The sequence below is a fragment of the Amycolatopsis sp. NPDC051061 genome, from assembly GCF_040682935.1.
Classification (GTDB): Bacteria; Actinomycetota; Actinomycetes; order Mycobacteriales; family Pseudonocardiaceae; genus Amycolatopsis.
Genome location: NZ_JBFBBZ010000024.1, coordinates 1 through 57,671, shown reverse-complemented (window position 1 = coordinate 57,671; position 57,671 = coordinate 1). Strand labels below are relative to the sequence as shown.

Below are 57,671 nucleotides of genomic sequence, written 5' to 3'. Positions count from 1 at the left end.
CATGACACTGCGCGATCGCACGGGCTACATCGTCACCCCCACCGCGCTGGACGTGGTGGATGTGCTGACCGGACAACAGAAGTGGACCGTTCCGTTCGATCGCCAACCCGGTGATCCGGACAACCAGAGCGGGCCGTTCGTCAACACCACCGGACCGCGCCCGCCGGCGGTCGGCGACAAGCTGGCCATCGCCGCCGTCCCGGTCCTCATCCCGGAGAAGGGCACCACACCCGCCTACATCGCACTGTCGGTGGTCGCGGCGGACCTCGCCAAGGGCACCAAGGCCTGGCAGTCCGAGACCAAGGTCTCCGAGGATCAGTACGCCGATGCCGGCAACGCCGTCACCCAGGTCGTCGCCATCACGGACCAGGCCGTCATCGCCGATTACGGCCGCTCGGACGAGGAGCACGTCACGGTCGCGCTCGACCCCGCCAGCGGCAAAACCCTGTGGGAGCGCAAGGACTACGACGCCGGCAGCGTGTACGGTGACGTCGTCGTCGGCGCCGACTACAACGTCGCCGAGAACTCCTCGATGGTCCAGGCGACCGCGCTCGACCTGGCCACCGGCCGGCAGAAGTGGGTCGGCGCCCAGCAGTCGTCCGCGGTCGTCGTGACCCCCGGCGACCCGGCGCTGGTCGTGCTCACCCGGACCGACTACGGCGACGGCCATTCGTTCCTGCTGTTCCTCGACTCCGCCACCGGTGCGGTGAAGGCCGAAGCCGAGGGGGAGAAGGACTTCGGCTCCTCCTCGTACGGAACCTGCTACTACGACGAGCAGTCCGTGCTCGTCTGCGATGCGCGCGGCGTCCTCACCGCCTACGACGCCAAGACCGCCGCGAAACTCTGGACTCTGCCCGACCAGGCCGCCAACCGGGTGGCTCCCACTATCACCACCGCGTGGCACGGCGCCCTCTACGGCAAGACCGACGGCGGCCGGCCGATCGTGCTGGATGCCAAGTCGGGCCAGGACCTGGCCACCGACGACGTCGGCGTCGTCCCGGCCTTGGTCAGCAAGTACGCCGGCATCGGCGCCGGTGACAGCGGCGCACCCGTGGCATACCCAGTCAAGAAATAAGCTCCTCGGCCTCGGGCGGAGAACGACGCCGGCCGCGATGGATGCGGCCGCCGCTGCGGCGCGGGGACGTCACCCCGCGCCGCAGCGTGGGTCTACGACGAGAACGACCAGAGCTGGCACGTGTTGTTGAGCCACATCCACATCTGCGTCTTCGTGCCGTTGGCGGTGCCGCAGTTCTGGTCGTCGAGGACCATTCCGCTGTTCTCCACCACCAGCTCGTAGCGGCCGTTGCCGGCCGGGATCACCGCCCACTGCTGGCACGTGTTGCCCAGTGACTGCCACAGGTCCGTGGCGGTGCCGAGCGCCAAGCCGCAGTTGACCGCGTCGAGCACCGTGCCCGAGTTGACGTTGGTGATCGTCCACTTGTTGGCGCCGACGCTGGTGAAGCGCCACTGCTGACAAGAATTGTTCAGGTTCGCCCACAGCTGGACCGCGGTGCCGTTGGCGGTGCCGCAGTTGGCCGCGTCGAGCACCTTGCCGGCGGTCAGGTTCGTCAGGCGGTAGCTCGCGCCGCTAACCGGGAACGTGACGCTCTTGCCGTAGCCCACCGAGACGATGTTCGCCTGCACCGAGTTCTCCGTGGCGTCGGACGGATAGCCCGAGGTCATCACGCCCTCGAAGAACGAGCCGACCGAACCGTTGCTGTTGTCGCCGCCGATGCCGAGGATGATCGCGCCCTGCTTGGTCATCGGCCGGTAGCCGCCCTGCGTCGGCAGGGATCCGTTCCACCGGGTCGCGAGGCCGCCGGACTGGGCGTTGCCGTCCTTGATCGCGTACGTCGAGGTGCCGTTGTTCTTGGTCACCGCGGTGACGAACGCGCTCGAACGGCCGGTGTTCGTGGTGTTCGAGCCGTTCCCTCCGGCGAACAGGCCGTTTTCCAGGTCGGCCATGACCTTCGGGGCGGAGCCGCTGCACGGCGAGAACCAGCACAGGGTGCCGAAGTAGATGGCGTCCATGTCACCGTTGCCGGTGTCGTTGTTGCTGGTTTCGGCGTTGCCGTAGTCGAAGCAGCAGCGGTTGTTGACGTGCGTGCCCTCGGTGACCATGTACATGCCCTCGGGTGCGCTGCCGGTGGCGACGCCGTTGGTGCTGTTGTTGCGGTAGCCGTTGCCGGCCGAGATGTAGACGCCGTACACCTTGTGGCCGCCCGCCGTCACCGGCAGGGCCGCGGCGTTCGCGCCCTGGTCGGCGGTGGGGTTGGCGCCGCCGCCGGGGGCGATGGTCAGGTCGTTGTGGCGCGATGTCTGGTCGTAGATCCGCACGATCGTGCAGTACGTGCCCGAGCAGAACGAGTCCTGCGTCGCGGCGTTCGCGTAGCCGCCGGCGCCGAGCACGCCGATGTTGGCGGTGGCGCCGTCGGACCAGCGGCGCACCTGGTAGAGCGACCCGCCGTAGGAGCCGAACAGCGCGCGGGTGGTGCTGTGCGCGGCGACGCAGGGCGTACCGCCGGACGCGTAGATGTCGCACGGCCCGGTGCCGGCGGCCGTGGCCGTGCCCGTCGTGACAGTCAGCGCCGCGCCGGTGAGCAGGACGGCGGCTCCGACCGCGAGCACCTTTCGCCAGCGGTGACGGAGAACCCGAAAACCCATTGCTGTCTCCTTTCGTGTGCCTGCGAAACCCGAAAGCGTTGTGGTTCAGTACAAGTAGGGCCAGCCGGCCGAATCGCGAGCGAGCAGGTTGATGCCCAGCAACGACGTGCCGTTGTCCGCGTAGTAGTGGTAGGTCAGGACGTCGCCGTCGTTGTCCGCCAAGACGTCCTGGTGCCCGGGGCCGTGGACGCTGCCCTGGCCCGCGAGGATTTCGGTGCCACCGCCGGAGGTCATCGCGACGCCGTTGCGGTCGGCGTACGGGCCGGTGATGCTGCCGGAGCGGCCCACCATCACGCGGTAGGTGCTCGACGCGCCCCGGCAGCACAGGTCGAACGAGACGAACAGGTAGTAGTAGCTCCCGCGCTTGACGATGTTCGGCGCCTCGATCGCGCCGCCGCCCCGGCCGGCGATCGACCGCATCGTGCTGTCCGAGCGCAGACCGGTCGACGGGTTGAGCTCGACCAGCTTGACACCCGACCAGAACGAACCGAACGAAAGCCACCAGCGACCCTGGTCGTCCACCACCAAGTCGGGGTCGATGGCGTTGAAGTCGTCCGACGTGCGCGACTCGATCACCAGACCGCGATGGGTCCACGTTCCGGCGTTACCGCTGGTACTGGTGGCCAGGAAGATCGCCGACCGGTTCGACCCGAACGTCGAAGCCGCGTAGTACAGCCAGTACTGGCCGTTGCGGTAGGAGATGTCCGGCGCCCACAGGTTCCGGCTGCCACCGGTGTACGTGCTCGTCCACGAGGCACCGCCCGGAAACACCGAACCCGCAGTGCGGAACGCGGTCCGATCCGTCGACGTCTTCAGCGCGATGTCGTTCCCGGTGTGCGCCACCAGATAACTGCCGTCAGGCCGCTTGACCATGCTCGGGTCGTGCACGCCGATGTCACCGGTCACCCGGCCCGGCAACGGATAAGCAGCCGCCTCCGGCGCCACCACCACCGCGAGAGCCAGTGCCACCAGCAGTACCGAAAACCTCTTCATCGATGAGACCACGATGTCCTCGATTCCGAAGGAACGCGAGCAGAACTAGCACGATAACGCTCACCGGCAGCGTCGACAAGGCGTTTCTGTTATCGCTAACAGCGCATGTTCAAGCGATGATTCTTGAGATCGCCGTCCAACATCCTGTTGAACTGGGAACCTTCGAGACCGGCCCTGACCGGATTCGGTAGGCGGATCGCACAAACTGTTAGCGCTAACACGAAATCGGAACGCACTCGTACGACCGATCAGGCGAGTCGCACCGCGGTCCACGACACCGGGGCCAGGACGGTGCGCAGGGTGCCGCCGGTCAGCTCGGCGGGGTGGCGGCGGGGCACGACCCGGTCCGGGTGCGCCGCGGTGTTGGTCGCCGACGTGTCCGGGTCGTGCAGGGTCCAGGCCTCGGTCACCGACACCGCACCGGGCACGGCGACGGTCAGGTCCACCGGTTCGGTGCGGTGGCGGTTCACGGCGAACACCACCGTCTCCCCCGTCGCCGGGGCGTGGGTGGCGACCGCGTCGACGACCGGCACGTCGCCGTAGCGGGCCGTCCCGTACACCGGGGACGCGACCTCCGTGCGCAGCACCTGCCCGCGCGCGAGCCGGGCCGTCAGCGCGAACGGGTGGAACGTCGTCTGCCGCCACGCCGGGCCGCCGGGCTCCGTGCGGATGGGGGCGATCACGTTGACCAGCTGTGCCTGGCAGGCGGCCGCCACCCGGTCGCTGTGCCGCAGCAACGAGATCAGGAGGTTCCCGACGACGACGGCGTCGGCGACGTCATAGGTGTCCTCGATGAGGGGGGCCGCGGTACGCCACGCCGTGGGCGGGTCGGCCTGGAAACGCTGCTGGTACCAGACGTTCCACTCGTCGAAGGACACTCCGATGCGCTTGTCGCTCCTCAGCCGGGCGCCCACGGCGTCGGCCGTCGCGACGACGCTGTCGATGACGTGGTCCATGTCCACGGCCGAGGCGAGGAAGCTGTCGATGTCGCCGTCGAGCACCTCGTAGTAGACGTGGCACGAGATGTGGTCGACCTGGTCGTAGGCCAGCTCGAGCACGGTCGACTCCCACGCGCCGAACGTCGGCATGCCCGAGTTCGAGCTGCCGCACGCGATCAGTTCGAGCTCCGGCTCGGCCTGCCGCAACGCCCGGGCCGTCTCCGCCGCCAGCCGGCCGTACTCGTGCGCGGTCTTGTGGCCCGTCTGCCATGGACCGTCCAGCTCGTTGCCGAGGCACCACAGCCGTACGCCGTGCGGTTCCGGCGTGCCGTTCGCCCGCCGCAGGTCGGACAGGTGCGTGCCGCCCGGGTGGTTGAGGTACTCGTGCACGTCGAGGGCCTCCGCGACGCCGCGGGTGCCGAGGTTCACCGCGTACATGATCTCCGCGCCGGCCTTGCCCGCCCAGCGGGCGAACTCGTCGATGCCGACCTCGTTGGTCTCGATGCCGCGCCACGCGAGGTCGCGGCGCACCGGGCGGTCCGGGCCGACGCCGTCCTCCCACCGGTACCCGGACACGAAGTTCCCGCCCGGGTACCGGACGACCGTGACCCCCAGCTCCCGGGTCAGGGCGAGCACGTCGCCGCGGAACCCGTCCTCGTCGGCGGTCGGGTGCCCCGGCTCGTGGATCCCGGTGTGGACGCACCGCCCCAGGTGCTCGACGAACGAGCCGAACGTGCGGCGGCGCACCGGCGCGACGACGAAGTCGGGGCTGAGGGCGATGGCGGCACTGAGCACAGGTCTCCTATCGCAGTGCGCCGGCTCCGGCGCCGCTGCGCCAGAACCGTTGCAGGAAGACGAAAGCGATGACGAGCGGCACGATCGCCAGCAGCGAGCCGGTGACCACGAGGTTGAACAGCACGCGCGTGCCGGCCTCCTGCTGGGCGGTGTTGAACCAGGTGGTCAACCCGACCGTCAGCGGGAAGAGGTCGGCATCGCTCAGCATCACGAGCGGCAGGAAGTAGTTGTTCCAGGTGGACACGAGCGTGAACAGGAAGACCGTGACCAGGGCCGGCCGGATCATCGGCACCGCGACCTGCCAGAAGATCCGCCACTCGCTCGCCCGGTCGAGGCGCGCCGCGTCGAGCAGGTCCGCCGGCACGCTCTCGGCCACGTACACCCGCACCAGGTAGGTGCCGAACGGGCTGAGCAGCGACGGCAGGATCACCGCTCCCATCGTGTTGACGATGCCGAGATGGGACAGGATCAGGTAGGTCGGCAGCACCAGCGCCGTGGCGGGCACCATGATCATGCCGAGCAGCGCGGTTTCGAAGAACCGCTTGCCCCAAAAGGAAAAGCGGGCGAGGCCGTAGCCCGCCAACGCTGCGAGCAGCGTCGCGCCTGCCGCGCTCACACCCGAGTACACCGCGGTGTTGACGAGCCAGTGGCCGTAGACACCGTCGTCCTCGCGGAACAGTTGCGCGAGGTTGTCGAACAGGTTGAAGCCGTCGAACCACAGGGCCGGGCTGGACAGCAGGCCGGACTGGCTCTTGGTCGCGGCGATCGCGACCCACAGCAGCGGGACGAGGAAGTACAGCATGCCCGCCGCCATGAGCAGGTGCGGTACCCGCGTCTTCGGTGCCACGGGCGACCTCATGACCGCCTCCGCTTCCTCGTCAGCAGCACGAACGCGTACGCGGCGACGAACACGACGAAGCCGAGCGCGAAGGAGATCGCGGCCGAGTAGTGGAAGTCGGAGTAGGCGAACGCCTGGTTGTAGGCGTAAAGGTTCGGGGTGTAGCCGGCGGAGATCTGCGGTGCAAACCGGGACATCACGTAGGGTTCGACGAAGAACTGCATGGTGCCGATGACCGTGAAGATCGCGGCGAGCCCGATCGCCTGCCCGATCGCGGGCACCTTGATCCGCACCGCGATCTGCACCTGGGACGCGCCGTCGATCAGCGCCGCCTCGTACATCTCCCTCGGCACGCCCTGCAGCGCCGAGTACAGGACGATCATGTTGTAGCCGGTCCACGCCCACGTCACGATGTTGCCGAGCGACAGGAGCAGCAGGTCCGTCGAGAAGAAGTCGACCGGCTCGCCGCCCACCACCGCCGGCAGGCCGGCGAACGGGCCGAACGTCTTGCTGTAGAGGAACCCCCACATGAGCGCGCCGAGGACGGCGGGCACCGCGTAGGGCATGAACGCGATGAGCCGGAACGCGATCGCGAACCTCGTGGTGACCGCGTCGAGCGTGAGCGCCCCGGCGAGCGCGATCCCGAGCATGACCGGGATCTGCACCGCGCCGAACACGACCACGCGGCCGGCGCCGTCCAGCAGCACCGGGTCGGTGAAGGCCCGGGTGTAGTTGGCGAACCCGGTGAAGCGTTCGCCGAGCGCGAGGCTCTTGCTGGACAGGCTGAGCCAGAACGCGTATCCGAGCGGCACGACCAGGAACGCCACCACCACGAGGAAGAACGGGAGGACGAACAACGCTCCGGTGAGCGGACGGCTGGTCGTTCGGTTGCGCCGCACGGGGTCTCCTCGCCTACCGGCCGACCGTGAAGCCCTGTTTCCGCGCGTAGTCCACGACGTTGTTTTGGGTCGCGCTGAGCACCGTGTCCCACTTCCGTTTCCCCGAGACGGCTTCCGCGCACCGGTCGAGCAGGTCGCCGAACACGAAGTCCTGGAACGGGGTGTAATCGAAGTCGCCCAGCTTCTCCGACACCGGCACGAAGATCTCGTTCACCTTCTGGCCGCCGAAGAAGCCGTACGCCTTGCCGGTGAACGCCGGGTCGGCCGCGACGTCCTTGACCAGCGGGTAGAGGAACTCCTTGTTGAGGCCGATGTCCCAGGCCTGCTTCGACTTGCCGAACAGCTCGCGCGCCACCACGGTGGCCGCCTGGGGGTTCTTCGCTTGCTTGGTGACCGTGAACGTCGAGCCGCCCCAGTCGCCTTGGGCGTCCTCGCCCTTGGTCCACTGCGGCATCGGTGCGACCGCCCACTTGCCCGCGGTGTTCTTCAGCGAACCCGCGACGTAGCCGGGGGTCCACCCCGCGGCCGCCCACGTCCAGTACTTGCCGGAGTCGAGCGCCGCGGCGGCGTCGGCGGTGAAGAAGGGGTCGGTCGCCATGAGGCCCCGCTGGACGAGGTCGCCGTAGAACTCGACGACCTTCTCGCAGGCCGGGTTGGTCAGATCGATCTTCACCTGGTCCCGCGCTTTGGCCATCGAGTAGCCGTAGGGGCGGCACCCCGCTTGCCACATCAGGCCGTTGAGCCAGCCGCCGTCGCTGCCGAAGCTCGCGATGAACGCGGTGGGGTCGGCCGCCTTCATCTTCTCCGCGGCGGCCGCGTACTCGGCCCACGTGGTCGGCACCGGGATCGCGTACTTCTCGAAGAGGTCCTTGCGGTACATCAGCGCCATCGGCCCGCCGTCGACCGGGATGGCGTAGACCTTGTCGCCGTCGGTCGACTGCTGCCAGGCCCAGTCGGCGTACAAGCTCCTGTCCTCGCCGGCGCCGTACTGGGCCATGTCGACGAGCGCGTCGAGGATGAGGAACGTGGGGATCTGCTGGAACTCCACCATCGCGACGTCCGGAGCTCCGGTGCCGGCCGTGAAGGCCGTCTTCAGCTTGGCGTACTGGTCGGGACCGGTGCCGACGTTCGTCCAGTCGACCTGGATGTCCTTGTGGGTGGCGTTGAACGCCTCGACCACGCTCTTGAACTCCGGGTACCACGCCCACACCGACACGTGCACGGGCCGGCCGGTGCCACCGCCGGTGCTGTCGCCGGAACCACCGCTGCACGACGCGACCGCCAGCAGCCCGCCGACGGCGAGCACGGAGACGACCTTGCGCAACCCGTTGAAGCCGAGCATGTGACAGCGCCTTTCCGCGGGCTCACGGCGGCGGTCATCGTCACGGAACGCGAACGTCCGGGGGCACGCCGAGCCGGGAGCAAAGGGCAGGGACCGAACGGTGGTGCGCGCCTCGGCCGGACGGGACTGACCCTGGCTGCCGCCGTGGCACCGGATTTTGCTGCGCTGCAAAATAGTATGAACGTCGGTTTGCCGCGCTGCAAGCCCTCGTTTCGACGACCGGCTCGGGATGTCGAGTTGTCGCTGGCCGGGACGGCCGTGCACACTTTCTCCAGGAGCGGGATCGTCCACCGAAGGAGCACGCCATGCGCGATGCCACCCTGCGTGACGTCGCGCTGCTCGCGGGGGTGTCCGCCAGGACGGTGTCGAACGTCGTGAACGGCTATGCCCGCGTGACGGAGCGGACCCGCGCGAAGGTCGAGCGGGCGCTCCTCGAGCTGAACTACCGGCCGAACGTGCTGGCCCGCAACCTCGCGCGCGGCCGGTCCGGGCAGATCGCGGTCGTCGTGCCCTACCTCGACACGCCGTACTTCGCCGAGCTGCTGCAGGCGATCATCCCGAGGGCGCGCGAGCACGGGTACAACGTCCTCATCGACCAGACCGACGGCGATGCCGCGCACGAACGGGAGCTGATCGGCCGCGGCGCCCGCGCGTTCCTGTTCGACGGGATGATCTTCTCGCCCCTCGGGCTCGCCCAGGAGGACCTCGTCGAGATCGACCCGGACCTGCCGCTGGTCGTCCTCGGGGAACGGGTGTCCAACGGCGTCTTCGACCACGTCGGCATCGACGACGTCGAGGCGTCGCGGGCCGCCACCGCGCACCTGATCGGCCTCGGCCGCAGGCGCATCGCGGCGATCGGCGACCAGCCCTACCCCACGGGCGAGGCCGCGCAGCTGCGCACCCGCGGCTACCGCCGGGCGCACGCGGACGCCGGCCTGCCCGTCGACGAGTCGCTGATCATCCCGACCCCGCGGTTCAACCGCGCCGACGGCTCGGGCGCCATGCGCGCGCTCCTCGCCCGCGACGACCCGCCGGACGCCGTCTTCTGCTACAGCGACCTCGTCGCCTTGGGGGCGCTGCACACCGCGCTGGAGCTCGGCCGCCGCGTACCGGAGGACATCGCGCTGATCGGCTACGACGACATCGAGGAGGGCCGCTACTCGAACCCCACGATCAGCACGATCTCCCCGGACAAGGTCGCGATCGCGGCGACCGCCGTCGAGCGGTTGCTGAGGCGCATCGGTGGCGCCGAGCCAATGCCCGGCATCGAGGTGCGCGCCGAACACCGGCTCATCGCGAGGGAAAGCACGGTCGGGAAGTCCTAGTTCTCCCCCATCAACACCAGATCCGCATTCCCGAAGAAATCACGAGCCGGGCGGCCGCAGTGGTCGCGCACCGCCGCTGAGCCGACCGCACCCGACCGACGCACCGCACCTCACGTCGCCTCGATGTTTCGTCACCGAAGCTCGGCAATGATCAGCGGTAAGCCGCCGGGCACCGGGCCGCCTCGAAGCCCGGAAAGAGTGATGAGCCGGCTGAGGGGTTTACGGGAATCGGAACGGGATATCCACCCGGCGGAGATCCGGTCGCCGGCGATGTGTCACCGGCGGCCGGATCCGCCTGTCAGCCGGCCCCCGGCATGGGCGAGACCTGCAGCACGAACAACGTCGTCCCCGAGCACTTCCACTCGCCTTCTCGCCACCGCCCGAAAAACTCGCCGGTGAGGCCGGCGCTCTGGCAGAGGTAGCGGCTCTGGAAGTCGTGCGTCCTCACCCAGGTGCCCGGCGGTGACAGCTGCTCCGCGGAGGCAGGCGGCGCGAGCGTCAGCGTTGCGGCGACAGCGGCCAAGGCGAGCAGCGAACCCGTCGACGTCTTCTTTCCCACGACAATTCTCCTTCTCGTGCTGAATGGATTTTCTTCGAAGGCCGCGGACCGAGACGGCGGCACCGGAGTTCCGCATGACGATCTCCCGTGGCGATCCGAATATGCCGCACCGATCCCCGCGCATTCAAGGAAAACCGCGGGGTTCACGTGAACGAGTGCAGGCGCACCACGGCCGCGGCTGCGTCGCCGCCCGGAATGGGTGATGTGACCGCGGAACCCGTTGCCCCGCCCGCGATCGGAGCTACGGTGATCGAGAGCCGCGGCCCGGCAGACCGGGATTTCCGCCCGGCGGCAACGCATTCCGCGACGGATCTGGCCGTTCCGGCCGCCCCCCAGCGGACGATCGCCATCGACATCGAGGAGCCCCTTTGTCCCAGCGAGAAACCACCTTGACCGTCGTCGATCTCCACAAGTCGTACGGCCACCGCCAGGTGCTGCGCGGGGCGCGGTTCGAGCTGCGCGAAGGTGAGCTGCTCGGCATCATCGGCGAGAACGGCGCGGGGAAGAGCACGCTGCTCGGCCTGCTGGCCGGCGCGCTCAAGGCGGACCGCGGGAAGATCTCGCGGCGCGGCGATCTCGGCTACTGCCCGCAGCGCATCGTCGTCAACGACGACCTCACCGTCGAACAGCACCTGCGGTACTTCCAGTGCGCCTACCACCTGGAGAGCCTGGACCGCGCCACCGAGCTGGTGGAGCGGCTGGGGCTGTCCCAGTACGCGGACACGAAGGCCGGGACGCTCAGCGGCGGGACGAAGCAGAAGCTGAACCTCACGCTCGCCCTCATGCACGACCCGCGGGTGGTGCTGATGGACGAGCCGTACCAGGGGTTCGACTGGGACAACTACCTCAACTTCTGGGCCATCACCACGGAACTGCGCGACCGCGGGTGCTCGGTGCTGGTGATCTCGCACATCGCCCACGACACCGAGCGGTTCGACCGGCTCCTGCGCCTGGAGGCGGGCCTGGTGGTGCCCGCCGAGCCCGTCGGCGTCCCGGCCGGCCGGGCGAAGTACCGGCAGGTCGCTTCGTGAAGTCGTGGACGAACCTGGCCTCCGGCGTCCGGGCCTGGCTCGACGACCTGGCCGTCGCGACGACCTGGCAGGCCGCGCTGCTCAAGGCGATCGCCTTCGAGGTGGCCCAGCACGCGCGCAACCGGCTGGCGCTGCTCCTGGTCGTGTTCTTCATCCCGTGCTGGCTCATGGTGGTGCACGGGGTGCTGCCGGCCCGGACGCTGGACTTCCACTCGGCCGTCGTGGACGGGGCCGTGACCGTCGCCGCCGACCAGCTGGCGCTGATCTCCGCGGCCATCAACGCGGTGACGCTCATCGTCGGCTTCATGATGTTCACCGCGGTGCGCCGGTCGAACGACTTCGACCAGCGGCTCGTGCTGGCCGGCTACTCCCGGCCCTGCCTGCTGCTGGCCAAGCTGGCCGCCCTGTTCCTCCTCGCCGCGGGGGTGTCGGCGTACGCGACGCTCGCGATGACGTTCTTCTGCGATCCCCACAGCGTCCCGGCGCTGGGCTTGAGCCTGTTCTCCAGCGGCCTGACCTACGGCGGCCTGGGCATCGTGCTCGGGCTCGCCCTCTCCACCGAGCTGGCGGGCATGTTCGTCATCATCATGACCAGCCTGGTCGACGTCATGGTGCAGAACCCCGTCATCAACCCGGCGGACGGCACCGGCGTCCTGCGCTACCTGCCCACCTACGGCGCGATGCAGAGCGGCGTGGCGGCGACGTTCACCGACCGCGGCTCGGTGGGCCACCTGCTGCTCGGGCCGTTGTGGTTCCTGGCCTTCGCGCTGCTCGCGCTGGCCGCCTTCCACCGGCGCACGAGGAACCGCGCCGAGCACACGGAACTGGTGCCCGCCGACGCGACCACGGCCGTGGTCACCCTGCGCAGCCGCCCCGACGGCTCGCTCGTCGTCGAGTCCCGCAGCGGCCCGGTGGTGCTCTGTTCGCACCTCGGCTGCGACGACCCCTGCCCGCCACCGCACCGCGCGGCCGCCAAGGCGCCGGCCAAGCGCGGCCCGGCGCGCCGGGCCGCCCCCGCGACCGCGACCGCGACCACCCACTGATCCACCGGAGAAGGGAACCGTCGTGAGCGAGCGGAAAGTGTGGGACGTCGTGGTCGTCGGCGCCGGTCCGGCCGGGGCGAGCGCCGCCAGGATCGCGGCCGAAGAAGACTGCCGGGTGCTCCTGCTGGAACGCGCGGCCATCCCGCGGTACAAGACCTGCGGCGGCGGCCTGATCGGGTGCTCGCAGGCGTACCTGCCGGCGGGGCTGGCCGTCGAGGTCCACGACGAGATCGACGCGGTCACCTTCGGGCTGGGCGGCCGCCGGGTGCGCACCCTGGACTCGGCCGGGAACGTACGGTGCAAGATGGTGTTCCGCGACGAACTGGACGCCGCCCTGACCGGGCTGGCCGCCAAGGCCGGCGCCACCGTGCGCGACCGGACGACGGTGGCGGGCATCGAGGACGGCGACGGCGTCGTCACCGTGCGGACCACGGCCGGCGAGCGCGTCCACGCCCGCGCGCTCGTGGGAGCGGACGGCAGTGCGAGCCGGATCGGCCGGCACGTCGGTGTGCGGTGCGAACAGGTGGACCTCGCGCTCGAGGTCGAAGTGCCCGTCGACCGGCCGACGGCGGCGCGGTGGCGCGGCCGCATGCTGATGGAGTGGGGACCGCTTCCGGGCTCTTTCGGCTGGGTCTTCCCCAAGGGCGACATCTGCACCGCGGGCGTGGTGGCGGCGAAAGGGCAGGGCGACGCCACCAAGGCCTACCTGCGCGACTTCCTCGGGCGCCACGGCCTCGGCCACCTGACGCCCCGGCACGACACGGGACACCTGACGCGGTGCCGCCACCCCGGCTCGCCGCTGGCCCGGAACCGGGCGTTGGTGGCCGGCGACGCCGCCGGGCTGTGCGACCCCTGGTCACGCGAAGGCATCTCCTTCGCCCTCCGATCCGGGATCTGGGCGGGGAAAGCGGCCACGGAGATCGCGCGGGCCGAAGACGAACCCGGCCTGCGGCGCGCGCGGGCGGGCTACACCGCCGTGGTGCACTCCACGCTCGAAGCGGAAATGCGGGCCTCCCGCCGGGTCATGAACGTGTTCACCCGCCGCCCCGGCCTGTTCCACGCGGCACTGACCGGCGTACCGCCGGTGTGGCGCGGGGTCGACTCCTACCTCGCCGGACGCACCACGATCCCCGAACTGCTCGGCACGCCCGCGGCCCGGGTGGCCCTGAAGGCCATCGACTTCCTGTTGTGAACTCCGGCCCGCGATGGCCGTCCTCTGACCCGAACGGAACGAAATGTCTGCTGTGACAACGGAAACCGGACGTCAGACTCCGGTGGCGATCATCGGGACGGCGACGCGGGCCCCCGGCGGGGTGCAGTCGGCGGAAGACCTGTGGCAGGTGCTCATGGACCGCCGTGACGTCGTGGCGGGTTCGGACCCCGGCTCGCGGTGGCCCGGCCACGAACGCGTGGTGCCCGCCGACCTCGCCGACGCGCGGGCCCTGCACAACGGCTCTTTCCTCGACGACATCGACCAGTTCGACCCTGGGTTCTTCGGGGTGCCGGCCGCCGAGGCTCCCAGCGTCGACCCGCAGCACCGGCTGCTGATGGAGGCCACCTGGGAGGCGTTGGAGGACGCCGGCGTGCCCCCGCGCTCGCTGGCCGGCTCGCGCACCGGCCTGTTCATCGGGATTTCCGGCGCCGACTACGCCAAGCGGTTCACCATCGCGAACTTCAACGTCTACCACGGCATTTCGGCGATCCCGTCGGGCGCGCCCGGGCGCATCTCCTACATCCTCGACGTCAACGGCCCTTCCCTGGCCGTGGACGGCGCCTGCGCCTCCTCGCTGATCGCGGTGCACCTGGCGTGCCGCTCCCTGCACCAAGGAGAAACCGACCTCGCGCTGGCGGGCGGGGTGACCGTGCAGCTGGAGTGGGGCGGGCTCGTCGGGTTCGCCCGCGCCGGCGCGCTGTCCTCGCTCGGGCGCTGCGCCGCCTTCGACGCGGGCGCGGACGGGTTCGTGCGCGGCGAGGGCTGCGGCGTGGTCGCCCTCAAGCGGCTGGACGACGCCCGGCGGGACGGCGACCGCGTGCTGGCCGTCATCGCCGGAACCGCGATCAACCACGCCGGGCGGATGCAGGGGATCACCCAGCCGTCGCGGTCCGCGCAGCGGGCGGTGGTGACGGAGGCGATGCACGCCGCCGGCGTCACCCCGGACGACATCGGCTACGTCGAAGCGCACGGCACCGGCACGCCCGTCGGCGACCCGATCGAGTTCGGTGCCCTGTCCGACGCCTACGGTTCGTCGAGCGCGCCGTGTGCGCTGGGCTCGCTCAAAACCAACATCGGGCACCCGGAAAGCGCGGCCGGCGTGCTCGGCCTCATCAAGGCGGCGCTGGCGGTCGAGCGCGGGGTCATCCCCGCCAACCTGCACTTCACCCGGTGGAACCCGGAAATCGACGCCGACGGCACGCGGTTCTTCGTCCCCACCGACACGACGCCCTGGGACGGCGGAGGCCGGCCCCGGCGCGCCGGCGTATCGGCCTTCGGGGTGACCGGGTCCAACGCGCACGCCATCGTGGAGCAGGCCCCGTCCGCTCCCGAGCCCGTCGTGGCGCCCGGCTCCGACCGGCCGCTCACGCACGCCTTGTCGGCGGCGTCGCCCCGCGGGCTGGCCGCGACCGCCGCCCGGCTCACCGGCCACGTCGAGGCCGCGTGCCCGCGGCCGGCCGACGTCGCGCACACCCTCGCCGTCCACCGCAGCCACCTCTCGACGCGCGCCTGCGTCGTCGCGACCGGCCAGGCGGAGCTCGTGGCCGGGCTGCGCGCACTGGCCGAGGACCGCGAGCACCCCGCCGTCGTCACCGGGCCGACCGGCGATCCCGGTGCCCCGGTGTGGGTGTTCTCCGGGCACGGCTCCCAGTGGGCGGGCATGGCGCGGGACCTGCTCGACCGCGACCCCGCGTTCACCCGCACGATCGACCGGCTGGACCCCGTCGCCGCCGAAGCCGGCGTGCCGGTGCGGCGGCTGCTGGAGTCCGGCGCGCACCTCGAGCGCATGGACGTCGTCCAGCCCGTGGTGTTCGCGGTGCAAACCGCGCTCGGCGAGATGTGGCGCGAACGCGGACTGCGCCCGGCCGCCGTCGTGGGGCACTCGATGGGCGAGGCGGCGGCCGCCGTGGCCGCGGGCATTCTTTCGCCCGAGGACGGGATGCGCATCACCCTCATCCGCTCCTCGCTGCTGCAGCGGGTGGCGGGCGGCTGCATGGCGGTCATCGCGCTGCCGGTGGAGCAGGTCGAATCCGAAATCGCCGGGCTGGACGGCGTTTCGGTGGCCGTGGTGACCGCGCCCGCGTCCACTGTGGTCGCCGGCGACGAGGACGTCGTGGCCGAGCTGCTGGCGGTTTGGGGCGGTCGCGGCGTGTTCTGCAAGCGGATCGCCGTGGTGGTCGCGGCGCACTCGCCGCAGGTCGAGCCGATCCTCACCGAGATCGCCGAGCGGACTTCGTGGCTGGCGGGAGCGCCGCCGGAGGTGCCGTTCTACTCGACCGCCGTCAGCCCCCGTGAGCCGATCGCCTTCGACGGGGCGTACTGGGCGCGGAACCTGCGTTCGCCGGTGCGGTTCGACCGGGCGTGCCGGGCCGTGCTCGAAGACGGGTACCGGGCGTTCCTCGAGATCTCCCCGCACCCCCTGCTGACGCAGGCGATCGAGGAGACGGCGGCCGCACTGGGCGCGCCGGTGACGGCGGTGCCGTCGCTGGTCCGCGACCAGGACGGCCCGGCGGCGCTGGGCCGAGCCGCGGCGGCGCTGCACGTGGCGGGCGTCCCGGTGGACCTCGACGCGGTCAACGGCGGCGGGCGCCGCACCACGCTGCCACCCACGGCGTTCGACCGGTCCCGGTACTGGCAGGAGCGGTCCCGCGGCTCGGCCGGCACGGCGGCCCACCTGTGGCTGGGTGAGCGCTCGGCCGTCCCCGACCCCGACGCCGAAGACCGCACCCGGCACGTGTGGCACGCCGACCTCGGCACCGAGCACCTCGACTGGCTCGGGCAGCACACGCTGCGCGGGACCCCGCTCGTGCCCGGCGCGGCCCACGTCGAGCTGCTGCTGGCCGCGGTCACCGACCTCGTGGACTGCGCCCCGGACCAGGTGCGCCTGACCGGGCTGCGGTTCGAACGGATGACGCCGTTGACCGCCGCGGTGCCGGTGCAGGTCACCGCGACCCGCGCCGGGACCCGGGTCGAGCTGGAGGTCGTGCAGCAGGGCGGCGGCGGGTGGGAGCGCCTCGCGGCGGCGCGGGCGATCCGCCGGGAAGGCCCGGTGGACGACCACGAGCCTCTGCGCGTGCCGGCGGACACCCGGCCGGCCGACGCCCTCTACGAGGCCTTCCGCCGGGTCGGCCTCGACACCGGTCCGGCGTTCCACTCCATCGCCGCCGTCGCCGGCGACGGCGTCACCCGCCTGCGCGTGCCCGAAGCCGCACCGATCCGGACGGGGGCGCCCCGCGTGCACCCGGTGCTGTTCGACGGCTGCGTCCTGTCGGTGGCCGCCTTGCTGGTGGCCGACGGCGAGGACGACGTCGACGCCCCGTGGGTGCCCACCGGGATCGGCGACGTCGAGCTGCCGGGCGAACCCGGCCGCATCACGTGGGTCCGGCCCGAAGTGCACCGCACCGGGCCGCACGCCGCGACGGGCCGGGCGGACCTCTACGACGAGGCCGGGACCTGGCTCGGCGCGCTGGAAGACGTCGAGCTGGTCCGCAACGCCGGCACCTCCGCCGACCGGGCGCTGCTGAACTCCCGGCTGTTCGAGATTTCCTGGCACCTCATGCCGCTGCCGGACGAGGCGGCCGCCCGGTTCGGCGAGTGGACCGTGGTCGCCGAGCCCGGGGACCGGGAAGGCACCGCGGACCGCGTCGCCGCGGCCCTCGCCGACCGCGGGGCGCGGGTCGTGCGCGCCGACGTCGACGCCTCGCTCGGCTCCGCCGCCACCGGTGTCGTGTGGTGCGCCACGGGCGTGCTGGACGACCTGGATCGGATCACGCGGGTGGCGTCGGTGCTACGGGCGCACGCCGAGCACCCCGCGCCGCCCCGGCTGTGGCTGGTCAGCGCCGGTGCGCGGCCGGTGCTCGACGGGGACCCGGTGCGGCCCGGGGTGTGCGCCCTGCGCGGGCTGCTGCGGGTGGCCGCGATCGAACAGCCCCAGTCCGCGGTGACCTGGGTCGACGGCGAAGGCGGCGACACCGGCGCGGCCGACATCGCCGCCGAACTGCTCGCGGCCACGCCGGAGACGGAGGTGGCCTGGCGGGCGGGCCTGCGATACGCGGCGAGGATGACGCGGGCCCCGCTGGCGCCCCGGCCGCCGCGCACGGCCGGCGAGGTGGACGTCGTCGCCGGCGAGGAAACGTACGTGCTCGAGCCGGATCCCGGTGGTGGCCTGGAACGGCTTCGGCTGGTCGCCACCGGCGAGCCGCGGCTCGAGCCGGGGCCGGGGCAACTGCTGCTGCGCCCCGAGGCGGCGACCGTGCACTTCCGCGACGTCCTGATCGCGCTCGGCATCTACCCCACCGACGACGGCACGCTGCCCGCCCTGGGCTCGGACGCCGCCGGGGTGGTGCTGGTGGCCGGCGACGGCGTGCACGGCTTCGTCCCCGGCGACCGCGTCGTCAGCGTGGTGCCGTCCGGGACCGGGACACTGGCGTCGGAGTGCCTCGTTTCGGCCGACCTGACAGTGCGCGTCCCGGACGCGGTCGAGCCGGTGGACATCGTTCCGTCCGTGCTCACCTACGTCACGGCCTGGCACGCGCTGCACGACCTCGCGCACGTGCGCGAAGGAGAGACCGTGCTGGTGCACTCCGCCGCGGGCGGCACCGGGCTGGCCGCCCTCGAAGTCGCCCGGTCGCTGGGCGCCACCGTCATCGCCACGGCCGGCACCGAGGCCAAGCGCCGGTACCTGCGCGAACACGGCGTCGAGCACGTGCTCGACTCGCGCACCCTCGACTTCGCCGAGCAGGTGCCGCTCCTGACCGCCGGGCGCGGCGTCGACGTCGTGCTCAACTCCCTGACCGGCCCGGCGATGCGGGCGTCACTGCGACTGCTCGCGCCCACCGGGCGGTTCGTCGAAATCGGCAAGCGCGACCTCTACGACGGCGCGCGCGTCGACCTCGGCGCCTTCCGCCACGGCATCACCTACGCCGCACTGGACCTCGTGCTGACCGCATCCGAGCAACCGGCGCTCTTCCGGGCCGCGCTGCAGCGGGTGATGGCCGAAATCCGGGCCGGCCGCCTGCCTTTGCTGCCCCGCACCGTCGTCCCGCTGCCCGAAGCGGTGACGGGGTTCAAGCAGCTGGCCTCCGGCGACCACATCGGACGGATCGCGCTCGCCTTTCCACCACCGGGACAACGCTTGCGCGTGCACGCCGCGGCCCGCGACACCGCGGTGCGCCCCGGCGGGGCGTACATCATCACGGGTGGCACGAAGGGCCTCGGCCTGGAAGCCGCCCGGTGGCTGGCACGCTCGGGTGCCGGGCGCGTCGTCCTCGGCGGCCGCGGCGAACCGGCTCCCGAAACCGCCTCGGTGCTGCGCGACCTCGCGGCCGCCGGGTGCGCGGTGGAGCTCGTCCGGGGTGACATCGCCGACCCGGACACCGCCCGCCGCCTGGTCACCGCGGCCGGGGCGGAGCTGCGGGGCGTCCTGCACACGGCCGTGGTGCTCGACGACACGCCCATCGCCGGGATCACCGCCCGGAAGTTCGACCGCGTGTGGCACCCCAAGGTGACGGGCTCGCTCAACCTCCACGAGGCCGTCCGCGGCCGCGCCCTGGATTGGTTCGCCGTGTTTTCTTCGATGACGGCGATGCTCGGCAACGCGGGCCAGGTGAACTACGCCGCCGCCGGCGCCTGGGTGGACGCTTTCGCCCGGTGGCGCCACGACCAGGGCCTGCCCACGTTGTCCGTCGACTGGGGCGCCTGGGGCGAGACCGGCCGGGCGACCCACTTCGCCACCCAGGGGTTCGACACCCTCTCCACCGCCGACGGTTTCGCCGCACTGGAAGAACTCCTGCGCCACCAACGGGTCAACACCGGCGTCTTCGACTACCAGCCGGATCTGCTGTTCCGGGCCTTCCCCCACGCCCGGTCGGCTCCCCTGCTGGCCGAGCTGGACAGCGGACCCGCCGCGGTCACGGAGGCCTCCCCCGCATCCCGGGTCCGAACCGAAAAGCCGGGGCCCGCGAGGACACAGTTGCTGTGCGAAGCGGTGGTCCGCGCCTTGGCGGCCTTGCTGGGAACCGAGCCGTCCGCCGTGCCCGCCCACGCGAAGTTCACCGAAGTCGGCTTGGATTCCCTGCTCGCGGTGGCGTTGACCCGAAAGCTCCGAAGCGACCTGGAGGTCACCCTGACCCCGGCGGAGCTCTGGGCGCATCCGTCCCCCGTGGAACTGGCCACCCACCTCGACTCGATTCTGGTCGAATGAGGTGAACCGCACCCCGCCCGTCCGGTCGCGTGCTCGTGGACGGGCGGGGTGCGTGCGGTGGCGGCGCCGCGGCAGTCGGCTTCACCCTCGTCGTCAACTGACCCGAGGCGACGCGATCATCTCGATCGCCACCGCATCGCCCGCCGCCGAAGTCGAAGGGCACCAGTTTGTCCACTGAGGACGGACTGAAGGCAGTGCCGTGATCCTGGCCGAAGTTCTTCTGCGCGCCCTCGACCCGGCCGACGGCACGGGCCGCTGGACCTACGACTCCGCCGCGGACGGCGGGCGCCCGAGAACGGGAGCACGGCCCGAGTGAACAGCGATCGTCCACCGCGGCGAAGGCTGACGCGCCTCGGCTACTTCTCCCTCGTTCCCCGAATCGTGTGGGTCCCGCGGCCCGCCGACCGGGAATAGTTGACTCGATGGGGGCAAGCTGGTTGTTCGGGCGCTGCGGGGTCCTCCTGGGCCGCCCACCCCAACGAGACCGAAACTACTCCGAGTAACTGGAACTTGAACAACTTTCGTGATCATCTTCCGGGAAACCCGGGATATATCCCGGAATTCGATCCACTACCAGGCGTCGTGATCACTGTCGGTATCAGGGTGCGAGTCGCCCCCCGTGATCATCGCGGTAGGTTTCGCGGCATCTCGAGGACCCCGACGAAGCGGCCTCGCCCATCCCATCAGCAGCGCGTGCCTCGAAGTGCGCGCCGCTCGCCGTGCCGAAAGGAAATTCCTTGACCGCCACGACGTGGACACAGGTGCTACGCGGAACCATTCCCGCCACCGGGACGACCCGGCTGGTCGTTCGCTGGGACCGCGAAACCGGCTGGGCGCACCTGGCCATCGCCGTACCGGGCACCGAGCCCACCCGGTTCGCCGGCTTCCACCGGTTCGCCGGGGGAAGCGCCGAAGCCGTCGCCGCCGAGCTGGCGGCGGCCGGGTGCGTGTCCGCTCCGCCGCTGCACCTCGACGACTCCCTCTCGGAGATCGAAGCCGTGCTCGCGCACCAGGAGGTGACCCCCGATGCGCGTGACTGACCTGCACCTCAACGGTATCGGCTGTGACGTCGGCGCACTCATGCCGGTCACCGTCCCGCTCGCAGCCGGCGAGATCACCTCCGACGAGGCCGACCGCACCGGACAGCGGTCCGCCGCCGTGGCCGAACTGTCCGGACCCCAGCTGGCAGTACGGGCCGGACGCGAAGCGCTGCGGCAGGCTCGCGTCACCGTCGGCGAGCCGGTCTGGCCGACGCTCTGCCTGCACGCCGGGATCTACCACTCGGGCGTCGATTTCTGGCACGCCGCCTCCTACGTCCGCGACCAGCTGGGACTCGGCGCGGGCCCCGGCCTCACGCTGGAGCTCGGCGCGATGAGCAACAGCCTGATGGCCGGCCTCGACCTCGCCGCCAGCGTGCTGGGCGGGCGCCCGGACCACGACGCGGCGCTCGTGACGGCGGGCGACCGGTTCGGCGGCCCCGGCTTCCCGCACTGGAGCACGGACACCGGCATCGTCTACGGCGATGCGGGCAGCGCGGTCGTGCTGTCGCGCCGGCCCGGGCTGGCCCGGATCCGCGCGATCGCCTCGTTCACCGACTCGTCGCTCGAAGGCCTGCAGCGAGGCGACGAACCGTTCCGCCAAGCCAGTGTCGCGGCGCACCGGGCCCTCGACATCCGTCGACGCAAGCGCGAATGGCTTGGCCGGCACGGTGGCCCGGCGCACGTCAACGTCCGCAACGCGGAAGCGGTCTCGACCGTGGTGAAGACGGCTCTGTCCGAAGCCGGCGTCGATCTGCCCGACATCGCCAAGATCTGCGCACCCCACTACGGACGACGCCTCGTGGAAACGCAAATCCTGCAGCCGCTCGGTATTCCCGTGCACCGCACGATGACCGAGCTGGGACTCCGGGTCGGACACCTCGGCGCGAGCGATCAAGTCGTGGCGCTCGACCACGTGCTGCGCAGCGGCGAAGTAGGCCGTGGCGAGCACGTGCTGCTCCTCGGCATCGGGGTGGGGATGACCTGGACGGCGGTCGTTCTCCAGCTGGGACCCGCGTCACCGAGCCATCGCTGACGGAGGGGGGACCATCGGCCGGTTCGGTGCCCCCCTCCACTGGTCCCCGCCCGCCGCGCTCGCTGGCACGACCCACGGCGAGAACCCCGCCGGGCTCCCGGAGCGGTGAGATCAGGTACCCGAGGCGCCCGTGACGGGTTCGACCATGGTGAACACCGCCTCGACGCCCACGAGCGCCAGCGCCCGGCGAACCTGGTGCGGAACGCGAAGGCGGAAGTCAGTCCCCTGCTTCGCGCAGCTTTCCCGCACCGCCAGGAGGTGGGCGATCCCCGCCGAGCCGAAGAACGCCACATCGTCGAGGTCGACCACCAGCGAGCGGGGCCGGCGCGCCAGCGCCGCGGTCACCGCGTGCTCGAGCGACGTCACGGTGGCGCTGTCGACCTCTCCGTGCGCGACGACGTGGAGGACACCGTCGCGTTCACGCGTGCTGATCCGGAGCAATCCACGATCGAGTGAGACCCGCATGCCGCCCTCCTGCCAGACCGGCCTCAACTTACCGTCCACAGAAGCGAAACACCCCGGTTCACGCCGGCAAAACGCCCGGTCGGGGCACCTCTCGAGGGGGAAGCTCGACCACCGTAACGAAGAAGGTGTCGCTCTGCCGGAAGATCTCCACGAAACGGTCGAAATCGACCGAATCGGTGACCCCGCCACGCCGATCCACGCACGAGCACGCGCTACGACCGCGCCCGCAAGAACGTCGATCGGCACCCCGGCTGCATCCTGGTGGCCTTCATGGCATCCGCACCACGGCACTCACCGCACTGTCACGCCGATGAGCGCGTGGTGCCGCGTCGAGGATCGAGGGGCTGCTCAGCGCAGGACGGCCGCCAGCAGGTCGGCCCCCAGCGCCGTCAGACCGGGAAGATCGACGGTGTAGCGGACGTAACGGCCCTGCCGCCGGGTGGTGAGCAGGCCCGCGCGGCGCAGGACAGCGAGGTGGCGGGAAACCTCCGGGGGCGAAAGTCCCCAGGCGTCGGCCAGCTCACCGGTGGTGTGCGGGCCGCGGGCCAGCGTGCGCAACAGCCGCAGCCGTACCGGATGCGCGAGTGCCTCCAGCCGCCGGGTGACCGTTTCCAGCGATACCGGCTCCGAGGGACTCGCCTCGGCGACGGGGTACTGCACCACCGGCTGCCACCCGGGTGCGTGGATCACCACCAGGTGCGGGCGGCCGAAAACGCTGGGGAGGAAGGTGACCCCGGTGCCGCGGGCGGCGGTCGCGTTGTCCTGCAGCTTGTCCACGATGATGCGGTTGCCGTCCGGCGCCAGGGCCACGGCGCCGGAAACCGACGCCAGTGCCGCGCCGATGCCCTGGTGTTCCAGCAGGTCGCTCTTCAGGCGCAGGTCGGTGGCGAGCCGCACGGCGACACCCGTCCAGGCGGCGTCGAAGAAGGCCTCGGCGCACTGTTCGAGGGTCTGCCGCACGCGCGCCCGCACGGCGGCCGGGTCCGCGAGCAGCCGTTCCGCGAAGGCCTCTTGGAGCGCACCGCGTGCCTGGGCCAGGTCCAGGGCCCGCTCTCGCGCCGTCGCGTCGGTGAGCGGCGACGGCGCGCCGAAGTGGATCCGGTTGCTGCCGCACGTGGTGACGAGCGCGGCGGTCACGTAGGTTTCGTCGTCGATCCGGTCCACCTCGTCCAGCTCTTCGGCGAGGGTCGGCCGGGGACGCGCGGGGACCAGGAAGTCGGCCCGTGAGGAACGCCAAAGGAACTCCGCCTCCCGGAGCCGCTCGGCCAGCTCCGGCCGCAGCCCGGCCCGGACGTCCCCGGCCCAGCCGGCGAGCCGCGGGTGATGCCCGGGTTCGGCCAGCACGTGCAGCATCGCGGTCAGCTCGGCCAGCGGTGAGACGGCGAACCGCAGTCGCTCGGACGGCAGGCCGCCGATGTCGATCCTCAACGTCATCCCCTCATTCTCGCTGTTCGGCCAGCTGAGGACCGCGTCGGTTGACGGTATCCGTCAACCGGCGTGGCGAGCCCGGCGATCGCACGCACCGTGGGCGCCATGGCAACCACCACCAAGATCCGGCCGCGCGCCCTTGTCCGTGCCTCCGGCGGCCCCCGCTACGCCGTCGCTCTGGCCGTGGACGCGCTCGGCACCGGCATGCTGCGGCCTTTTCTGCTGCTCTACGGGGTGACCGTGCTCGGGCTCTCCGCGCCGGTCACCGGCATCGCCATGACGGCCGGCGTCGTGGTCGCCCTGGGGTGCACGCCCGTGGTGGGCCGATGGCTGGACCGGGGCGCGCGCAGCACGGTGGTGGCGGCGTCGATGCTGGTGCGGGTGCTGGGCGTGGCGCTGCTGCTGGTCACCCCGGAGGGCGACGTCCGGCTGTTCGCGGCGGCGGCGCTCTTCCTCGGCATCGGCAACCAGGCATGGCCGGCCGCCCACGCGGCTGTCGTGGCCACGGTCGCCCACGGCCGCGAACGCGACGCCGCCCTCGCGGGCGGCCGCGCCCTGCGCAACGCCGGCCTGGGTGGGGGTGCGCTCATCGCCACCGCGTGCATGACGGGCGGCACCACCACCTTGCGAGCGCTGGCCGCCCTCACCGGACTCGCCTACCTCGCCGCGGCGACCTTGGCATGGTCGGTCCACCTCCGCGCACGTCCGGCTGCAACCCCGGCCGGGGACGACCGGCCGCCACCTCGGATGCGCGCGCTGCTGGCCGCCAACGTGATCTACGTCTTCTCCCTCAACCTCTTCGAAATCGCGATCCCCTTGGTCCTGCTGACCCGGCTGCACGCGTCCCCGGTGTGGTCGGCAGCCATCTTCGTGGCCAACACGGTGCTGGTGGTCACCCTGCAGGTTCCGGTCACCGTCCTGCTGTCCCGCTTCTCCCGGCGGACCGCGCTGGCGCTCGCCGGCGTCGTACTCGCCGCGTCCTACCTCGGCTTCCTCGTGGCGACCTCCCTGGGACCCGGCTGGGGTCCCCCGGCCGTCGCCGCGGTGTCCGTGGTCTGCACCCTCGGCGAAATCGGCTACGCCGGCAGCGCCACCGCGCTCGTCACCGCCCTCGCTCCGCCCCATGTCCTCGGACGCGCCCTCGCCCGCTTCCAGCTCTCCACGGGCTTCGGGCTCGCCGTGTCGCCGGCGGTCATCACCGCTCTCGCCTCTCGCGGCTCGGCTGTCCTCTGGGGCAGCCTCGCCGCCGCGACGGTTCTCTCCGCCTCCGCCGTTGCCGCCGAGAAGGACGGAGGAAAGCGGCTCGGCGGTGCTGCCGCCGGGCGCGAGCAGGCTCGTGAGCCCGGCGATCACCTCGGGGGCAGCGTGACGTAGCCCGACGTACCGTCCTCGAGCGCACCTCCCAGCGGCGTGGCGGCGATGCCGAGTGCAGTGGTCTGCCCGGCCGGGTACCGCGGCAACCGCACCGCCGTGCACAGCTCCCCCTGGGCGGCCTGGTCAGTCCTGCGCGGCTTCGGCGGACGGCTCCGGTGGCGCCTGCAGGTCGTGGGCGCGGAACAAGACGGCGTGCTCGACGCCCATGGCCTGGCCGTTCATCGCGGTGAACTCCGGGATGAAGTCCGCCGGAGCGGGGTGGTCCGGGAGCGCGGCCAGGTACGCGGCGTGCGCCTCGAGCGAGGCGACCCCGCGGCGCAGCGGCTCACCGGTGACGTCGACGCCGTGGGTCGCGCCGGAGCCGGGGAAGCCGGGGACGATGTACCAGCGCACGGCCTGCGGTTCGAGGCCCTCCTCGCCGACCTGCTCCGGGAAGACCCACCGGTTGCCCGCGTCGCGGATCGCGTCGAGCGTGGCGAGCCCGGCCGCGCGGTGGTCGGCCTGGTCGAAGCCGTAGGGCGTCTCGACGTCGTACCCGGTGCCGAGTACGACGTCGGGCCGGAACCGGCGGATCTCCCGGCAGATGTCCCGGCGCAGGTCGAGGCCGTACACGAGGACACCGTCCGGGTGTTCGAGGACGGTCAGGTGCCGCACGCCGACGACGTCGCAGGCGGCCCGCTGCTCGGCGACACGCAGGCGAGCCGTCTCCTCGGGCGGGTTCGGCATGCCGGCCTCGCCGCGGGTGAGCAGCAGATAACCGACCTCGACGCCGCGCGCGGTCCAGCGAGCGACGGCCGCGGACGCGCCGTACTCCATGTCGTCGGGGTGCGCGACGACGCAGAGCACGCGCCGGAAGGACTCTTCGGGCAAAGCGGGCAAGGTCATGCCGGCCATGGTCCCGCATCCGGGGCCCCGCCGTCGGCGGCGCCGCCCGGACCGTGTTTCCCGGCCCGGGCGGTTCCCCTTCACCCACCCCTCGGCCCTCAGCCGTCGACGCTGGTGTGGGTGAGGGCGGCTTCTTGCGTTTCGCGCCGGCGATCGGCTCAGGTGATTTCGGTGCGCGCGCGACGAAACCCGACCGAAAAGCCGGTGGTGGCGGCACACCCCCCGTGCCGCCACCCCTCCCCCCGGCACCACGCCGATGCGGCGCCACCCGGTTGCTCGGGCACCTCGAAACCTGCCATGCGGTGACGGCGCCGGGGAGGGAGGCGACGGGGGAGGAATCGCGGGATCCCCGCGTCCGCGCGCGGCGCTGATCACCGTCGCCCACGCCGGCACCCGCGGCCGTCAGCCGAGTTCTTCGAGCCGGCGTTCGATGCGGTCGACGTCGGAGGCTCGATGCTGTTGCCGGCAGAGCGCGAGGGCTTCCAGCCACAGCAGCCGGGCCCGGCGCCGGTTCCCGGCGGAGGCGTGCACCTCGGCGAGGTCGGCGAGCACGACCGCTTCCTGTTTGGTGTCGTACGCGCCCCGCAGCAGGTTCACGGCGTGCCGGTAGTGGCGGACCGCGCTGCGGTGCCGTCCGGTGTGGTGGTCGATGTAGCCGAGGCTGTGCAGTGCGTAGGCCTCGGCGTCGAGGTAGCGGCAGCGCCGGAAGAGGCGGAGTGCGGCCGTGCAGTACTCGGCCGCCCGGCCGAGTTCGCCGAGGCGGGCGTATTGCCACCCCACCGTGTTGAGGGCGTTCGCGGTCCGCGCGGGCTGGTCGAGTTCTTCGTAGCGGGCCAGCGCCTCCAGCGCGGGCCGCAGGGCACGCCGGTGGTCACCCTGCTTCTCCCAGGCGGCGGCGAGGGCCTCGTGGGCACGGGCCTGGCCCGCGGCGTCACCGGCTTGCCGGAACAGCGTCAGCGCGCGGCCGAGGTGGTCCATCCCCGGTCCGTGGTCGCCGACCATCATGCGTGCCCAGCCGTAAAGGCGGTGGACGTCCGCCTGGTCGGAGACCTCGCGGGTGTGCGCGACGGCGTCGATCGCGGGCCGCCAGACGCGAAGGTTGTCGTCACGGCGATCGTGGCGCATGTGGTAGGTGTTCATCGTCCACGCGATGCGCCAGACGTCGTCGTGCCGGCCGTGCCGGGCGGCGAGTTGCTGGGCAGCGAGGAGGTTGGCGTGCTCCTCGGTGAACCACTGGACGGCCGCCGCGTGGTCCGGGAGCGGTGCGGCGTGACAGCCGGGTCCCGCGGGCGGGATTGCGATCGACGGCCGGTGGGCGTCGAGCAGCCGTTCGGCTCCGAAGGCCGTGTGCAGGTAGAACTCGACGAGCCGCCGGATCGCCCGGTCCCGTGACCCGGCGGGCAGATCGGTGTGCGCCCGGTCGCGGGCGTAGAGGCTGACGAGGTCGTGCATCCGGTACCGGCCGGGGCGGTGTTGCTCGAGCAGGTGGGCGTTCTCGAGGATGCGCAGCTGCCCGCGGATCCGGTGCGGGGGCAGGCCGGCCAGGCTGGCGATCGCCGCGGTTCCCGTGTCCGCGCCCGTGGTCAGGCCGAGGTGCCGGAACAGTTCCGCGGCGTCGTCGTCGAGGGCGCGGTAGGAGGCGGAGAACACCGAAGACAGGCGGACGGAGTCTTCGCCGGCGTCGAGCCCGTCGAGCCGGCCGGTGTCGTCGGCGAGTTCGTCCGCAAGCAGCGCCAAGGGGAAGGCCGGGTTCGAGCCGGCCCGGGCCGCGATGACGCTGATGGCCAGCGGCAGCCCGGCGCAGAACCGGATCAAGGCGGCGCTCGCTTCGGCGTCGGCTTCAACCTTCTCGGCGCCGAGAAGGTCGGCGAACAGCTCACCGGCTTCGACCGGAGTGAACACGGGCAGCCGCAACGCCTGCGCGCCGCGGGCGACGAGTCCGGTCAGCTGGTTGCGGCTGGTGACGAGCACCGTGCAGGCCGCGCTCCCGGGAAGCAGCGGTTCCGCCGAGGCGCTGTCCCTCGCGTTGTCGAGGATGACCAGCATCCGTTTTCCGCTGACCAGGGTGCGGTACAGCGCGACCTGCGCGTTCAGGCCGTCCGGGATCCCGGACGGCGCCACGCCCAACGCGTCCAGGAACCCACGGATCGCGGTGGCGGGAGACATCGGCGGACCGGCGGGATCGAACCCCCGGAGATCGACGTAGAGCTGGCCGTCCGGAAAGCGGTCCAGCTCCCGGTGTGCCCAGTGCAGCGCCAGCGACGTCTTCCCGATACCGCCGGCGCCCGCGACCGCCGAGATGACCATCACGGGGCCGCCCGGCCCCGGCACGTCGTCACACGCGGCCGAAAGCGCCGTCAACTCGCCGGCCCGCGCGGTGAACCGCAGGGGAGCGGCCGGAAGCTGGTGCGGCACCGGGGGGCCGGGTGCGCTGTGAGCCGGATCGGTGACGAGCGGAGCCGCCTCCCGGCGCGAGTTGACGAACCCCAGATCCGAGTCGCTCTCGACGTCCAGCACGGCGCGGAACGCCTCGCGGTACCGGGCGTTCGGCCACCGGATCGTGCCGCGCTCGAGTTTCGCGACGTAGTTGTCGTCCAGCACGGCCCGTTGCCGGTGGCGCTCCCAGAGGAAGGCGTTGACCCGCTCGGCCAGCTCCCGCCGCGACAGGCCCTCACCGGGGTGCTCCCACGATTCCGTGCGTTCCCGGGCCGCGCGGAGCCGCTTGTTCCCGGTCACCGCCACTGAGCTTCCCTCCCACAGCTCCTGTTCACAGCGTGACCATGCAGGCGGGCCGTGTCAACGATCCGGCGTCCCCGGCCGGGCGGGCGCCGTGGCAGCAGCGGACCGTTCGCCGGCCAGGTCTTCTCGGCGCGGCCGCCGGCCCCGATGCGGTGGGTTATCGGTCGGCCGGTGAATCGACCAGCAAAGTCAGGCCGAGGGTCGTCGTGCTGTGCAGCACCCGCACGCCCCGCCGGTCGCTCACCACCAGGCCGGTTTCCCGCAGTACCGTGGCCTGCTTGCTCGCGGTGCCGACAGACGTTCCGAGCCGCTCGGCGAGTTCGGTGGTCGTGAGCGGCGAAAGCAGCGCGCGCAAGCACTCCGCACGCGTGCGGCCGAGCAGGGCCACCAGGCGCTCGGGCACGGTGACGTCGACCGGCGTGCGGTGGCCGAGCACCTGGAACACGAGCACGGGTGGCAGCTCGGGATCGAGCCACGTGACCGGGTTGCCCCAGCAGAAGTAGGACGGCTGCAGCACCAGCCCGCGCCCGCGCAGGTGCACCGTCCGATCGACCGGGTAGCCGGTCCGCAGCACCCACCCGTCCCAGCTCACCACGCCGGGCAGGTTCGCCAGCAGTGCGTGCACCCCGTGCGACGCGAGATCCCGCGTGCGCGCCGCGTGGTCGGCCGCGACCGCCTTGCGGACCTCGGCCCACCGCGGCTCGACCAGCAGCGCGTGCGCCGTGCGGAGCGCTTGCACGAGGTCCCGCTTCGCATCCCGGTCGCCGAGGGCGAACGACCGGGCCCACGCCGGTGCCGTGCGTCCGGCGAACACCGCGGCGAGGTCGGCGCGCACCCGGTTCCGGGGCGCGCACAGCACCGCCTCGCACCCCGCGTCGAGACCGGCCGCCGACTCCGGCGGCGTGAGCAGGTCGGGGAACGCGCCACGGGCGGGAACCAGGGTCCGCACCAGCGCCACGGCGTCGAAAGCCCTTCTCCCGTCGAGCCGGCGGCCACAGTCCTGCCGCCACCCGGCCAGCGGCACCGGTACCCGGGGCAGTTGCAGCTTCTGGACGCCGAGCACCAGTTCCCACAGCGGATCCGCGGCGGCGGCCAGTCGCACCCGTTGCAGGTCCTGCCCCTCGAACACCATCGACAGCGTCACGGTTCCCCCCGGTGATCGAGACCGGTTTCCCGGTCCGGTGCCGCGCCACCATCCTCGTCGCCCGGCCATGCACGAACGTTGAACGAACATGACCGCCACCGGACGGGCCTGCCGCACTCGCCGTCGAACTCGTCGAACTCCTCGAGCGAGTTTTCGGTGCGGCGAAAAGGCTTTGATGCGCTTTTGGAGGCATTGTTACCTTCCCCTGGACATCCATCCGATCGACCATTCCCGGGGGTACCCGTTGACCATTCTCATGCACAAGACAATCGCGATCACCGCGGGGGTGGCCGCCGTGCTCATCTGCGGCGCGCAGACCGCTTCGGCCTCGTCACATGTGCAATCCCCGCCGGATGGCGGTGGCACGGGAACCGTGTCGGTCTCACACCAATACCTCGTGGCGTGCGACTCGAAGGCCAACAACCGTGGTATCCGCATCGAATACACCCTCGACGACACGACGGGGAACGAATACCGGCTCGGTGACGGCGACGGCGCCGACGGCGGGTGCGGAACCCGCAACGTCGGCCCGCGTTTCGTGCTCAGCTTCCGCGTGTGCAGCAGTGTCACGGGCGGTGGTGACGACAAGTGTCACGCCTGGGAGTGGATCGACGGCCGGTAGCCGTCACGATCTTCCACGTCGGCGTCCTGACCCGCATTCAAACCAGAGAGGAAACAGCATGGTCAAACGTATGGTGACGAGGTTTGCCGGGGCGGCCACCGCCGCGACGGCGGCGTCTCTGCTCCTGACCGTCCCGGCTCAAGCGGCCGCGACGGTGCCCTTCGACTTCACCCTCACCGGGGTGTGGAGCCTGGACGGCCGGATCTTCACGTCGGGCCGGTCCTCCGTGTGCACGGACATCGAGGTCCACAGCGTCCAGAACCCCAGCTCGGGCACGAACTTCAGGGTGGAGCTGTTCAAGGACAACAGCGTGCTCGACGACTCCCTGGGTCGCACCGGGAACATCCCCCAGGACGGCGTGGCGCGCTCGTACTGCTGGTCGGGGGTCCCCACCGGGCACAACCTCTACTTCCACTACGGCTTCGACAACCCCGGCCCGGGTGGTTCCTTCGAGAAGGTCGACGGTCACGGCCGGGTCCGTTACCCCTGACCGGCCACAGTGGAGGGACGGGGCGCCGTTGCCGCACAACGGACTTCAGTGCGGGTGGACGCCAAGAGAAGAGAAGGCGTCACGCGCCTCGTCCCGCCACGACCGGACCGTGTCGCTCTCCTCGGCCAGGTCCGCGAGCACCGCCATGGTCCGGGCCTCGCCGAGCCGGTGACCCGTTTCGCGGTGGACTTCCAGCGCGCGCCGGGCGTGTTCGCCGGCCGCCCCGCGCTCTCCCCGGCTGAGCAGCAGCCGCGCCAGGGTGGTCAGCACCCGGCCTTCGAGGCCGCGGTAGCCGGCCGCGCGGGTCAGCTCGAGCGCTTGCCGGGCAGCGTCGGCGTCTTCGCGCGCTGTGGCCAGCCCGATCCGCGCTTCCACGGCGCTGTAGTGGATTCTGGTGCGCCGGGCGAGGTCCAGTGCCGCCAGGTGGCAGTGGACCGCCTCCGCCGGGCGCGCGAGGCGCAGCTGGATCGTGCCCAGGACGATGAGGACGTCCGCCTCCACCCGCCGGTCGCCGGCCCGCCGCGCGAGCTCGAGGGCGGTGCGGTCCCGGTCGGCCGCGCGGTCGTTGTGCCCGGCGTCCGAGTCGACGGCGGCCATGCCGCGCAGGGCCGCCGCTTCCGTGCCCGTGTCCCCGATCTCGCGCAGGATCGGCAAGGCCTGGGCGAACCGGCTCAGTGCCTCGTCGAACCGCCCGAGCGCGTGCAGAGCGTCCCCGAGGTTGCCCAAGGCGGTGGCCTCGCCCGAGGCGAACCCGAGTTCGCGGTAGCGCGCCAACGCCCGGGCGTGCCCGTCGGCGGCCTGCGCGTAGGCGCCCGATTCGTACTGGACGAATCCGAGATTGCCCAGGGCGGCGGCCTCCCGGACCGGACTACCGGTCCGGGAGGCCAGGGAAAGCGCGCGCCGGTAGCAGTCGGCCGCCTCCGCGGTGTTGCCCGACTCGCGATGGACCAGGCCCAGCTTGCCGAACACGACCCCTTGGCCCTCGAGCCAGTCCGCGCGGCGGAGGTCGTCCACCGCGCGCTCGTAGTGCTCGACGGCGTGGTCGTGCCGGTGGCCGCGCAGGCACAGGTCGCCGAGGTTGATCCGGGCGACCGCCACGGCTCGCGCGTCGCCCTCCGCCTCGGCCGCGGCCAGCGCGGCCTCCCCCAGCTCGGCCCACTCCTGGCGGTGCAGGCCGATCCAGAAGTAGCCGCGCAGGGTGTCGGCCAGCAACCAGGTCACCGGCCGGAACCCGCGCTCGGCGGCGAGCACCCCGGCCGCGGTCACGTTGACGCGTTCACCGTCCAGCCACGCCAGCGCCGCGGCGCGGTCGGCCGAATCCGCCGGCTTCCCGGGTCCCGCCGCGCCGGGCAGACGCAGCAACTGCGGGTGGATGGCCTTCGCGGCGGCGTCGGCGGTGCGAAGGTACCAGCCGAGCAGCCGCCCGAGCGCGGCTTCCCGGTCCTGGTCGCCGTCCCCGGCCCGGCCGCGGTCGCCTGCGTAACGGCGCAGGAGGTCGTGGAACGCATACCGGCCGGGCGCGTGCTGTTCGAGCAGATGGGCCGCCGCGAGGCCGTCGAGCAGCCGTGCCGCTTCCTCGACGGTCACATCCGCGAGCTCGGCCACGGCCTCGGGCGTGAAGTCCTCTCCCGGCACCAAGCCGAGCAGGCGGAACACCCGCCGGTGTTCGTCCGGCAGCGCGTCGTAGGACAGGTCGAAGGCGGACCGCAGGGCGGTGCGCTCGTCTCCCTCGACCTCGAGGACGTCGAAGTGGTCGCCGGAACGGAGGTGGACGAGGTGCTCGGCCAGGTCGCCGGGGTGGTGGGCCAGTTTCGCGGCGATGACCCGCAGTGCCAAGGGGAGCCGGGCGGTGAGCTCGATCAGCTCGGCGGCCGCCCGGGGTTCTCGCGCGACCCGGCCGGCACCGAGGAGGCCGGCCAGCAAGCGGCCGGCCTCGTCCTCGGTGAGCACGTCCAGGACGAGGCGGTCGGCGCCGTCGCAGGCGACCAGGCCGTCGAGCCGGTTGCGGCTGGTCACCAGGACCACGCAAGCCGCGCTGCCGGGCAGCAGCGGCCGTACCTGCTCCGAGGACGCCGCGTTGTCCAGCAGCACCACCGCTCGCCGGCCGGCGAGCAGGGTGCGCAACAGCCCGGCGGCCTCGTCGACGTCGACCGGCACCTGCTCCGGGGTCGATCCCAACGACCGCAGGAACCGGCCGACGGCCTCCAGCGGGCTCATCGGCGGGCCGGGGCCGTGGCCGCGCAGGTTGACGTACAGCTGGGCGTCGGGGAACCGATCGGCCGCGCGGTGCGCCCATTCGAGGGCGAGCGCGGTCTTCCCCACCCCGGCGCTCCCCGCGATCACGCGGATGGACAGCGATCCGTCCAGCTGCTCCAGGGCCTCGGACCGCCCGGTGAAGTGGGGTACGGCGGCGGGCAGCTGCCGCGGGACGGGCAATCCCACGGCCGCCCCGATCCGCTTCGGCGGAGACGGGTCGACACTCGCTCGCAGGATGCGCTGGTGGAGCTCGCGCAGCTCCGGCACGGCGTCGACGCCGAGTTCGGCGGCCAGGCGCCGCCGCAACCCGTCGTAGTGCGCCAGCGCCTCCGCCTGGCGGCCGCACCGGTAGAGGGCGAGCATGAACTGGCCCGCCAGCCGCTCGTCGAGCGGACGCTCCGCGGTGCGGGCGGCCAGCCCGGCGAGCAGCGCGGAGTGGTCGCCGCGGCGCAACCGCAGGTCCGTCCGATCCAGTTCCGCCGCGTTCCGCTCGTTCTCCAGAACCGTGCGCAGGGCGTCGGCCCACGGCGTTTCCAGGCCCGCCAGGGGTTCACCGCGCCACAGGTCGAGCGCCTGCTCCAGCAGGGCCAGCGCGTGGTCCTCGTCCGCGGGAGCGCGGGCCACCAGCGTGCGGAACCTGTGCAGGTCCACCGACGACGGCGGTGCCAGCAGCACGTACCCCTGGGAGCGGTGCTCGATCCGCACGCCCGCGATCCGGCGCAGCCGCGACAGGTAGGTGCGCAACGGGTTGCGGGCGTCCACCGGTGCGGGACCCGGGCCCCACACGCGGTCCACCAGCCGGTCGACCCGGACGACCTGGCCCACCTCGGCCAGCAGGACCGCCAGGACGCATTGCTGGCGGGCGGGTCCCACCGGCACCGGGACACCGTCGACCCGCACCTCGACGCTGCCCAGGACCCCGAACTCCACCGCCACGTTCGACCGCTCCTCCATAGGCCGAACCACCGGCTTAGCACCTGGCGCCGGAACAATCAACACGCCTGCCGAGAGGCCCCGTTCCGGGGGCTGCCGACCGGGATCTCAACCGCGTGGAGCCGCCGCGGCAGCGCATAGCGTAGCTGCGAACAGCTCCGCTGTCCGCGCCCCGGAGAACGAAGTCGTTCAGGTACCTGCGAACCGCCGTCACCACTTTCACCAAACCGTGGACAGCGCCGAACGATCCACGGTCCCCTCGGGCGCGCCGATTTCGGTGAAGAGTTCGTGAGCGTGGCGCCAGTGGGCGAGAGCGGTGGGCGTGTCGTGGATGTCGCGGTGGATCGTGCCGAGGAGAACGAGGGTGCGCGCTTCGGCGAGCCGTTGACCGGTCTCGCGGTGGATGGCGAGGGCGTCTTCCGCGTGTTGTTTCGCGTCGGCGCGGTGCCCCTGCCGGTGGTGGACGTGGGCGAGGGTGGTGTGGGCATTGCCTTCGAGCAAACGGAAGCCGGCGTGGTGGGCCGCGGCGAGAGCCTGGTCGCCGAAGGCCGTGGCGAGCGTGTGGTGCTCCAGGTGGCTGTGTGCGGTCGCGAGACCGATCAGGGCGGCGGTTTCCGGGTAGCGGTCGCCGACGCGACGGGCGATGTCCAGGGCCTGCCGGAGTTGCCCGATGGCCTGCTGGTGGTGTCCTTTGTGGATGAGGACGTCACCCAGGACGTTCCCGATGTCGGCCTTGCCCCGGTGGTATTCGGTGCCGTCCAGGCATTCCTGCGCCGTGGTGGCGAGGGTGAGCGCGTGGTCGTAGGAGGCGAGGTCGCGGTGGGCGGCGGCCAGGCAACACAGCGCGTTGGCTTCGTGCACCCGGTCGCCGACGTTGCGGGTGTAGGTCACGCTCGCGGTGAGCAGGGAAATACCCTCCTGGATCTGGCCCAGGAGATGACGGGTCTCGCCGAGGTTGGTCATCGCCACCGCCTCGCCGGCGTTGCTGCCGAACCGGCCGTGCAAGGCGAGTGCCTGGATGTGCAGATCCCGGGCGCGGGCCAGCCGTCCGCGCTCGCCGTGGATGAGGCCCAGGTTGCTGAGGTTGATCGCCTGGCCGACGAGCCGGCCGGTTCGCTGGTTGAGCGAGAGCGCCCGGACGAGGTGATCTTCCGCCTGAGCCAGGTGTCCGGCCACCCAGCAGACGCCGCCCAGTGTGCTGTGGGCCGCGGCTTGGCCCTCCGACCAGCCGGTCTGCTCCGCCAAGGCCAGCGCTCGCATGGTGTGTCCGGTGGCCTGGTGCTGCTCGCTGCGCCGCCAGTGCAGATCCGCGAGGCTCAGCTGAGCGGCCGCCCGGGCTTGGTGGGCGCCCTCGATGTCGGCTGCCACGTCGGCCGTCCGAGCGACCGTGAGCCAGTCGACCATGTAGAGGGTGTGGAAGAAGTAGGCACGCAGGATGTCCGCCAACAGCCACGCGATCGGACGTCGTCCCTGGTCGGCCGCGTAGGTGATGGCGGCCACGAGGTTGCCGCGTTCCGCGTTCAGCCAGGCCAAAGCCGGTGTGTGCGTGTCGAACCCGGGTCGGTGTGGTCTGGCTGGTTGCGGCAGGCGCAGTTTCTGCGGGTACAGCACCTCCACGGCCGCGTCGGCAGTGGCCAGGTACCCATCGAGCAGCCGGTCGAGCGCGGCATCGCGCTCGGACTCCGGCTCTTGGTCGTAAGCGCAGCCCCGCGCGTAAAGACGCAGCAGGTCGTGGAAGTTGTACCGGCCGGGGCCGCACCGCTGGATGAGGTGGGCGTGGGCAAGCTGCTCCAGCAGCCGTTGCGCTGCCGGCGGGGTGACGTCGGTCAGCGCTGCCGCGGCCTCGGCGGTGAAGTCGTCGCCGGGCAAGAGCCCGAGCAGCCGGAACAGGCGCTGTTCCGCACCGGGCACGGTGACGTACGAAAGGTCGAACGCGGCCCGGACAGCCACCTGCGGGTCTTCGTCCACCTGGAGCAGGGCGAGCCGGTTCTCGCTGCTGAGTTCGCTGACGTAGGAAGCGATGCTGAGGTCGGCGAGCCGGGTGAGGTGGGCGGCGGCGATCCTGAGCGCCAGAGGCAGATGGCCGCACAGGCGGGCCAGGTCGACGGTGGCATCGGGTTCGGCGCGGACCCGATCGTGGCCTACGAGGCGCGCCATCAGGGAGTGGGCCTCGACCCCGCCGAGGGTGTCCACGGTGAGCCGGTCGGCGCCGTCGCCGACTTCGAGCCCGGTGAGCGTGTCTCGGCTGGTCACGAGGGCCAGGCAGCTGCTGTGACCGGGGAGCAGGGGCCGGACTTGAGTGCTGCGGCCGGCGTTGTCGAGCAGCACGAGCATCCGCCTATCGGCCAGGAGGCTGCGGTACAGGGCGGCGGCCTCGTCCGTGTCGAGCGGTATTCGTCCGGGGGCGACGCCGAGGGCCCGCAGGAACGGGGCCAGCGCGTCGATCGAACGCAACGGCGGAGCCGGCGCGTAGCCGCGTAAGTTGATGTACAGCTGGCCGTCGGGAAAACGATCGGCGACCCGGTGGGCCCAATGCACGGCCAGGGTCGTTTTGCCGACCCCGGCCGAGCCCGTGATCAGCACCGCCGTGGCCGACGAACGCTGGTCGAGGCGAGCGGTGAGCCCGCGTAGATGATCGGCCCGTCCGGTGAAGCCCCGTACGTCGGCGGGCAATTGCGCGGGCAGCGGCCAGTCCGCCGATCGGCTCGGGCAGGCAACCGCGTCCACGCCGGGCCGGGGCCGGGCTTCGATTTGCGCGGTCTGGTGGAAGTGATCCCGTTCGGCGCCGTGGAGCGCGAACGCGTCCGCGAGCCGTCGTACGCTCGCCGACCTGGGCCTCCCGATCCGCCCGGTCTCGATGTTGCGGATGGTTCGTTCGCTCACCCCGGTCCGATCGGCCAGTTCTTCCTGGGTGATCCCCAGCCGTTGCCGATAGGCACGCACGATTTCGCCAAACACCCATCCTCCCCCGTGGGCACCCGCTTCTCGTCCCGCGCCCAGGCTGCCACCTCCCGGCCGGGGCCGATACCGGCAAGCGGCACAAGTTGCCGGTCAGTTGCCGGTGCGTGACCTGGTCGCCGCCCGCCACCGCCTGCCACGATGCGTATTCACGCCGACCATTCTTCGGTACGGCAAGCCCATCGACATTCGAGGCGAGCCCAAGCTTCGGAAACAGTCAAGAGAATGAGGTAGAAATGCGTTTTTCGCGAATGATCTGCACTGCCGCGATCGGGGCCGCCGTGGCCCTTTCCACCGCCGGCGTCGCGTACGCCTCGACTCCGGACGTGGCCGGCGCGCAAGCCCCTGCCACGCACCGCGTCCACTCCACCATGCGCAGCGTCGGGTTCGACGCGGAGGTGGCCGCCGCCCACGGCTACGAGGTCCGGACCGCTCCCGGCGGACAGCAGTATTCGGTGCCCAAGGGGACCGCGGCCGGGAACGTCGGCGTGTTCAACATCGTCACCGGCAAATGTGGTTCCTCCTGGGTCTACGTGAGCGGGATCGGCAACGCACAGGTGCAGCTGGACACGGGGTTCTCCGTCTACGCCAACGTCGTGAGCCGCCAGTGGCGGGTCGGCCTGAGTGACAACGGCGGCACGAGCACCCAGAACTTCTCCGGTGGCGCCACCGGCGCCATCTCGGCGTGGACCAGGATCGTCGGCGGCCTGACCCGGGGTCCCGGATCCGCGTTCATCAGGAGCAACGGCTCGAATTTCGCGATTCTCACCGACGGCAACGTCTGCTACTCCGCCGGACCGTCCGACTCGACCACCATTTCCTGACCGACCGACCGGCCTGGCTGCTGCCGCCTGGCGGCCGGCCGGGAGGCCCTCCCACGGTCCGGGGCGGGATTCCTCGTCGTCGCGTGTCGAGAACGGACGGTCGGCTCCGACTGAAGGGCATCGGTGGCCAAGGGGGCCGCCGCCACGAGTGGAGCACGAAACGATGACCAAGGTGACCGCTCAGATGTCGGTGTCCCTCGACGGCTGTTACACCGGGCCGCGGGACACGCCGGGCTCCACGGACATGAGTGGCTGGATGCGGGGGCCCGAAGCGCCCGGTTTCTTCCGGGTCACCCGCTGGGCCGTGGACGCCGCGGCCTGGCGTGAGCGGCAAGGCATCGCCGGTGGTGAGCAGTCGGTCGACTCGGAGCTCATCGAGGAGACGTTCGCCGCGGCCGGGGCCTACGTCATGGGCCGGCGCATGTTCGACGCCGGTGAGGTCCCCTGGGGCGAGGAGCCGCCGTTCCACGTCCCGGTGTTCGTCGTCACCCACCGGCCCCGGCCGGTGCTCGAACGCCGGGGCGGCACCTCCTTCACCTTCGTCACCGACGGGCTCGAGCGGGCCGTCGAGCTGGCCCGCGACGCCGCCGGCGGCCTGGACGTGGCGGTGGCCGGCGGCGGAGAGCTCCTGCGCCAGATGCTGCGCGCCGGGTTGCTCGACCAGCTCGAGCTGCACATCGCCCCGGTGCTGCTGGGCGACGGCCAGCGCCTCTTCGACCCCGGCCTGGGCCTCGGCGCCGACGACGGCATCGAGCTGGTCCCGACCCGGGTCGTCGGAACGCCCGCGGTCACCCACATCCGTTATAGCGTCACGGGGCGGTCGAAGCTGGTGCTGGACGATCGCGGTGCCGGCGGTGACCTGGTCGGCCTGGCCCAGACGAAGCGCTGAGCCCGGACGAAGCGTCGAGAGGAGCGAACCGTGAAGTACATGCTGCTGATCTACGGCAACGAGGAAGCCTTCACCTCGATAGGTGCGGACACCCTCGCCGAACTCATCCGCGAGACCGATGCCCTCAACCAGGAGCTGGTCGAGTCCGGTGAGCTGGTCGGCGCCTACGGGGTGGCCGACCAGATGAACTCCAAGATGGTCCGGGTCGCCGGCGGGACGCCGGTGGTGACCGACGGCCCCTACGCCGAGGCCAAGGAGTACCTCGGCAGCTTCACGATCCTCGACTGCGACAGCCTGGATCGGGCCCTGGAGATCGCGGCCCGCAACCCGTCGGCGCGCCACTGGGGCGTCGAGGTCCGGCCGCTCATGCACGAGGCCGACGTCGAGCCGTGACCGACTGGCACGCCGTCCGGCGGCTGGTCCCGGACGTGCTCGGCACGCTGGTGCGCCGCTACGGCCACTTCGACGCCTGCGAGGACGCCGTCCAGGAGGCGCTGGTGGCGGCCGCGGCGCAGTGGCCGGTGGAGGGGTTGCCGGAGAGCCCCCGCAGCTGGTTGGTGACGGTGGCGTCGCGGCGCCTCGCCGACCAGGTGCGCAGCGACGCCGCCCGCCGCCGGCGGGAGGAGGCCGACGCCCTCCGCACTCCGCCCGCCGGTGCCGAAGTGAACTCCGAACCCACCGGCGACGACACCCTCACGCTGCTGTTCCTGTGCTGCCACCCGGCGCTGACGCCCCCGTCGCAAATCGCGCTGACCCTGCGGGCCGTCGGCGGCCTGTCGACCGCCGAGATCGCCCGGGCCTTCCTCGTGCCCGAGGCGACCATGGCGCAGCGCATCAGCCGGGCGAAGCACCGCATCAAGGCCGCCGGAGCCGGCTTCGCCCTGCCGCCGCCGGCCGAGCAGGCACGGCGGCTCGGCGTCGTGCTCCAAGTCGTCTACCTCGTCTTCAACGAGGGCTACACGGCCACGTCGGGAGCGCAGCTGGTGCGGGCCGAGCTGACGGCCGAGGCCATCCGGCTGGCCCGCGAGCTGCACCGGCTGGTCCCCGGCGACGGCGAGGTGGCCGGGCTCCTGGGCCTGCTGCTGCTGACCGACGCCCGCCGCCGGGCCCGCACGGCCCCGGACGGGTCGCTGGTGCCGCTGAGCGAGCAGGACCGCACGCTCTGGAACACCGAAGCCATCGCCGAGGGCGTGGCGCTGGTGACCGACACCCTGTCGAGGGGCCCGATCGGCCCGTACCAGCTCCAGGCCGCCATCGCCGCCGTCCACGACGAGGCACCCACCGCCGACGTCACCGACTGGCCGCAGATCCTGGCCCTCTACACGGTTCTGGAGCACGTGGCACCCAACCCGACGGTGACGCTCAACCGGGCGGTGGCGGTGGCGGAGGTGCACGGACCGGCGGCCGGGCTGGCCCTGCTCGACGCCCTCTCGGCCGACGAGCGCATCTCGGCCTCCCACCACCTCGTGTCCGTGCGGGCCCACCTGCTGGAGATGGCCGCCGACCACGACGCGGCGCGCGCCGGCTATCAGGAGGCGGCCCGGCGCACCACCAGCGAACCCGAGCGGCGCCACCTCCAGACCCGCGCCGCGCGGCTGGGGTGACCGTCCGAATGGCCGCCGACGTGAGGTGGGCCGGGGGCGGGCTGACAGACTCAGGCCGTGCTCCTCGGATACGTCCTCGCCGTGCTGGCCGCCGTCGCCTCGGGCAGCGGCTCCATCCTGGAGTCCGCCGGAGTCCGGCGAGCCGGTGCCTTCGGCGGCTCGCCCCAGGACCTGGTCGCGCTGCGCCGGCAACCGCTCTACTTCCTCGGCGTGGGGGTGGACCTGCTCGGGTTCGTCTTCGCCGCCGCCGCGCTGCACCGCCTGCCGCTGTTCCTCGTCCAGTCGGTGCTCGCGTTCAGCGTCGGCGTCACCGCGACGATCTCCGCGGTCCTCGGCGTCCGGCTGGCCGGCGCCGGGTGGGCCGCGCTGGGCGTCGGCGCGACGGGACTGGTCCTGCTCGGGCTGTCCGCCGATCCGGGTCCGGCGCAGCCGCTGTCCGCCGGCTGGAAGCTGCTGCTGGTGGGCGTGGCGGTCGTCATCGCGGCGATCGCGTTCACCGCTCAGCGCGGTGGCGGCCGCTGGTCGCCGGTCGTGCTGGGGTTCTGCGGCGGGCTGGGATTCAGCGCCGTCGGGATCTCGGCGCGGACGCTCGACGCGTCCGGGCCGGCCTGGCGCCTCGTCCTGGAACCGGCGATCTGGGCGATGATCGCCAACGGGCTCGTCGCGGCGGTGGCGTTCGCGATGGCCCTGCAACGCGGCCGCGCGACCGCGGTCACCGCCATCGTGTTCACCACCAACACGGCGGTGTCCTCGCTCATCGGGGTGGCCGTGCTGGACGACCGCGTCCGCGACGGCTTCACCGCCGCGGCCGCCACGGGATTCGTCCTGGCCGTCGCGGGGGCGATCGGCACCGCGCACTACGCGGCCGCCCACCGGACGACGGCCACCTGAGGCGGGTGTCCCCCTTCGGCGCCTCCGGTGATCGGCGGTTTCGGTAGGCTCGCACCGTCGACGGCCGGCGCGGCCGAGGGGACCCGGAGGTGACCACGGGGTGTTCGTGCGCTCGTCGACGATCGAAACCGTGCCGCAGGCGGACCTGACCGTGTCCGATTACCGGGACGCCGGGATCGGGGCCGTCACCATCGGCGAGGTCGCGTTCCGGGAAGAACTGCGGCTCGAATGCGAGGACGTCGGCGCCGGGTTCTACGTGCACCTGCCGATCACCGGCCGGTTCGAGTCGCGCCACCGCGGGGTCGACATGATCGTCACCAGCCGGTCGTCGGCGGTGTACCTGCCCGGCGGCGGGGAGTTCACCGGCCGGTGGCCGGTCGGCTACCGCGCGCTGTGCGTGCGGATCGACTCGGCGGCCGTGGAGACCGCGCTCGCCCGGCTCGTCGGCGACCGCACGTCGAGCCGGGTCAGCTTCGACCCCGTGATGAACACCCGGGACGGCTACGGCCGCAGCTGGGCCGAGCTGCTGTTCTCCGTCAACCGGCTGCTGGCGGTTCCCGGCGGGCTGGCGTCGCAGCCGCTGGTCGCGGCGCCGCTGGCGGACAGCGTGCTGAACGGTTTCGTGCTCGCGGCGTCGCATTCGCACGCCGAGGCGCTCGCCGGCACCGTCGCCGCCGCGCGGCCGGCTTCGGTCCGCGCCGCCATCGACGTCATCGAAGCGGACCCGCAGGCGCCGCTCACGCTGTCCCTGCTCGCGACCGAATGCGGGGTCACCCCGCGCACCCTGCAGAAGGGGTTCCAGCAGCACCTCGGGATGTCGCCGATGGAGTACGTCCGCGACGTCCGGTTGCGCCGGGCGCACGAGGAACTGCGCGCCGCGGACCCGTTCGCCGACTCGGTCGCCGCCGTGGCCCGCCGCTGGGGCTTCACCCACCTCGGTCGGTTCGCCGCCGCGCACGAGGCGAAATTCGGCCAGAAGCCCCTTCGTACGCTTCGCGGATAACCGGATTCGCATCCCGGACAGTTCGTTCACCGCCCCGCTTCCCGTTGCTACGTTCGGTTCACGGAATTCATCCGGAAAACCCTTCGGGAAAGCGAACAATGACCAACGAACCCCTGGCCGACGTGCGCGACATGTACCTCGCGCACACCATGTTCCGCCGCGAGCTCGGTCTCGCGCCGGCCCTGATCCGCGGGGTCGCCGACGGCGACGTCGAGCGCGCGGCCGTCGTCGCCGAGCACGTCCGGCTCGTCGACACCGTCCTGCACCACCACCACGAAGCCGAGGACGAGCACCTGTGGCACCGGCTGCTCGATCGGGCCGGTGCCGAGGCCGAACCCGTCGTGAAGGTGATGGAAGAGCAGCACGGCGCTATCGACGAGCTGCTGGGCGAGGTGCGGGACGGCCTCACGCCGTGGCGCGAGAGCGCCGACCCGGTGCGCGGCGAGGCCCTCGCCGGGGCGGTCACCCTGCTGCACGAGCGGCTCGTCGAGCACCTCGCCGTCGAGGAAGAGAAAGCGCTTCCGCTGATCGAGCGGCACATCACCGCCGCCGAGTGGGGGCGGATGATCGCCGCCGGCGCCGCCGACGTCGACCCGGCGCGGATGCCGCTGATGTTCGGGCTGATGGCGTACGAGGGCGATCCCGGCACCGTCCGGGACATCATCGCGTCGATGCCGCCCGAGGTCCGCGCGGTCATCGGCGACCTGGCCGCGCAGGCCTTCGCGGCGCACGCCGAGCGGGTGCACGGCACCGCGACGCCCGCGCGGATCGGAGTCCGGCGGTGACCGTCCACGACCTGAAGTTCGGTGCCCTGCTGGAGTCGTCCGCGGACCGCCCGCAGGACGTCGTGGGGCTGGCCGAGCTGATGGAGGAGCTCGGGTTCGACGTCGTCTCCCTCTCCGACCACCCGTACTGGCCGGAGCGGCTGGACACCGTCGCGCTGCTGTCGGCCATCGTGGCCCGCACGACGCGGATCACGGTGCTGCCCAACCTGTTCAACCTGCCGCTGCGCCCGCCGCCGGTGGTGGCCCGGACCGCGGCGACCCTCGACATCCTGAGCGGCGGCCGGTTCGAGCTCGGTCTCGGCACCGGCGCGCAGCAGATGTGGGCCGCCGTCGTCGCCGAAGGCGGCCCCCGCCGCACCGCCGGGGAGTCGATCGACGCGCTGGCCGAGGCGGTCCAGGTCATCCGTGCACTGTGGACGTCCACAAGGGACGTCGAGTTCGCGGGCCGGCACTACCGGCTCGACGGCGTCAAGCCGGGGCCGGCGCCGCTGCACGAGGTGGGCATCTGGTTCGGGGCCTACCAGCCGCGGCTGCTGCGGCTGACCGGCGCCCTCGCCGACGGCTGGATCCCGAGCTCGCCGTTCCTCCCGCCGGAGGCGCTGCCCGCCGCGAACCGGCTCATCGACGACGCGGCGGTGGCCGCCGGGCGGTCGCCGGAGAGCGTCCGGCGCGGGTACAACGTCGAGGGCTCGTTCGGCACCGGCGCGGGATTCCTGCGGGGATCGCCCGCGGTGTGGGCCGAGCAGCTGGCCGAAGTGGCGCTGGAACACCGGATCGACACGTTCTTCCTCTACCGCGCGGGTGCCGCGGACGTCCTCCGCCGGTTCGCCGCCGAAGTCGTCCCGGCCGTTCGTGAGCTGGTGGCGCGGGCCTGACCGGTCCGCCCCGGACGTCGTGATCGGGCACCGGCGACGTGCCCTCCGGTGCCCGATCCGGCGATACAATGACCGGCTCGCGCGCACGGCACCCCAGAAGGAGTTCGCATGGGCAAGGTGTTCAGTCGCCGCACTGCTTTGGTCGCCGGGGCGGGCCTCACCGCCGGCCTCACGGTGCCGGGCGTCGCCCGCGCCGAGGGGACCGGCGGCATCGGGTTCACCCTCGACGCGGAAACCCTCGACGGCGGCGAGCAGGTCACTTCGCTCACCCTCGGCACGTCCCGGATCGGGCCGATCGACCCGGCGAGCCTGACCACCGGCACGTTCGGCGTGCACGCCGAGGCCACGAGCCCGATCGACACCGGCGGCCAAGACGTCGGCTACGACCTCGACCGGCCCGTGACGGCCGCGCGGCTCGACCGCCGCGGGAACATCGTGCTCGAGCTGAGCCACGGCGAAGGCCAGACCGGCGGTGGCACCCTCGGCTATATCAACAGCAAGGCCCGCAACGTCCGGCTCGACCTGGTCTACACCATCACGCAGAACGCCCCCGTCCGCCTGCGGCACGGCCGGCCGGTTTCCTTCGCCCGGTTCACGCAGGGCCGGCTCGCCAACCCCGAAGTCGACGCCTTCGGCTACCACACCTCGCGTTCCGGGATGAAGTACCGGCTGTACTCCCCCGCGTCCCCCCGCGGCCGGCGGCCCCTGATCGTCTGGCTGCACGGCGGCGGTGAAGGCGCTTCCTTGCCGGACGGCTACTACGACAACGAAACCACGTTGCGCGCCAACCGCGGCGCGCTGGGTTTCGCCACCCGGGAGGCGCAAGCGATCTTCGACGGCGCCTACGTGGTCGCCCCGCAGAGCACGTCCGCCTGGATGGACGACGGTCCCCGCTTCGCCCCGCTCATCCACGAGATCATCCGGGACGTCATGCGCACCCGGCCGGTCGATCCCGGGCGCGTCCTGGTGGTCGGCTGCAGCAACGGCGGCTACATGAGCCTGAAGATGACCACCGTTTATCCGGCGACGTTCGCCGCGTCGGTCCCGATCTGCGGAGTCGTCGCCGGCCGCGAGGAGGGCGACCCGCCGCTGGTGCCCGACGCCGAGCTGGCCGCGATCGGCACACCGACCTGGCTGGTCGCCTCCCGCGACGACGACACGGTGGACCCGCAGGCCAACACCGTCCACGCGCACGAGCTGATCCCCGGCTCCCGGCTGACCCTCTACGATCACGTCGTCCGGAACGGCCACCGGTTTCCCGGGCACTGGTCGTGGATCTACGTGGCCCGCAACGACCCGAGCGACGGCGGCACCCACGTCTGGCAGTGGATGGCGCGCCGGCGCCGCTGAGCTCCGGCCGCGGAGCGGACGGCACCGGGAGCCCTACGCGGGGCCGCCTGGCGGGAGGTGATCCGCCGTGTGGCGCAATCCGTCGGTTTCTGCCCGGTGCGGGGTGGGACGGTGTTAACTTCCGTCCGTCAGCCGCTTCCCGAGCGAGGTGTTCCAGTCACCGTGACACTGCACATGGATAAGTTCGCCGCCTACCTGCGCATGTTGAAGGACCGCAGCGGGCAGGGCTACGAACGTCTTGGCAGGCAGGCCGGGGCCAGCGGCTCCAGCCTGCACAGGTACTGCTCCGGCAAGAGCGTGCCCGCCGACTACCGCGTGGTCCACTCGTTCGCCAAGGTCTGCGGCGCGTCCGCGGAGGAACTGCGCGAAGTGCACCAGCTGTGGGCGCTGGCCGACGCCGACCGGGTCGACGAGGTGCCGCCGGAGCACGGCGAGCCCTCGCCGCCGGTCGTCCCGGCGACCGCGACCGGCGCGGACGTCTCGCGATCGCCACGCGGACGCTGGTACGCGGCGGTGGCCATCGCGATCGTGGTCCTGCTGGCGGGCGGCCTGGTCTGGGCCACCGCCGACGGGTCCCCGCCGGCCGCCGGCCGGTACGCCGACCGCGTGCTGTTCTCCCAGGCCTGCCAGCCGCCGGTGAGCATGGGACAGCACGACGAGTGCGTCACCGAGGTGCAGAACCTGCTCGTCGCGGCCCAGGGGCGGCTCTCGGTCGACGGCTCGTTCGGGCCGGAGACGCTGCGCCGGGTCACGGCGTTCCAGATCCTGGCCGGCCTGCCCGCGCGCGGCGTGGTCGACGAGGCCACCAAGAACGCGCTGTACGACCACCGGACCAGCCTGGCGGGCTGGTCGGCGGCCATGGTGGAGCAGCGGATCCGGGCCGTGTTCACCGAGGCGCCGGACACCGCGGTCGCGATCGCCCGCTGCGCCTCGTTCCTCGACCCGCTGTGGGTGCTGCCGAACACGAACGGCAGCCGCAACTGGGGGATCTTCCAGATCTCCGACGCCCGCCTGCTGGACCTGGGCGGCACGCCACGGCAGGCGTTCGACCCGGCCTGGAACATCGACGCCGCACACCGCCTGTGGAGCGCGCACCACGACTTCCACGACTGGCCGTCCTGCTCGGCGGCGCTGGAGAACCCGCAGTCGCACTGAGCGCGAAGCCCGCGCCCCCCGCGAGGGGCGGCCCCGGGGAGGGGCCCGGAGGACGCGGGCTTCGCGGCACGCCGACGCCGGAAACCCCCGAGGGCGGGTTTCCGGCGCCAGACCCCCGGTCGCCGGTCAGACCGTGCCGTTCTCCCACCACCACGCGCGGCCGAGGTCGGCCCGGCTGTCCACGTGCTGGTGATCGGTGTTGTAGGTCTCCAGGCCGGAGAACCCGCTGGTCTCGGCCTTCTGGTAGACGGTCTTGTTGGCCACGCCCGGCACGTCCAGGTCGGCCGCGGTGCCGTACATGTGCATGCTGTCGCTGGCCCCGCCGATCTCCGCGTTGTGCGCGATGCTGCGGAACCCGGAGTTCACCGTGATCGCCTTGTTCCCGAGCTTCTTGCGCACCGCTTCCAGCTTGTACATGCAGCGACGGGCGTTCTCCTTGGCGGTGGCCGCGCTGACCTTGCCGCCGTTGAAGGTGCCGCTCACCCGGTCGGTGAACTCGCTGAAGTCGAAGTGCGCGGTGGACCCGTCGCTCTGCTCCAGCGCGTTGAGCGCGGCCTGGGTGGCCGGGCCGGCCTCGCCGTCCGCGCCCAGGCCGTAGGCGGCCTGGAACCTGCGGACCGCGGCCGCCGTGCCGGGGCCGAACTCGCCGTCGATCGAGACCCGGCTGTGGCTCGCCGAGTCGGCCGCCCAGCCCGCGACCCGGATCTGGAGTTCGGTGACGTCGGCGCCCGTGGCGCCCTGCGCGAGGGTGCGGGACCACGGGTACGCCTGGGCGGTGCCCGACAGCAGCAGCGGGCTGATCACCGCGGCTGTGCCGATGACCGCCGCGCCGCGCAGCGCCGTGCGGCGGCTCATGGGGAGACTCATTCTCGTCCTTTCCTAGCGGGGATTCAGCGATTGGCGAGCTGGTCGAGCGCGGCCTGGGTGCCGTTGAAGACGTCGCCGGTCGCCGGCGCGGGGATGCCGTCGGCGATGGCCGCGTCGGTGTACTGCCACATCAGCCAGGTCGACGACCCGGCGGGCAACGCCGGCTGCGTGACGGACTGCCGGTAGTCCGCGAGCTGCATCGGGTACGCGGAGAGCGCCGTGGTGCCGCCCAGGCACGCGTCCAGGAACGACTTCTGGGTGTAGATGATCGGGGTCCGGCCGAACGCCGCCTGCACCTTGTCCAGCCAGGCCTTGGCGTCGGCGACGGTGACGTACGGCGGGCAGCCGCCGGAGCCGTCGTCCTTCCACTCCAGGTCGAACACGGGCGGCAGGTCCCCGGCGCGTTTGCCGGTGTACCCCGTGGCCTTCACCGCGGCGATGAACCGGTCGGCCTGCGCACCGCCGGTGCCGGCCGCCGTGCCCGTGTAGAAGTGGTACGGCCCCACGGCCAGGCCGGCGTTGCGGGCGGCGGGCAGGTCCGTGGCCAGGTAGTCGTCGGTGGTGTTCAGGCCGCGGGTCGCCTTGACGGTCGCGAACTCGACCCCGGACGCTTTCACCGCGCCCCAGTTGATCGGCGCGCCCCCGGGGTGCTGGTACTTCGCCGTGTCCACGCCGTCGATCGGGTGGCCGGCGGGCTTCGGCGGCACGCAGTAAGCGTTGCGGCTGGACCAGTCGGCGACCTTCGCCCAGGTGGTGGGCCCGGCGACCCCGTCGGCGCCGGCGTTGACGCAGTGCTGGAACTGGATCACCCGGTTGCGGGTGCCGTCGCCGAAGTTGCCGTCGATCGTCAGCGGCGGGTAGTGGCCGGGTTCCATGGCGAGGTTCAGCCGGCACTGGAGTTCCTTGACCTCCGTGCCGGTGGACCCGCTCTGCAGGGTCGGGCGGGCGGTGGAAAGGCCGCAGACCACGCTCTGCGCGGCGTCCGAAGTGCCCTGGGTGGCGCACTTCCTGGGGTGCGCGGACCACGTGTTCAGTGCGGCCCAGGTGTTCGGCCCGATCTGGCCGTCCACGCTCAGCGCGGCGCACCGCTGGAACACGCGGACCCGGGCGTCGGTCGCCGCGCCGAAGGAACCGTCCGCGCCGACCGGCGTGTACCGGCTCGCCTTGGTCGCCAGGTTCAGTTCGCACTGGGCCTCGGCGACCTCGGTGCCGGTCGCCCCTTGCTTCAGGGTGGGCTGGGCACTGGTGTGCCCGCACACCGCGACGGGTGCGGCCGCGGCGGTGGTGGCGGCCGCGGCGGGGACCACCAGCAGCACCGCGACGGCCAGAGCGAGTCTTTGCATGGCGAGGAGGCTGGCAGTGGCCGGCCCGCCGATCACCGGTCAGCGGCCGATTCGGGACGCCGGGACAGTCCCACCCCGCTGGACCAGCGAGAACACCACGCCCGTGGGACAACGCTGGGACGCCGGTAGCGCGCTGCTGTCCGCCTGGGCCCTCGGTCTCCCGATCCGGGGACGAGGGTCAGAGCCGCACGCCGGGGTCTTCGGTCACCGACCACACCGCCGTCATCGTGGCGTGGCCACGCGGCGAGCCGGTCGAACAGCGTCGCCGCGTTTTGCCGGATCCGGAGCCGGGCGGTGGGGGTTATCGTGGTGGGCACGGACTGGCTCTGCGGTCGCGCCGCAGGGCTCCCTGACTCCCCCTCCGCTCATCGACGGTGTTGCGCGTCTTGGTGCGCGCCCATCGGTGATCCCCACGTCAGGAGACGCCCATGACCAGCTACAGCCTCATGTCCTCCGGCCCTCGCTCCACCGTGCTCGCCACCTGGCCGGGCGCGGACGGCGACCAGACGGTGAAGATCACCACCCTCGACGACGGCGAACTGGCCCGTGATCTCGCCGTCTACCTCACGCACGTGTCCGAAGGCACGTGGGACGCCGCCCCGTGGCTCGACACTTACCCGGTCATCGAGGCCGGTGTTTCCACGCTCGTCGATCACTTGCGGGGCACTGGCTCCATCCCGCGGATCGACCTTTCCGGAGCCGGCCACCGCCACGGTGAGCAGTGGAGCTTCTTCGACGTCGCCGAGGTTCTGCTCGACCTGCCGGAGGTGCTGAACCGCCTGACCCGAGCGCAGCGGCTGACCGTCGCCGACGAACTGACCACCGACGCCGCCGGCCGGGCCGAGGCCCTCCGGACGCTGCCCGTCCGGCAGGACCCGGCCGACGGCACTTCCCGCGCGTGGCAGGCCCTCGAGGTCACGCGCGCCCTGGGCAACGGCCGGCTCGGGCCGCTGCCGGAAGGTGGCGCCGGCTGGCTGGTGCGCGCGTGGGGCGGCGAACTGTCGCTGGTCGACCGGTGGGCCGCGCGCGACCGGCTGGCCCGGATCGAGCAGCTGGTGGCCGCGTGCCGGCAGTCCGGCGGCCGCGCCGAGCCCCGGCTCGACTCCGACCTGCACGCGCACCTCGTCGTGCCCGGGGGCGGATCGGGGGCCGGCGAAGTCTTCTACGTGTCGGTGCCGTCGGGGCACCACGGCTCCCCCGACGAGCGCCCCACGGCACCGATGACGATCAAGCACCTGCACCTCGCCGACGGCACCGTCGACGAGGTGCACGTTCTCGATCCCGCGGACGACGCCGGCTTCGCCGAGACCCTCGGCGAGTGGACCCGGCTGGTGCCCTGGCCCGATCCGCGCGCTGACGGCTGACCCCGGCGGTCCGGCACCGGCCGGCCGGTGCCGGAAAGGGCTCGCGGCAAGGCGCTTCCTGGAGACGGCTACGCCGGCCGGCCCACGCTCCACGTCGCCACCGGCTCGGGCGCACCGAGCTTGTCGCCCTTGCGGTAGCCGCCGAAGATCAGTCCGAGCACCAGGATGGCGAGGACGACCAGCAGGACCCACAACCAGACGGACTTGCGCACGGCGCTTCCCCTCTTCGGAGATCGGAGACGTAAGCGGGGACACCGTACAGCCGGGGCGGGTTGGCCGGGCCCCGGCGTGGGTAACCTCCGCGGCATGGGCGCATGGGGCAAGCGGCTCGTCGCGATCGCGGCGGCGGTGGTACTTCTGGCCGTTGCGGCACTCGTCGCATCGGCGCTGCATCTGTTGCCCCAGTTGCGCAACCCCTTCGCCGAACAGACCGAGGAGCGCTCCGGACCGGTGCTGCTGCAGTCGATCGTCGAGCTGTCCCGGTACGAGGCGGCCAGCGGGTCGTTCCAGGTCATCGTCGACATCAAGACGAGTTCGATCCTGCCCAGCTTCCTGGCCGGCAGCGACACGCTGTTCGTCGGGGTCGGCCAGGACAACGCTTTCGTCGAGTTCTCGCGGCTGAAGGGCAACGCGGTCCAGGTCTCCGACGACCGCCTGTCCGCCACGATCACCCTGGCGCACGCCCAGCTGGAGCCGGCGACGCTGGACGTGCACGAGTCCTATGTGTACGCACAGCAGCAGGGCCTGTTCACCCGGATCAACGATTTCCTCAGCGGCAACCCGAATTCGCAGCAGGCGCTGTACGAGCTCGCCCAGAAGAAGATCCAGGAGGCGGCCGCGAAGAGCCCGTTGGTCGCCGACGCGGAGCGGAACACGCGGACGATGCTGGTCGGCCTGCTGCAGTCGCTCGGCTTCAAGAACGTCACCGTGAACTACGCCGACAACACGGCCGGCTGATCCTCGCCGTGCTCGGAATCAGCACGGCCGGTCCGTCGCCCCCACGCCACGACCACGCGGACCCAGCTCTTCGATCCGCCGCGTGAGGAACCGGCGTTCCGCCTCGGTCGGCGCCAGCTCCAGCGCCTCCCGGTACGCCCCCACCGCCTCCTCGACGCGACCGAGGCGGCGCAGGAAGTCCGCACGTGTCGCCGGGAGCAGGTGGTAACCCGCCAACCCGCCGCCCTCCGCCAGGTCGTCGGCCAAAGCCAGGCCCGCCGCCGGGCCGTCGGCCATGGCCACCGCCACCGCCCGGTTCAGCTCGACCACCGGGGACGGGGTCAGCCGCGCGACCAGCTCGTACAGCCGGGCGATCCGGGCCCACTCCGTGTCCTCGGCCCGGGACGCCGTCGCGTGGCACGCCGCGATCGCCGCCTGGAGCTGGTACGGGCCCGGCCGGCCGAGGGCCAGCGCCTCGTCCAGGACCCGGGCGCCCTCGTCGATCGCCGGGCGGTCCCAGCGGGTGCGGTCCTGGTCGGCGAGGGTGATCAGGTCGCCGTCGTCGTCGGTGCGGGTCGCGCGGCGGGCGTCGTGGAACAGCATCAGGGCCAGCAGCCCGCTCGCCTCCGGCGCGTCCGGCAGCAACCGGACGACGACGCGCGCGAGCCGGATCGCCTCCGCCGTCAGGGCCCGGCGGACCAGGTCGGCGCCGGCGCTGGCCGAATAGCCTTCGTTGAACAGCAGGTAGAGCACGCCGAGCACGCCCTCCGTCCGCTCGGGCAGCAGCTCGGCGGGCGGGACGCGGTACGGGATGCGCGCGCCCGTGATCTTCCGCTTGGCGCGCACGATCCGCTGCGCCATCGTCGGTTCGGGCACCAGGAACGCGCGGGCGATCTCCGGCGTGGTCAGGCCGGCGAGCGTCCGCAGCGTCAGCGCCACCTGCGCCTCCAGCGGCAGGGCCGGGTGGCAGCAGGTGAACATCAGCCGCAGCCGGTCGTCCGGGACGTCGTCCGGCTCCGGCGCCTCGTCGTCCCCGGACGCCGTGACGGCCAGGTCGCGCAGCCGGTTCGCCTCGGCCGCGCCGCGGCGCAGCTTGTCCAGGGCCCGGTGGCGGGCGGTGGTCGTGAGCCACGCCCCGGGACGGCGCGGCACGCCGTCCCGGGGCCAGGTGTCCAGGGCCTTGGCGAACGCTTCCTGCGCGCACTCCTTGGCCAGGTCCCAGTCGTCGGTGACCCGGATCAGGGTGGCGACGACGCGGCCCCACTCGCCGCGGAAGGCCTCGTCGACCGCCGCGCGGACGGTGTCCGTCACCCCCACACCGGGCGCAGCTCGATGGCGCCGAACTTCGCGACGGGGTGCGCCGCCGCGACGTCGATCGCTTCGGCCAGGTCGGCGCACTCGAGGATGTCGTACCCGGCGATCTGCTCCTTCGTCTCGGCGAACGGGCCGTCGGAGACGAAGGTGCCGCCGTCACGCGGCCACAGCGTCGTCGCGTCGGCGACCGGCCGCAGCTGACTCCCTTCGAGACGGCGGTCCCCGGCTTCGGCGACCCAGTCGTCCGGGTGGTCTTCGGCGGTGCCGACGAGTTCGGGGTCGACGCACACCCACATCAGGAACTTCATCGCTCAGTCCTCCCCGAACGGCCGGATCTCGATGGGAAAGCGCCCGGCCGCGGGGTGCGCGGACGCGATCGCGATGGCCTCGTCGAGGTCGTCGCACTCGACGACCTCGCAGCCGGCGATCCACTCCTTCGTCTCGGCGAACGGGCCGTCCGACGTCAGCCGCCGCCCGCCCCGCACCCGCACGGTGACCGCTTCGGCGGGCGGGCGCAGCAGCGTCCCGGCCCGGCGGGCGCCGCGCGCTTCGACGTCGCGCAGCCAGGCGACGAACTCGGGCTTGGCGTCGATCTCGGGCGGGCCGGCCAGCTCCGCGCCGTCGTCGCAGATCATCAGCATGTACCGCAAGGTTCCTCCTGATCGTCCGGGGCAGCTTCTCACCCACCCGACGCCGCGGTGGCCCGGAATCGACAGGTCCCCGGAAAGTTTTTCCCGGCGATGTGTCGATTCGGGGCGACGCTCGGCGTCGTCAGGGCGGAAGCACCCCACGACCGGAGGAGCCGTCATGATCCCGATCAGCCAGACCGGACAGCTGTGGACCGCCACCCACCAGGGCGAACGCGACCGCCGGCGGGCCGAGCAACGCCTCGGCGAGCTGGTCGCCCGCTGGACGCGCCGGAAGCGGCCGTCCACCCGGGAGCCGCGCGCTCCCGGGTGGACGGGGACTCACCCCACCTGCAGGTCGATGCAGGAGTAGAACGCGTTCGTCGTGTCGGCGATGTTCCAGACCGCCAGGACCGTCTGACGTCCGGTGTGGCCGCTCAGGTTCACCTGGTGTGAAACGGTTTCCGGCGGCTGCTCGTTGTTGCCGCTGATGTCCGCGACCTTCTCGTTGCCGATGTAGTATTCGTAGTTCGTCGTGCGGTGGCGGGCCGTGAAGGTCCACGTGAACGTCGCTGTGGTGCCGACCGGCGAGGCGTGCCAGCCCTTGCCGTTGTCGTTCAGCTCGGCGAACTGCTCGTTGCCGCCGTTGCACGACTTCAGGCCCTTCGGACCCTCGACGCTCTGCGGTTCGTACGTGATGTCGCCGCACGACACCGTGCCCTGCGCGCACTGCGCCTGGCGGCTCGCCGGGGAGTTGACGTAACCGTGTGCGCTCGCGATGCCGGCGGGGCTCACCACCACCAGGACCGGGGCCAGGAGGGCACCCGCCGCGGCCGCGACCAGTTTGCGGTTCATATCCGCTCCTTCGGGGACAGGCTCGGTTCCCGTCGCCGGGTACGACGAAGTCGCGGCGGGATACCCACCGCGCCGGGAAGTGTTTCGAGCGAAGGAAATTGTGGTCTAGACCATAAGACGAACCGGACAGTGAGTCAATAGATCGCGAAGTCCGGACTCATGTTGGTCAGTCGCCAACTGTCACCTGATGTTCCGGCCAGCGGGACTCGCCGGAGCGACCAGGGCGCACCGCGCGTCGCCCCTGCCTCTAGGATTCCGCCGGTGACCACCTACGACGACACGTTCGAGCACCTCGACGCCGCGGCCCTGCCGGAGCGGCAGCAGAAGATCCTGGTGGCCATCCGGGACTGGGTGGTCAGCCACGGCTACTCCCCCAGCACCCGCGAGATCGGCGAGGCCGTCGGCTTGCAGTCGACGTCGTCGGTGTCGAAGCACCTGGCGAGCCTGGAGGACAAGGGCTTCCTGCGCCGCGGCGCCGGCGTGTCCCGCCCGATGGACGTGCGTGCGTTCCTGCACGGCGGCGAGGCGCGGGAAGACGGCGACTCGGTCCCGGTGCCGGTCGTCGGCGACATCGCCGCCGGCACGCCGATCTCGGCCGTGGAGCACGTCGACGACGTCCTCAAGCTGCCGCGCGACCTCACCGGCCGGGGCACGGTCTTCGGCCTGCGCGTGCGCGGCGACTCGATGATCGACGCCGCGATCTGCGACGGCGACATCGTCGTGGTCAAGCAGCAGAGCGAGGCCCACTCGGGCCAGATCGTCGCGGCGATGATCGACGAGGAGGCGACGGTCAAGGTCTACCGCCGCCGCAACGGCCACGTGTACCTCGAGCCTCGCAACCCCGCCTACGACGTCATCGACGGCGACCGGGCGGCGATCCTGGGCGTGGTCGTCTCGGTGCTGCGGAGCGTCTGACGCGGTTCACCAGGTGACCGGCAGCTCGTAGACGCCGTACACGGACCCGTCGTGCTTGAACGGGATCCGGTCGAGGCCGGTCGCGAGCGCCAGCGTCGGGATCCGCCGGTACAGCGTGCTGTAGACGACCTGCAGCTCCAGCCGGGCCAGCGGCTGCCCGAGGCACTGGTGGACGCCGAACCCGAAGGCGACGTGGCGGTGCGCGTCGCGGGTGAGGTCGAGCCGGTCGCCGTCCGGGAAGACCGCCGGGTCGCGGTTGGCGACGTCGTTGGCCATGATCATGCCCTCGCCGGCGCGGATGGTCTCGCCGGCGATCTCGATGTCCTCCAGCGCGAGGCGGCGACGGCCGTTGTGCGTGATGTTGAGGTAGCGCAACAGTTCCTCGACCGCCGACGCCACGAGGGCCGGGTCGCCGCCCTCCCGCAGCAGTGCCAGCTGGTCCGGGTGCTCCAGCAGCGCCAGGGTGCCGAGCGCGATCATGTTCGCCGTCGTCTCGTGCCCGGCGATGAGCAGCAGCACGCCCATCTGCGCCGCCTCCGTGCGCGACAGCTCCCCCGCGTTCACCCGGCCGGCGAGCCCGGAGAGCAGGTCGTCCGCGGGCGCCTCGAGCTTCTCCCCCATCAGCCGGTCGAGGTAGCCGACGAGCGCCTGGTGCCCGGCCGCCCGTTCCTCGGGCTTCGCGTCCCGCCGGATGATGAGCTTGCTGTTCTCCTGGAAGAAGTCGTGGTCGGCGTACGGGACGCCGAGCAGCTCGCAGATCACCAGTGACGGCACCGGCAGCGCGAACGCCTCGACGAGGTCGACCGGCTTCGGGCCGGCCAGCACCCGGTCGAGCTGCTCGTCGACGATCTTCTGCACCGCCGGGCGCATCGCCGCCGTGCGCCGGATCGTGAACGGCGCGGTCACCATCTTCCGCAGCCGCGCGTGCTCCGGGTTGTCCATCAGGATGAAGCTGATCCCGGTGCCGCCCTTCGGCAGCGGCGCCGGGCTCGGGTAGCCGGGGCGGGTGATGTCGGCGCTGACGCGGGGATCGGCCAGCAGCGCCCGCTGCTCGGCGTAGCGGGTGACCAGCCACGGCGTGCTGCCGTCCCACAGGCGCACGCGCGCGAGCGGCGCCTCCCCCTGCAGCGCACGGGCCGCGGGCGGCGGGTCGAAGGGACAGCCCGCGGCGCGCGTCATCGGGAACTCGGGGATCTCGGCGGTGCTCGTCATCGTTCCTCCGTGGTGGCCGTCAGTTCGTGATCAGTCAACCGAAGACTGCTAAGCTAAGTCAAGCGACTGATTTAATTCGGACATCCGGAGGACCGCCCCGTGCTCGACCCAGCCACGCCCGCGAGAGAGGCGTCGCCCCGCGCGAACCTCGTCGTCGCGGTCCTCGCCCTCGCGGGCATCACCGTCTCGCTGATGCAGACGCTGGTCATCCCGCTGATCCCGGCCCTGCCCGGGTTGCTGCACGCCTCCGCGGCCGACGCCACGTGGGCCATCACGGCCACCCTGCTCGCGGGGGCGGTGGCGACGCCGACCATGGGCCGGCTCGGCGACATGTACGGCAAGCGGCGGATGCTGCTCATCAGCCTCGGCGCGCTCGTCGTGGGCTCGGCGATCGGCGCGCTCTCCGACACCCTCGTGCCGATGGTCGCCGGCCGGACGCTGCAGGGCCTGGCCGCCGGCGTCATCCCGCTCGGGATCAGCATCATGCGTGACGAGCTGCCCGCCGAACGGCTCGGCTCGGCCACGGCGCTGATGAGCGCGTCCCTCGGCGTCGGTGGCGCGCTGGGCCTCCCCGCGGCGGCGCTGCTGGCCGAGAACGCCGACTGGCACGTGCTCTTCTGGACCGCGGCCGGCCTCGGCCTGGTCGTCACCGCGCTGGTCGTCGCGCTCGTGCCGGAGTCGCCGGTGCGCACCGGCGGCCGGTTCGACGTCCTCGGCGCGGCCGGGCTCTCGATCGCCCTGGTGTGCCTGCTGCTGGCGATCTCCAAGGGCGCCGACTGGGGCTGGGGCAGCGCGGCCACGCTCGGCCTGATCGCCGCGGCCGTGCTGGTGCTGGCGCTGTGGGGCCGGTGGGAGCTGCGCACCCCGCGCCCCCTGGTGGACTTGAGGACGAGTGCGCGGCGCCAGGTCCTGCTGACGAACATCGCGTCGGCGGTCTTCGGCTTCGCGATGTTCGCGATGTCGCTGGTGCTCCCCCAGTTGCTGCAGCTGCCGGCCGCCACCGGGTACGGCCTCGGCCGCTCGATGCTGGTCGTCGGCCTGGTGATGGCGCCGTCGGGGCTGGTCATGATGGCGCTGGCGCCGGTGTCCGCGCGCATCACGGCGACGCGCGGCCCGAAGACGACACTGATGCTCGGCGCGGTCGTCGTCGCGGCCGGGTACGCCCTCGGCATCTTCCTGATGAGCGCGACCTGGCACCTCGTGCTGGTTTCGAGCGTCATCGGCGCCGGCATCGGGCTCGCCTACGGCGCGATGCCGTCGCTCGTGATGGGCGCCGTGCCGGTGTCGGAGACGGCCGCCGCGAACAGTCTCAACACGCTGATGCGCTCGATCGGGACGTCGGTCTCGAGCGCCACCGCCGGGCTCGTGCTCGCGCGGCTGACCGTCCGGTTCGGACCGGTGGAACTGCCTTCGCAGAACGGTTTCCGGCTCGTGCTGGGAATGGGCTCGGCCGCGGCGCTCATCGCGCTGGCCGTCGCCGCCTTCCTGCCTCGCCACTCGCCGGCGGCGTCGGCGCCCGCGAGCCCGGAGCCGGCTGCCGCGGTGGGTCGCTGACCGGCGTGGGGGGCCCGGGAGGGCGCGGCGGGGGCCGCCAGGGCCGAGTTGGGAGTCGCCGGCGGGGGGTGCGGGGGGCGCCAGGGCTGGCCGGTGGTCG

48 protein-coding genes (1 of these 48 running past the window's edge) are annotated in these 57,671 nt (G+C 72.1%); 26 read left to right on the top strand and 22 right to left on the bottom strand.

Going from position 1 to position 57,671, the window contains the following annotated elements; translation table 11 throughout:
* Positions 1-1,075, top strand: partial view of a PQQ-binding-like beta-propeller repeat protein gene (locus AB0N03_RS29390; RefSeq protein WP_364378078.1) — the 3' portion only. Its footprint begins 242 nt before the window's first position; the window shows 1,075 of its 1,317 coding nt (coding positions 243-1,317); the start codon falls outside the window, past its left edge; the stop codon is at positions 1,073-1,075.
* Positions 1,076-1,167: 92 nt separating this feature from the next.
* Here AB0N03_RS29390 and AB0N03_RS29385 read toward each other — a convergent pair whose 3' ends face one another.
* From AB0N03_RS29385 to AB0N03_RS29360, 6 genes are all read right to left on the bottom strand, one after another.
* Positions 1,168-2,664 carry an arabinofuranosidase catalytic domain-containing protein gene (locus AB0N03_RS29385; protein WP_364378076.1) on the bottom strand — a complete coding sequence of 499 codons (1,497 nt, stop codon included), beginning with the start codon at positions 2,662-2,664 and terminating at the stop codon, positions 1,168-1,170.
* Positions 2,665-2,709: 45 nt separating this feature from the next.
* On the bottom strand, positions 2,710-3,657 hold the full coding sequence (locus AB0N03_RS29380) for an arabinan endo-1,5-alpha-L-arabinosidase (protein WP_364378074.1): 948 nt from the start codon (positions 3,655-3,657) through the stop codon (positions 2,710-2,712).
* A 248-nt stretch (positions 3,658-3,905) separates the two neighbouring features.
* A complete protein-coding gene (locus AB0N03_RS29375) occupies positions 3,906-5,390 on the bottom strand; it encodes an alpha-N-arabinofuranosidase (RefSeq protein ID WP_364378072.1) in 1,485 nt (494 codons plus the stop codon).
* Between the two features lie 7 nt (positions 5,391-5,397).
* Positions 5,398-6,249: a carbohydrate ABC transporter permease gene (locus AB0N03_RS29370; protein ID WP_364378070.1), complete on the bottom strand. Its 852-nt coding sequence runs from the start codon at positions 6,247-6,249 to the stop codon at positions 5,398-5,400.
* Positions 6,246-7,127 (bottom strand): sugar ABC transporter permease, encoded by an 882-nt coding sequence (locus AB0N03_RS29365; RefSeq protein WP_364378068.1) that lies wholly within the window; start codon positions 7,125-7,127, stop codon positions 6,246-6,248. The genes AB0N03_RS29370 and AB0N03_RS29365 overlap by 4 nt, the downstream gene beginning before the upstream one ends.
* A gap of 13 nt (positions 7,128-7,140) precedes the next feature.
* On the bottom strand, positions 7,141-8,469 hold the full coding sequence (locus AB0N03_RS29360; RefSeq protein WP_364378066.1) for an extracellular solute-binding protein: 1,329 nt from the start codon (positions 8,467-8,469) through the stop codon (positions 7,141-7,143).
* A 305-nt stretch (positions 8,470-8,774) separates the two neighbouring features.
* Between AB0N03_RS29360 and AB0N03_RS29355 the strand changes: the two genes are divergently transcribed.
* Positions 8,775-9,794, top strand: a complete 1,020-nt coding sequence (locus AB0N03_RS29355; protein ID WP_364378064.1) for a LacI family DNA-binding transcriptional regulator — start codon at positions 8,775-8,777, stop codon at positions 9,792-9,794.
* A 298-nt stretch (positions 9,795-10,092) separates the two neighbouring features.
* Here AB0N03_RS29355 and AB0N03_RS29350 read toward each other — a convergent pair whose 3' ends face one another.
* Positions 10,093-10,353, bottom strand: coding sequence for a hypothetical protein (locus AB0N03_RS29350; protein ID WP_364378062.1), 261 nt, complete (start codon positions 10,351-10,353; stop codon positions 10,093-10,095).
* Between the two features lie 368 nt (positions 10,354-10,721).
* Between AB0N03_RS29350 and AB0N03_RS29345 the strand changes: the two genes are divergently transcribed.
* From AB0N03_RS29345 to AB0N03_RS29320, 6 genes are all read left to right on the top strand, one after another.
* Positions 10,722-11,384 carry an ABC transporter ATP-binding protein gene (locus tag AB0N03_RS29345; protein WP_364378060.1) on the top strand — a complete coding sequence of 221 codons (663 nt, stop codon included), beginning with the start codon at positions 10,722-10,724 and terminating at the stop codon, positions 11,382-11,384.
* Positions 11,381-12,427, top strand: a complete 1,047-nt coding sequence (locus tag AB0N03_RS29340) for an ABC transporter permease (protein ID WP_364378058.1) — start codon at positions 11,381-11,383, stop codon at positions 12,425-12,427. Before AB0N03_RS29345 ends, AB0N03_RS29340 begins: the two co-directional genes overlap by 4 nt.
* 22 nt (positions 12,428-12,449) lie before the next feature.
* On the top strand, positions 12,450-13,619 hold the full coding sequence (locus AB0N03_RS29335) for a geranylgeranyl reductase family protein (protein WP_364378056.1): 1,170 nt from the start codon (positions 12,450-12,452) through the stop codon (positions 13,617-13,619).
* 43 nt (positions 13,620-13,662) lie between these two features.
* Positions 13,663-19,842: an SDR family NAD(P)-dependent oxidoreductase gene (locus tag AB0N03_RS29330; protein WP_364378054.1), complete on the top strand. Its 6,180-nt coding sequence runs from the start codon at positions 13,663-13,665 to the stop codon at positions 19,840-19,842.
* A gap of 737 nt (positions 19,843-20,579) precedes the next feature.
* Positions 20,580-20,882: a hypothetical protein gene (locus AB0N03_RS29325; RefSeq protein ID WP_364378052.1), complete on the top strand. Its 303-nt coding sequence runs from the start codon at positions 20,580-20,582 to the stop codon at positions 20,880-20,882.
* Entirely contained in the window at positions 20,869-21,915 is a 1,047-nt protein-coding gene (locus AB0N03_RS29320) for a ketoacyl-ACP synthase III family protein (protein ID WP_364378050.1), read from the top strand. The genes AB0N03_RS29325 and AB0N03_RS29320 overlap by 14 nt, the downstream gene beginning before the upstream one ends.
* Positions 21,916-22,026: 111 nt before the next feature.
* Here AB0N03_RS29320 and AB0N03_RS29315 read toward each other — a convergent pair whose 3' ends face one another.
* Together AB0N03_RS29315 and AB0N03_RS29310 are read right to left on the bottom strand one after the other, a co-directional pair.
* A complete protein-coding gene (locus AB0N03_RS29315) occupies positions 22,027-22,380 on the bottom strand; it encodes an STAS domain-containing protein (RefSeq protein WP_364378048.1) in 354 nt (117 codons plus the stop codon).
* Between the two features lie 348 nt (positions 22,381-22,728).
* On the bottom strand, positions 22,729-23,814 hold the full coding sequence (locus AB0N03_RS29310) for a DUF5937 family protein (RefSeq protein WP_364378046.1): 1,086 nt from the start codon (positions 23,812-23,814) through the stop codon (positions 22,729-22,731).
* 99 nt (positions 23,815-23,913) lie between these two features.
* Between AB0N03_RS29310 and AB0N03_RS29305 the strand changes: the two genes are divergently transcribed.
* Complete coding sequence (locus AB0N03_RS29305) at positions 23,914-25,182, top strand: MFS transporter (protein WP_364378044.1); 1,269 nt, start codon at positions 23,914-23,916, stop codon at positions 25,180-25,182.
* 123 nt (positions 25,183-25,305) lie between these two features.
* Here the strand turns inward: AB0N03_RS29305 and AB0N03_RS29300 are convergent, their stop codons facing one another.
* The 3 genes from AB0N03_RS29300 to AB0N03_RS29290 form a co-directional block, all read right to left on the bottom strand.
* Entirely contained in the window at positions 25,306-26,076 is a 771-nt protein-coding gene (locus AB0N03_RS29300) for a PIG-L deacetylase family protein (RefSeq protein ID WP_364378042.1), read from the bottom strand.
* A 393-nt stretch (positions 26,077-26,469) separates the two neighbouring features.
* Positions 26,470-28,809 (bottom strand): NB-ARC domain-containing protein, encoded by a 2,340-nt coding sequence (locus tag AB0N03_RS29295; protein WP_364378040.1) that lies wholly within the window; start codon positions 28,807-28,809, stop codon positions 26,470-26,472.
* A 154-nt stretch (positions 28,810-28,963) separates the two neighbouring features.
* Positions 28,964-29,950, bottom strand: coding sequence for a winged helix-turn-helix domain-containing protein (locus tag AB0N03_RS29290; RefSeq protein ID WP_364378038.1), 987 nt, complete (start codon positions 29,948-29,950; stop codon positions 28,964-28,966).
* Between the two features lie 244 nt (positions 29,951-30,194).
* Here AB0N03_RS29290 and AB0N03_RS29285 point away from each other — a divergent pair, with 244 nt between their 5' ends.
* Both AB0N03_RS29285 and AB0N03_RS29280 read left to right on the top strand, forming a co-directional pair.
* Complete coding sequence (locus AB0N03_RS29285; protein WP_364378036.1) at positions 30,195-30,572, top strand: hypothetical protein; 378 nt, start codon at positions 30,195-30,197, stop codon at positions 30,570-30,572.
* 58 nt (positions 30,573-30,630) lie between these two features.
* On the top strand, positions 30,631-31,062 hold the full coding sequence (locus tag AB0N03_RS29280; RefSeq protein WP_364378034.1) for a hypothetical protein: 432 nt from the start codon (positions 30,631-30,633) through the stop codon (positions 31,060-31,062).
* A 45-nt stretch (positions 31,063-31,107) separates the two neighbouring features.
* On the opposite strand, the gene AB0N03_RS29275 is transcribed toward AB0N03_RS29280, so the two are convergent.
* Both AB0N03_RS29275 and AB0N03_RS29270 read right to left on the bottom strand, forming a co-directional pair.
* Complete coding sequence (locus AB0N03_RS29275; RefSeq protein WP_364378032.1) at positions 31,108-34,254, bottom strand: tetratricopeptide repeat protein; 3,147 nt, start codon at positions 34,252-34,254, stop codon at positions 31,108-31,110.
* Between the two features lie 216 nt (positions 34,255-34,470).
* Complete coding sequence (locus tag AB0N03_RS29270) at positions 34,471-37,209, bottom strand: tetratricopeptide repeat protein (protein WP_364378031.1); 2,739 nt, start codon at positions 37,207-37,209, stop codon at positions 34,471-34,473.
* Between the two features lie 236 nt (positions 37,210-37,445).
* Here AB0N03_RS29270 and AB0N03_RS29265 point away from each other — a divergent pair, with 236 nt between their 5' ends.
* The 10 genes from AB0N03_RS29265 to AB0N03_RS29220 all read left to right on the top strand — a co-directional run bounded on the left by AB0N03_RS29265 (position 37,446) and on the right by AB0N03_RS29220 (position 46,585).
* Positions 37,446-38,033: a hypothetical protein gene (locus AB0N03_RS29265; RefSeq protein WP_364378029.1), complete on the top strand. Its 588-nt coding sequence runs from the start codon at positions 37,446-37,448 to the stop codon at positions 38,031-38,033.
* 163 nt (positions 38,034-38,196) lie between these two features.
* Entirely contained in the window at positions 38,197-38,922 is a 726-nt protein-coding gene (locus AB0N03_RS29260; protein ID WP_364378027.1) for a dihydrofolate reductase family protein, read from the top strand.
* Positions 38,923-38,961: 39 nt separating this feature from the next.
* Positions 38,962-39,315, top strand: a complete 354-nt coding sequence (locus tag AB0N03_RS29255; protein ID WP_364378237.1) for a YciI family protein — start codon at positions 38,962-38,964, stop codon at positions 39,313-39,315.
* The gene (locus tag AB0N03_RS29250) at positions 39,312-40,526 is read left to right on the top strand and encodes a DUF6596 domain-containing protein (RefSeq protein WP_364378026.1); all 1,215 of its coding nucleotides are present in this window, start codon (positions 39,312-39,314) and stop codon (positions 40,524-40,526) included. Before AB0N03_RS29255 ends, AB0N03_RS29250 begins: the two co-directional genes overlap by 4 nt.
* A 57-nt stretch (positions 40,527-40,583) precedes the next feature.
* Positions 40,584-41,417, top strand: coding sequence for a hypothetical protein (locus AB0N03_RS29245; RefSeq protein ID WP_364378024.1), 834 nt, complete (start codon positions 40,584-40,586; stop codon positions 41,415-41,417).
* 100 nt (positions 41,418-41,517) lie between these two features.
* Positions 41,518-42,420 carry an AraC family transcriptional regulator gene (locus AB0N03_RS29240; protein WP_364378022.1) on the top strand — a complete coding sequence of 301 codons (903 nt, stop codon included), beginning with the start codon at positions 41,518-41,520 and terminating at the stop codon, positions 42,418-42,420.
* A gap of 98 nt (positions 42,421-42,518) precedes the next feature.
* A complete protein-coding gene (locus tag AB0N03_RS29235) occupies positions 42,519-43,205 on the top strand; it encodes a hemerythrin domain-containing protein (protein WP_364378020.1) in 687 nt (228 codons plus the stop codon).
* Positions 43,202-44,080 (top strand): LLM class flavin-dependent oxidoreductase, encoded by an 879-nt coding sequence (locus AB0N03_RS29230; protein ID WP_364378018.1) that lies wholly within the window; start codon positions 43,202-43,204, stop codon positions 44,078-44,080. Before AB0N03_RS29235 ends, AB0N03_RS29230 begins: the two co-directional genes overlap by 4 nt.
* Before the next feature lie 108 nt (positions 44,081-44,188).
* Positions 44,189-45,430, top strand: coding sequence for a PHB depolymerase family esterase (locus tag AB0N03_RS29225; protein WP_364378017.1), 1,242 nt, complete (start codon positions 44,189-44,191; stop codon positions 45,428-45,430).
* Positions 45,431-45,604: 174 nt separating this feature from the next.
* Complete coding sequence (locus AB0N03_RS29220) at positions 45,605-46,585, top strand: helix-turn-helix domain-containing protein (protein WP_364378015.1); 981 nt, start codon at positions 45,605-45,607, stop codon at positions 46,583-46,585.
* A 126-nt stretch (positions 46,586-46,711) separates the two neighbouring features.
* Here AB0N03_RS29220 and AB0N03_RS29215 read toward each other — a convergent pair whose 3' ends face one another.
* Complete coding sequence (locus AB0N03_RS29215; protein ID WP_364378014.1) at positions 46,712-47,440, bottom strand: D-Ala-D-Ala carboxypeptidase family metallohydrolase; 729 nt, start codon at positions 47,438-47,440, stop codon at positions 46,712-46,714.
* 35 nt (positions 47,441-47,475) lie between these two features.
* The gene (locus AB0N03_RS29210) at positions 47,476-48,795 is read right to left on the bottom strand and encodes a GH25 family lysozyme (protein ID WP_364378012.1); all 1,320 of its coding nucleotides are present in this window, start codon (positions 48,793-48,795) and stop codon (positions 47,476-47,478) included.
* 428 nt (positions 48,796-49,223) lie between these two features.
* Between AB0N03_RS29210 and AB0N03_RS29205 the strand changes: the two genes are divergently transcribed.
* Positions 49,224-50,159, top strand: a complete 936-nt coding sequence (locus AB0N03_RS29205) for a hypothetical protein (protein ID WP_364378010.1) — start codon at positions 49,224-49,226, stop codon at positions 50,157-50,159.
* 68 nt (positions 50,160-50,227) lie between these two features.
* Here AB0N03_RS29205 and AB0N03_RS29200 read toward each other — a convergent pair whose 3' ends face one another.
* Positions 50,228-50,371: a hypothetical protein gene (locus AB0N03_RS29200; RefSeq protein WP_364378008.1), complete on the bottom strand. Its 144-nt coding sequence runs from the start codon at positions 50,369-50,371 to the stop codon at positions 50,228-50,230.
* A gap of 94 nt (positions 50,372-50,465) precedes the next feature.
* On the opposite strand from AB0N03_RS29200, the gene AB0N03_RS29195 reads away from it, so the two are divergent.
* Entirely contained in the window at positions 50,466-51,116 is a 651-nt protein-coding gene (locus tag AB0N03_RS29195; RefSeq protein ID WP_364378007.1) for a DUF4230 domain-containing protein, read from the top strand.
* Between the two features lie 18 nt (positions 51,117-51,134).
* Here AB0N03_RS29195 and AB0N03_RS29190 read toward each other — a convergent pair whose 3' ends face one another.
* Genes AB0N03_RS29190 through AB0N03_RS29180 form a run of 3 tightly spaced genes read right to left on the bottom strand, consistent with a single transcriptional unit; the run spans position 51,135 to position 53,059 of the window.
* Positions 51,135-52,406, bottom strand: a complete 1,272-nt coding sequence (locus tag AB0N03_RS29190) for an RNA polymerase sigma factor (protein WP_364378005.1) — start codon at positions 52,404-52,406, stop codon at positions 51,135-51,137.
* Positions 52,403-52,717 carry a YciI family protein gene (locus AB0N03_RS29185; RefSeq protein ID WP_364378003.1) on the bottom strand — a complete coding sequence of 105 codons (315 nt, stop codon included), beginning with the start codon at positions 52,715-52,717 and terminating at the stop codon, positions 52,403-52,405. The genes AB0N03_RS29190 and AB0N03_RS29185 overlap by 4 nt, the downstream gene beginning before the upstream one ends.
* A gap of 3 nt (positions 52,718-52,720) precedes the next feature.
* On the bottom strand, positions 52,721-53,059 hold the full coding sequence (locus tag AB0N03_RS29180) for a YciI family protein (protein ID WP_364378001.1): 339 nt from the start codon (positions 53,057-53,059) through the stop codon (positions 52,721-52,723).
* Positions 53,060-53,216: 157 nt separating this feature from the next.
* On the opposite strand from AB0N03_RS29180, the gene AB0N03_RS29175 reads away from it, so the two are divergent.
* Complete coding sequence (locus AB0N03_RS29175; protein ID WP_364377999.1) at positions 53,217-53,408, top strand: hypothetical protein; 192 nt, start codon at positions 53,217-53,219, stop codon at positions 53,406-53,408.
* Here AB0N03_RS29175 and AB0N03_RS29170 read toward each other — a convergent pair.
* Positions 53,378-53,890, bottom strand: coding sequence for a lytic polysaccharide monooxygenase auxiliary activity family 9 protein (locus tag AB0N03_RS29170; RefSeq protein WP_364377997.1), 513 nt, complete (start codon positions 53,888-53,890; stop codon positions 53,378-53,380). The genes AB0N03_RS29175 and AB0N03_RS29170 overlap by 31 nt on opposite strands.
* Positions 53,891-54,151: 261 nt before the next feature.
* On the opposite strand from AB0N03_RS29170, the gene lexA reads away from it, so the two are divergent.
* Positions 54,152-54,805, top strand: coding sequence for a transcriptional repressor LexA (lexA, locus tag AB0N03_RS29165; protein WP_364377995.1), 654 nt, complete (start codon positions 54,152-54,154; stop codon positions 54,803-54,805).
* A gap of 6 nt (positions 54,806-54,811) precedes the next feature.
* On the opposite strand, the gene AB0N03_RS29160 is transcribed toward lexA, so the two are convergent.
* Positions 54,812-56,017 carry a cytochrome P450 gene (locus AB0N03_RS29160; RefSeq protein WP_364377993.1) on the bottom strand — a complete coding sequence of 402 codons (1,206 nt, stop codon included), beginning with the start codon at positions 56,015-56,017 and terminating at the stop codon, positions 54,812-54,814.
* A gap of 99 nt (positions 56,018-56,116) precedes the next feature.
* Between AB0N03_RS29160 and AB0N03_RS29155 the strand changes: the two genes are divergently transcribed.
* A complete protein-coding gene (locus AB0N03_RS29155) occupies positions 56,117-57,571 on the top strand; it encodes an MFS transporter (RefSeq protein WP_364377991.1) in 1,455 nt (484 codons plus the stop codon).
* Positions 57,572-57,671 lie beyond the last annotated feature (100 nt).

Excerpts from the sequence above, each read along its gene's own strand:
- AB0N03_RS29260 (WP_364378027.1), top strand. The coding sequence starts at position 38,197 with ATGACCAAGGTGACCGCTCAGATGTCGGTGTCCCTCGACGGCTGTTAC.
- AB0N03_RS29225 (WP_364378017.1), top strand. The coding sequence starts at position 44,189 with ATGGGCAAGGTGTTCAGTCGCCGCACTGCTTTGGTCGCCGGGGCGGGC.
- AB0N03_RS29360 (WP_364378066.1), bottom strand. The coding sequence starts at position 8,469 with ATGCTCGGCTTCAACGGGTTGCGCAAGGTCGTCTCCGTGCTCGCCGTC.
- AB0N03_RS29195 (WP_364378007.1), top strand. The coding sequence starts at position 50,466 with ATGGGCGCATGGGGCAAGCGGCTCGTCGCGATCGCGGCGGCGGTGGTA.
- AB0N03_RS29385 (WP_364378076.1), bottom strand. The coding sequence starts at position 2,664 with ATGGGTTTTCGGGTTCTCCGTCACCGCTGGCGAAAGGTGCTCGCGGTC.
- AB0N03_RS29355 (WP_364378064.1), top strand. The coding sequence starts at position 8,775 with ATGCGCGATGCCACCCTGCGTGACGTCGCGCTGCTCGCGGGGGTGTCC.
- AB0N03_RS29255 (WP_364378237.1), top strand. The coding sequence starts at position 38,962 with ATGCTGCTGATCTACGGCAACGAGGAAGCCTTCACCTCGATAGGTGCG.
- AB0N03_RS29280 (WP_364378034.1), top strand. The coding sequence starts at position 30,631 with ATGGTCAAACGTATGGTGACGAGGTTTGCCGGGGCGGCCACCGCCGCG.
- AB0N03_RS29315 (WP_364378048.1), bottom strand. The coding sequence starts at position 22,380 with ATGCGGGTCTCACTCGATCGTGGATTGCTCCGGATCAGCACGCGTGAA.
- AB0N03_RS29380 (WP_364378074.1), bottom strand. The coding sequence starts at position 3,657 with ATGAAGAGGTTTTCGGTACTGCTGGTGGCACTGGCTCTCGCGGTGGTG.
- AB0N03_RS29330 (WP_364378054.1), top strand. The coding sequence starts at position 13,663 with ATGTCTGCTGTGACAACGGAAACCGGACGTCAGACTCCGGTGGCGATC.
- AB0N03_RS29370 (WP_364378070.1), bottom strand. The coding sequence starts at position 6,249 with ATGAGGTCGCCCGTGGCACCGAAGACGCGGGTACCGCACCTGCTCATG.
- AB0N03_RS29175 (WP_364377999.1), top strand. The coding sequence starts at position 53,217 with ATGATCCCGATCAGCCAGACCGGACAGCTGTGGACCGCCACCCACCAG.
- AB0N03_RS29310 (WP_364378046.1), bottom strand. The coding sequence starts at position 23,814 with ATGACGTTGAGGATCGACATCGGCGGCCTGCCGTCCGAGCGACTGCGG.
- AB0N03_RS29185 (WP_364378003.1), bottom strand. The coding sequence starts at position 52,717 with ATGAAGTTCCTGATGTGGGTGTGCGTCGACCCCGAACTCGTCGGCACC.
- AB0N03_RS29235 (WP_364378020.1), top strand. The coding sequence starts at position 42,519 with ATGACCAACGAACCCCTGGCCGACGTGCGCGACATGTACCTCGCGCAC.
- AB0N03_RS29215 (WP_364378014.1), bottom strand. The coding sequence starts at position 47,440 with ATGAGCCGCCGCACGGCGCTGCGCGGCGCGGCGGTCATCGGCACAGCC.
- AB0N03_RS29305 (WP_364378044.1), top strand. The coding sequence starts at position 23,914 with ATGGCAACCACCACCAAGATCCGGCCGCGCGCCCTTGTCCGTGCCTCC.
- AB0N03_RS29300 (WP_364378042.1), bottom strand. The coding sequence starts at position 26,076 with ATGGCCGGCATGACCTTGCCCGCTTTGCCCGAAGAGTCCTTCCGGCGC.
- AB0N03_RS29205 (WP_364378010.1), top strand. The coding sequence starts at position 49,224 with ATGACCAGCTACAGCCTCATGTCCTCCGGCCCTCGCTCCACCGTGCTC.
- AB0N03_RS29220 (WP_364378015.1), top strand. The coding sequence starts at position 45,605 with ATGGATAAGTTCGCCGCCTACCTGCGCATGTTGAAGGACCGCAGCGGG.
- AB0N03_RS29210 (WP_364378012.1), bottom strand. The coding sequence starts at position 48,795 with ATGCAAAGACTCGCTCTGGCCGTCGCGGTGCTGCTGGTGGTCCCCGCC.
- AB0N03_RS29170 (WP_364377997.1), bottom strand. The coding sequence starts at position 53,890 with ATGAACCGCAAACTGGTCGCGGCCGCGGCGGGTGCCCTCCTGGCCCCG.
- AB0N03_RS29160 (WP_364377993.1), bottom strand. The coding sequence starts at position 56,017 with ATGACGAGCACCGCCGAGATCCCCGAGTTCCCGATGACGCGCGCCGCG.
- AB0N03_RS29265 (WP_364378029.1), top strand. The coding sequence starts at position 37,446 with ATGCGTTTTTCGCGAATGATCTGCACTGCCGCGATCGGGGCCGCCGTG.
- AB0N03_RS29320 (WP_364378050.1), top strand. The coding sequence starts at position 20,869 with ATGCGCGTGACTGACCTGCACCTCAACGGTATCGGCTGTGACGTCGGC.